The organism is Streptomyces sp. bgisy027 (genome assembly GCF_057710365.1).
Map to the genome: position 1 here is coordinate 1 of NZ_JBYIVZ010000049.1, position 57,671 is coordinate 57,671.

General features: G+C 71.8%; 37 protein-coding genes and 1 pseudogene (1 of these 38 running past the window's edge). 16 read left to right on the top strand and 22 right to left on the bottom strand.

Annotated features, from left to right (window positions below):
- Positions 1-51: 51 nt before the first annotated feature.
- Genes AC3ETA_RS36780 through AC3ETA_RS36800 form a run of 5 tightly spaced genes read right to left on the bottom strand, consistent with a single transcriptional unit; the run spans position 52 to position 5,728 of the window.
- The gene (locus AC3ETA_RS36780) at positions 52-1,362 is read right to left on the bottom strand and encodes a DUF58 domain-containing protein (RefSeq protein WP_432197234.1); all 1,311 of its coding nucleotides are present in this window, start codon (positions 1,360-1,362) and stop codon (positions 52-54) included.
- Complete coding sequence (locus AC3ETA_RS36785) at positions 1,362-2,351, bottom strand: AAA family ATPase (protein WP_176576881.1); 990 nt, start codon at positions 2,349-2,351, stop codon at positions 1,362-1,364. Before AC3ETA_RS36785 ends, AC3ETA_RS36780 begins: the two co-directional genes overlap by 1 nt.
- Complete coding sequence (locus tag AC3ETA_RS36790) at positions 2,351-3,553, bottom strand: DUF4350 domain-containing protein (RefSeq protein WP_432197235.1); 1,203 nt, start codon at positions 3,551-3,553, stop codon at positions 2,351-2,353. Before AC3ETA_RS36790 ends, AC3ETA_RS36785 begins: the two co-directional genes overlap by 1 nt.
- Positions 3,550-4,392, bottom strand: coding sequence for a DUF4129 domain-containing protein (locus tag AC3ETA_RS36795; RefSeq protein ID WP_432197236.1), 843 nt, complete (start codon positions 4,390-4,392; stop codon positions 3,550-3,552). The genes AC3ETA_RS36790 and AC3ETA_RS36795 overlap by 4 nt, the downstream gene beginning before the upstream one ends.
- 4 nt (positions 4,393-4,396) lie before the next feature.
- Entirely contained in the window at positions 4,397-5,728 is a 1,332-nt protein-coding gene (locus AC3ETA_RS36800) for a DUF7847 domain-containing protein (protein WP_432197237.1), read from the bottom strand.
- A 140-nt stretch (positions 5,729-5,868) separates the two neighbouring features.
- Here AC3ETA_RS36800 and mtnA point away from each other — a divergent pair, with 140 nt between their 5' ends.
- The 7 genes from mtnA (at position 5,869) to AC3ETA_RS36835 (ending at position 15,270) form a co-directional block, all read left to right on the top strand.
- Complete coding sequence (gene mtnA / locus AC3ETA_RS36805) at positions 5,869-7,020, top strand: S-methyl-5-thioribose-1-phosphate isomerase (RefSeq protein ID WP_432197238.1); 1,152 nt, start codon at positions 5,869-5,871, stop codon at positions 7,018-7,020.
- A gap of 161 nt (positions 7,021-7,181) precedes the next feature.
- Positions 7,182-7,871, top strand: coding sequence for a two-component system response regulator MtrA (gene mtrA / locus AC3ETA_RS36810; protein WP_269659766.1), 690 nt, complete (start codon positions 7,182-7,184; stop codon positions 7,869-7,871).
- A 1-nt stretch (position 7,872) separates the two neighbouring features.
- On the top strand, positions 7,873-9,951 hold the full coding sequence (gene mtrB / locus AC3ETA_RS36815) for an MtrAB system histidine kinase MtrB (protein ID WP_432197239.1): 2,079 nt from the start codon (positions 7,873-7,875) through the stop codon (positions 9,949-9,951).
- A complete protein-coding gene (locus tag AC3ETA_RS36820) occupies positions 9,941-11,782 on the top strand; it encodes an LpqB family beta-propeller domain-containing protein (RefSeq protein ID WP_432197240.1) in 1,842 nt (613 codons plus the stop codon). The genes mtrB and AC3ETA_RS36820 overlap by 11 nt, the downstream gene beginning before the upstream one ends.
- Before the next feature lie 426 nt (positions 11,783-12,208).
- Complete coding sequence (locus tag AC3ETA_RS36825) at positions 12,209-13,315, top strand: ComF family protein (protein ID WP_432197241.1); 1,107 nt, start codon at positions 12,209-12,211, stop codon at positions 13,313-13,315.
- A 315-nt stretch (positions 13,316-13,630) separates the two neighbouring features.
- A complete protein-coding gene (gene hpf / locus AC3ETA_RS36830) occupies positions 13,631-14,323 on the top strand; it encodes a ribosome hibernation-promoting factor, HPF/YfiA family (protein WP_371127647.1) in 693 nt (230 codons plus the stop codon).
- A gap of 200 nt (positions 14,324-14,523) precedes the next feature.
- Complete coding sequence (locus AC3ETA_RS36835) at positions 14,524-15,270, top strand: response regulator (protein WP_128428884.1); 747 nt, start codon at positions 14,524-14,526, stop codon at positions 15,268-15,270.
- 16 nt (positions 15,271-15,286) lie between these two features.
- Here the strand turns inward: AC3ETA_RS36835 and AC3ETA_RS36840 are convergent, their stop codons facing one another.
- Both AC3ETA_RS36840 and AC3ETA_RS36845 read right to left on the bottom strand, forming a co-directional pair.
- Positions 15,287-16,459 carry a winged helix-turn-helix domain-containing protein gene (locus tag AC3ETA_RS36840; protein WP_432197242.1) on the bottom strand — a complete coding sequence of 391 codons (1,173 nt, stop codon included), beginning with the start codon at positions 16,457-16,459 and terminating at the stop codon, positions 15,287-15,289.
- Between the two features lie 87 nt (positions 16,460-16,546).
- The gene (locus AC3ETA_RS36845) at positions 16,547-17,128 is read right to left on the bottom strand and encodes a GNAT family N-acetyltransferase (protein ID WP_432197243.1); all 582 of its coding nucleotides are present in this window, start codon (positions 17,126-17,128) and stop codon (positions 16,547-16,549) included.
- 271 nt (positions 17,129-17,399) lie between these two features.
- Here AC3ETA_RS36845 and secA point away from each other — a divergent pair, with 271 nt between their 5' ends.
- Complete coding sequence (gene secA, locus AC3ETA_RS36850; RefSeq protein WP_432197244.1) at positions 17,400-20,249, top strand: preprotein translocase subunit SecA; 2,850 nt, start codon at positions 17,400-17,402, stop codon at positions 20,247-20,249.
- A 411-nt stretch (positions 20,250-20,660) separates the two neighbouring features.
- Here secA and AC3ETA_RS36855 read toward each other — a convergent pair whose 3' ends face one another.
- Positions 20,661-21,425 (bottom strand): Rv3235 family protein, encoded by a 765-nt coding sequence (locus tag AC3ETA_RS36855; protein WP_432197245.1) that lies wholly within the window; start codon positions 21,423-21,425, stop codon positions 20,661-20,663.
- A gap of 327 nt (positions 21,426-21,752) precedes the next feature.
- On the opposite strand from AC3ETA_RS36855, the gene AC3ETA_RS36860 reads away from it, so the two are divergent.
- Positions 21,753-22,268 (top strand): DUF6912 family protein, encoded by a 516-nt coding sequence (locus AC3ETA_RS36860; protein ID WP_432197246.1) that lies wholly within the window; start codon positions 21,753-21,755, stop codon positions 22,266-22,268.
- 347 nt (positions 22,269-22,615) lie between these two features.
- Positions 22,616-23,281 carry an HAD family hydrolase gene (locus AC3ETA_RS36865; RefSeq protein ID WP_432197247.1) on the top strand — a complete coding sequence of 222 codons (666 nt, stop codon included), beginning with the start codon at positions 22,616-22,618 and terminating at the stop codon, positions 23,279-23,281.
- A gap of 154 nt (positions 23,282-23,435) precedes the next feature.
- Here AC3ETA_RS36865 and AC3ETA_RS36870 read toward each other — a convergent pair whose 3' ends face one another.
- Positions 23,436-24,002: a DJ-1/PfpI family protein gene (locus AC3ETA_RS36870; protein WP_126903376.1), complete on the bottom strand. Its 567-nt coding sequence runs from the start codon at positions 24,000-24,002 to the stop codon at positions 23,436-23,438.
- An 837-nt stretch (positions 24,003-24,839) separates the two neighbouring features.
- Here AC3ETA_RS36870 and AC3ETA_RS36875 point away from each other — a divergent pair.
- A complete protein-coding gene (locus AC3ETA_RS36875) occupies positions 24,840-29,771 on the top strand; it encodes an NAD-glutamate dehydrogenase (RefSeq protein ID WP_432197248.1) in 4,932 nt (1,643 codons plus the stop codon).
- 79 nt (positions 29,772-29,850) lie between these two features.
- On the opposite strand, the gene AC3ETA_RS36880 is transcribed toward AC3ETA_RS36875, so the two are convergent.
- Together AC3ETA_RS36880 and AC3ETA_RS36885 are read right to left on the bottom strand one after the other, a co-directional pair.
- Positions 29,851-30,684, bottom strand: coding sequence for an ABC transporter ATP-binding protein (locus tag AC3ETA_RS36880; protein ID WP_432197249.1), 834 nt, complete (start codon positions 30,682-30,684; stop codon positions 29,851-29,853).
- A complete protein-coding gene (locus AC3ETA_RS36885) occupies positions 30,677-31,597 on the bottom strand; it encodes an ABC transporter permease (protein ID WP_432197250.1) in 921 nt (306 codons plus the stop codon). The genes AC3ETA_RS36880 and AC3ETA_RS36885 overlap by 8 nt, the downstream gene beginning before the upstream one ends.
- A gap of 207 nt (positions 31,598-31,804) precedes the next feature.
- Here AC3ETA_RS36885 and AC3ETA_RS36890 point away from each other — a divergent pair, with 207 nt between their 5' ends.
- The gene (locus AC3ETA_RS36890) at positions 31,805-32,431 is read left to right on the top strand and encodes a TetR/AcrR family transcriptional regulator (RefSeq protein ID WP_432197251.1); all 627 of its coding nucleotides are present in this window, start codon (positions 31,805-31,807) and stop codon (positions 32,429-32,431) included.
- Positions 32,432-32,598: 167 nt separating this feature from the next.
- Here AC3ETA_RS36890 and galE read toward each other — a convergent pair whose 3' ends face one another.
- From galE to AC3ETA_RS36905, 3 genes are all read right to left on the bottom strand, one after another.
- The gene (gene galE, locus AC3ETA_RS36895; RefSeq protein ID WP_432197252.1) at positions 32,599-33,579 is read right to left on the bottom strand and encodes a UDP-glucose 4-epimerase GalE; all 981 of its coding nucleotides are present in this window, start codon (positions 33,577-33,579) and stop codon (positions 32,599-32,601) included.
- Positions 33,580-33,596: 17 nt separating this feature from the next.
- Positions 33,597-35,411 carry a glycosyltransferase family 2 protein gene (locus tag AC3ETA_RS36900; RefSeq protein ID WP_432197253.1) on the bottom strand — a complete coding sequence of 605 codons (1,815 nt, stop codon included), beginning with the start codon at positions 35,409-35,411 and terminating at the stop codon, positions 33,597-33,599.
- Positions 35,412-35,801: 390 nt separating this feature from the next.
- Positions 35,802-36,278 (bottom strand): MarR family winged helix-turn-helix transcriptional regulator, encoded by a 477-nt coding sequence (locus AC3ETA_RS36905; protein WP_432197254.1) that lies wholly within the window; start codon positions 36,276-36,278, stop codon positions 35,802-35,804.
- 121 nt (positions 36,279-36,399) lie between these two features.
- On the opposite strand from AC3ETA_RS36905, the gene AC3ETA_RS36910 reads away from it, so the two are divergent.
- The gene (locus AC3ETA_RS36910; RefSeq protein WP_432197255.1) at positions 36,400-36,813 is read left to right on the top strand and encodes an organic hydroperoxide resistance protein; all 414 of its coding nucleotides are present in this window, start codon (positions 36,400-36,402) and stop codon (positions 36,811-36,813) included.
- Between the two features lie 22 nt (positions 36,814-36,835).
- Here the strand turns inward: AC3ETA_RS36910 and AC3ETA_RS36915 are convergent, their stop codons facing one another.
- The 8 genes and pseudogenes from AC3ETA_RS36915 to AC3ETA_RS36950 all read right to left on the bottom strand — a co-directional run bounded on the left by AC3ETA_RS36915 (position 36,836) and on the right by AC3ETA_RS36950 (position 52,070).
- On the bottom strand, positions 36,836-38,425 hold the full coding sequence (locus AC3ETA_RS36915) for a hypothetical protein (RefSeq protein WP_432197256.1): 1,590 nt from the start codon (positions 38,423-38,425) through the stop codon (positions 36,836-36,838).
- 62 nt (positions 38,426-38,487) lie between these two features.
- Entirely contained in the window at positions 38,488-40,719 is a 2,232-nt protein-coding gene (locus AC3ETA_RS36920) for a bifunctional glycosyltransferase/CDP-glycerol:glycerophosphate glycerophosphotransferase (RefSeq protein ID WP_432197257.1), read from the bottom strand.
- 1 nt (position 40,720) lies between these two features.
- A complete protein-coding gene (locus AC3ETA_RS36925; RefSeq protein WP_432197258.1) occupies positions 40,721-42,922 on the bottom strand; it encodes a bifunctional glycosyltransferase/CDP-glycerol:glycerophosphate glycerophosphotransferase in 2,202 nt (733 codons plus the stop codon).
- Positions 42,923-43,101: 179 nt separating this feature from the next.
- Positions 43,102-43,986: pseudogene (locus tag AC3ETA_RS36930) on the bottom strand (CDP-glycerol glycerophosphotransferase family protein); the annotation flags it as partial.
- A 491-nt stretch (positions 43,987-44,477) separates the two neighbouring features.
- A complete protein-coding gene (locus tag AC3ETA_RS36935; RefSeq protein WP_432197259.1) occupies positions 44,478-45,335 on the bottom strand; it encodes a carbohydrate ABC transporter permease in 858 nt (285 codons plus the stop codon).
- A complete protein-coding gene (locus AC3ETA_RS36940) occupies positions 45,332-46,615 on the bottom strand; it encodes a carbohydrate ABC transporter permease (RefSeq protein ID WP_432197273.1) in 1,284 nt (427 codons plus the stop codon). Before AC3ETA_RS36940 ends, AC3ETA_RS36935 begins: the two co-directional genes overlap by 4 nt.
- Positions 46,616-46,682: 67 nt before the next feature.
- Positions 46,683-48,062, bottom strand: a complete 1,380-nt coding sequence (locus AC3ETA_RS36945) for an ABC transporter substrate-binding protein (RefSeq protein WP_432197260.1) — start codon at positions 48,060-48,062, stop codon at positions 46,683-46,685.
- A gap of 276 nt (positions 48,063-48,338) precedes the next feature.
- Positions 48,339-52,070 (bottom strand): FHA domain-containing protein, encoded by a 3,732-nt coding sequence (locus AC3ETA_RS36950; protein WP_432197261.1) that lies wholly within the window; start codon positions 52,068-52,070, stop codon positions 48,339-48,341.
- A 369-nt stretch (positions 52,071-52,439) separates the two neighbouring features.
- Between AC3ETA_RS36950 and AC3ETA_RS36955 the strand changes: the two genes are divergently transcribed.
- The 3 genes from AC3ETA_RS36955 to AC3ETA_RS36965 all read left to right on the top strand — a co-directional run.
- Positions 52,440-54,137, top strand: coding sequence for a serine/threonine-protein kinase (locus AC3ETA_RS36955; RefSeq protein WP_432197262.1), 1,698 nt, complete (start codon positions 52,440-52,442; stop codon positions 54,135-54,137).
- A 118-nt stretch (positions 54,138-54,255) separates the two neighbouring features.
- Positions 54,256-55,503 carry a serine/threonine-protein kinase gene (locus tag AC3ETA_RS36960; RefSeq protein ID WP_432197263.1) on the top strand — a complete coding sequence of 416 codons (1,248 nt, stop codon included), beginning with the start codon at positions 54,256-54,258 and terminating at the stop codon, positions 55,501-55,503.
- Between the two features lie 435 nt (positions 55,504-55,938).
- Positions 55,939-57,671 carry the start of a laminin G domain-containing protein gene (locus AC3ETA_RS36965; RefSeq protein WP_432197264.1) on the top strand. It continues 1,825 nt past the right edge of the window, so only the first 1,733 of its 3,558 coding nucleotides appear in the window; its start codon is at positions 55,939-55,941; its stop codon lies beyond the right edge, outside the window.

Genomic DNA, 57,671 nt, shown 5'->3' on the forward strand with positions numbered 1-57,671 from the left:
TAGGCACTGTGCATGAGCCCTCCCGTAGAAGGGCTTGCAATTCATTCCAAACTACAGGCGGCCTGCTGCCTTGAGGGCCAGGTACGCGTCTGCCAGAGCCGGCGCCAAGTCTTCCGGTGTTCCGTCGACGACTGTGACGCCGTGTCGGCGGAGTTGGTCTGCTGTGCGGTGGCGTTCGTTCTGGGCCTGGGCGGCGGCTGCGGCCTCGTAGACGGCGTCCGTGTTTCCGCGGGCCGTTGCCATGCCGGCGATATGGGGATCCGACACTGATGCGAGCAGGACTGTGTGGCGTTGGGTGAGCTGGGAGAGGACGGGGAGCAGGCCTTCCTCGATCGGGGTCGCGTCCAGGGTGGTGAGCAGCACGATCAGGGAGTGGCGGGGGGCCGTACGGAGAGCTGTGGCTGTGAGGCCTCGGGCGTCCGTCTCGATCAGTTCCGGTTCGAGTGTGGCCATCGCGTTGACCAGGGACGGCAGGACGTCGCCGGCTGTGCGGCCTTGGACCAGGGCGCGTACGCGGCGGTCGTAGGCGAGGAGGTCGACACGGTCGCCGGCTCGGGAAGCGAGGGCGGCCAGGAGCAGAGCTGCGTCCATGGAGGCGTCGAGGCGCGGGGCATCGCCGACTCGTCCTGCTGACGTTCGGCCCGTGTCCAGGACGAGGAGGATGTGGCGGTCGCGTTCGGGGCGCCAGGTGCGTACCGCGACCGTGGACTGTCGGGCTGTAGCACGCCAGTCGATGGAGCGGGTGTCGTCGCCGGGGACGTACTCGCGCAGGCTGTCGAATTCTGTGCCTTCGCCGCGGGTGAGGACGCTGGTGCGGCCGTCGAGTTCGCGCAGGCGGGCCAGTTTGGAGGGCAGGTGCTTGCGGCTCGTGAACGGGGGGAGGACGCGTACCGTCCAGGGGACATTGTGGGTGCCCTGGCGGGAGAAGAGGCCAAGGGGGCCGTAGGAGCGGATCGTCACGCGGTCAGCCTGGCGGTCGCCTCTGCGGGTGGGGCGTAGACGAGTGGTGATGCGGCGGCGTTCGCCGGGCGGGATCGTCACGCGGTGGCGGGAGGCCGCCATTTCCGTGCCGGGCTCCCAGCTGCTGGGGGGCCAGGCGTCGCGGAGGTGGGCGCGGAGTGGGCGGCTGGACGGGTTGGTGATCATGAGGGTCACGTCGGCCGTTTCGACCAGGCGTGCGGAGGTGTCGCCGGAGCGGGTCAGGCGCAGTCGGCGTACCGGTGCGGCGAGTGCGAAGTCGCAGGCGCAGGCTGCCAGCAAGGGGGCGTTGACCGCGAGGATGCCTGTCCAGCTGGGGTCCCAGATGCCTACGGGGAGGGAGCCCAGGGCCGCCAGGAGGGCGGCGCGTCCGGTGAGTGCCATCAGCGGGGGACGGGGACGTGGGCGAGGATCGCGTTGATCACGGAGTCTGCGGTGACGCCTTCCATCTCGGCTTCCGGGCGGAGCTGTACGCGGTGGCGGAGGGTGGGCAGGGCCAGGGCCTTCACGTCGTCGGGGATGACGTAGTCGCGGCCGGTCAGCCAGGCCCAGGCGCGGGCGGTGGCGAGGAGCGCCGTGGCGCCGCGTGGGGAGACGCCCAGGGTCAGAGACGGAGACTCGCGGGTGGCTCGGCAGATGTCGACGACGTAGGCCGTGATCTCGGGGGAGATCGTCGTCTTGGCCACTGCCGCGCGAGCGGCTTCCAGGTCGGCGGGGCCTGCTACGGGGCGGACGCCGGCGGAGCGGAGGTCGCGCGGGTTGAAGCCCTCGGCGTGGCGGGTGAGGACGTCGATCTCGTCCTGGCGGGAGGGGAGCGGGATCGTGAGCTTGAGGAGGAAACGGTCCAGCTGGGCCTCGGGGAGGGGATAGGTGCCCTCGTACTCGACCGGGTTCTGGGTCGCCGCGACGAGGAAGGGGTCCGGGAGCGGGCGGGGCGTGCCGTCGACCGTGACCTGTCGTTCCTCCATGGCTTCCAGCAGGGACGACTGAGTCTTCGGCGGGGTGCGGTTGATCTCGTCCGCGAGGAGGAGGTTGGTGAAGACCGGGCCGGGCTGGAAGGAGAACTCGGCGGAGCGGGTGTCGTAGACGAGGGAGCCCGTCACGTCGCTCGGCATGAGGTCGGGGGTGAACTGGACGCGCTTGGTGTCGAGTTCGAGTGCGGATGCGAGGGCGCGCACGAGCAACGTTTTGGCGACCCCGGGGACTCCTTCTAGTAGGACGTGTCCGCGGCAGAGGAGGGCGACGACGAGGCCGGTCACGGCGGGGTCCTGGCCGACCACGGCTTTGGCGATCTCGGCGCGCAGGGCTTCCAGGGATGCGCGGGCGGTGCCCGGGTCCCCGGTGGTCCCGGCGTTGTCAGTGGTCGGGTCCATCATGGACGGCGTACCTCTCTTTCGAGGGCGTCGAGTTGGTCGGCGAGGGAGATGAGTGCCGCGTCGTCGCCGGGCGGCGGGCCGAAGAGGAGAGTCTGCAGGGCCTGTCCGTCTCCGTGGTTGTGGAGGTGAGCGGACAGGGCGGGGAGCAGGGCCTCGGGCGCGTGCGCCTGGGAGACGGGGACACCGACAAGGGGGGCGAGGCGCGTGCGGGTTGTGGAGCGAAGAGCGCCGGCCGCGCGGTCGCGGGCGTTCGCCTTGCGGTAGAGGCGGGCGCGGCCTTCGACGGTTTCGGAGGCGCGGATCGCCACGGGGAGTTTTTCGGGCACGAGGGGGCCCAGTCGGCGTGCCCGCCAGAGGGCGGCCAGCGCTGCGGCGATGAAGAGCTGGAGTGTGCCCCAGAGCCAGCCAGAGGGGAGCAGGTCGAAGAAGCTGCGTTCGTCGTCCTCGTCGGCGGCGGACATGTCGGAGAGCGAAGGGAGGTACCAGACCAAATGGGGGCGGGAGCCGAGGAGTTGGAGGGCGAGGGAGGCGTTGCCCTGCTCGTCGAGGCGTTCGTTGTAGAAGATGTCGGGCGAGCCGAGGACGACGGTGTCGCCGTTTTCGGTGGTCTCCGGGACGCGCAGGAGGGTGGCCAGGCGCTCGCTGGGGTAGCACTCGTCGGCGTTGAGGTGGGTCGTGGTGTAGCGGACGCCGCCGAGGTCGGCGGTGCCGGCGCGCTGGGCGGCGGGCAGGGCGCAGTCGGGGGCGAGCTCGGAGTCGAGGCTGGTGGCGGGGTCGGCGGTGACCCCGGGGACGAGGCGTTCGACGGACCAGCTGCCGGGGGCGACGAGGACGGTTCGACCGCCGGTGCCTGCGGTGGCCGAGCGCAGCTCGGACTGTTGACGGTGCGTCAACAGGTCGGGGTCGGCGACCAGGAGAGTGGTGTCCTCGGCGGACGCGGCGCGTGCCTCGTCCAGGGTGGCGACGACGCGCGTGTCCACGCCGCGGTCGGCGAGCAGCTCGGCGACGGCCCGGCTGCCCTTGGGGTCGGCGGAGCGTGGGTCGAGGGCGCCGTGCCGGGCGTCGGAGCGGATCGTGGCGATCACGACGGCCGCCGTCAGCAGGAGCACGACGGCGAGCGCGACACCTCGCGCGCGGGTCCACAGCTGGCGGGCGGTGGGCGAGGCCGAGGTGGAGGGGAGCGTGGCCTCGGTGGTCATTCGGCGGCTCCCTGGCGGGCGTTGTGCGCTGTGTTGGGGGCGCTGCTCGCGAGTTGGGGCTTGGTGTTCTCCAGGTCGCGGTCGAGTTCCGCGATGTGCTGGTACGCCTGCCGGGTCGCGGTCCGGCCACCGTATGTCACGTCGTCGAAGTCACCGGCGGCGGCGCGCAGTCGGTCCGTGTGGGTGGGGAGGGAGCGGCCCGCTTCGGCGGCGGCCTCGTCCGCGGTGCGGCCGGGGCGGACGTCGAGGAGTGCGCGTTCCTCCAGGGAGCGGACGATGGCGCGCATGCGCTCCTGGACTGCCTGGTTCCAGTGGGCCTGGGCGGCGTGTGCCTCGGCGGCGGCGCGGTGTTCGGCGGCGCTGCGGGGGCGGTCGTCGAACAGGGCGGCGGAGGAGGTGGGTTGGCGGCGTGGGGTGCCCAGGCGCCACCACAGGGCGCCGATCACCGCCACGACGACCAGGATGACGACGACCAGGCCGAGCGGTCCTCCGGGGGTCACGGTCGAGGCGCTGTTGAACAGGGCCTCGACCCAGTCCCAGAAGGCGTCCAGGGCGCGCTGGAACCAGCTGGGGTCGTTCTCGTGGTACATGCCCTTGGACAGCTCGCGCCGGGCCGCTTCCCGCGCGGGGTCGCGCGGGATCGTCAGGGGCGGCTCGTCGTCGGAGCGGGCGAGCAGCGACAGCACGGATGTGTCGGCAGAGCGCGACAGCGCTCGCACGGATGCGTCGCGGACGCCGAGCACGGGCTGTACCGATGCGTCGCCCGCGCCGAGCAGGGCGCGTGCGGCTGTGTCCGGCAGTGCTGACGCCGTTGTGAGAACTCCCCCCGTGAAGCCCACCCGTTCAGCTCCCCGGAGTGTGGGTGCCGTGGTCCTGGATGCCGGCCGCACGGGCCAGTTCGAGGTCGAGGGCCTCGTGGCGGATGCGCTGGTCGATGTAGAGCAGGACGGTGACGCCGGCCGTGATCGGGAAGGTGATCATGGAGCCGATCACCGAGCCGACGCCGCTGACGATGAGGAACGTCCAGCCGAGGTCGGTGGTGCCGTCCAGGATGTTGGCGCCCGCGTCGCCGCTGAGGGCGGCGGCGAGGAAGGTGAACGGGATGACGACGATCGCCGCGACGATGTTCGCGATGATCGTGGCCAGCAACTGGATGCCGAAGACCCGCCACCAGGAGCCGCGGACCAGCTTGGCGGAACGGCTCAGGGATTTGACGATGCCCTGCTTCTCCAGCATGAGCGCGGGGGAGGCGAGGGAGAAGCGGAACCACAGCCACAGCGCGACGACGAAGCCGCCGATGATGCCGAGGATGGTGAGTGCCACGCCCGCGCCGCTGGAGCCGGCGGCGGTCACGAGGATGCCGGGCAGGGCGCCCGCGAAGACCACGCCGAAGGTCATGAGCAGCAGCAGGAAGAGCAGGCCGAAGAGGCGCGGTACCTGAGGGCGGGCGTCGCTCCAGGCCTCGCGGGTGGTCACAGACTTGCCCAGCACCGCGCGGCTGGTGACCGTCGTCAGCAGGGCGGTTGCCACGATCGCGCCGATCATCGAGATCAGGAAGATCACGCTGGAGCTGAGCATGGCGTCGCCCATGGCGCGGGTCAGCTCGTCGAGGCTGGCGTTCGGGTCGTTGAGGGCGTCGGTGCTGGTGCGGTCGTTCAGGACGAAGCCCTGAAGGAGGATGACGAGGATCTCCGTCACGATGGCGACGGTCAGGGAGATGCCGAGGACCGTGCGCCAGTAGGTGCGCATGGTGGAGACCGCGCCGTCGAGGATCTCGCCGACGCCGAGCGGGCGCAGGGGGATCACGCCGGGCTTGGCCGCGGGCGGAGGTCCGCCCCAGCCGCCTCCCCAGCCGCCCTGTCCGCCGGGACCGTAGCCCGGGTGGCCGCCGCCGTATCCGCCAGGGCCGCCGGGGCCGGCGGGCGGGGCGCCCCAGCCCGGGCCGGGCGGTGGGGGTGGTGGGGCCTGGCCGGGCGCGGATGCGCCGGTCGGGGCGGACCACTGGCCGGGTGGCGGCTGCTCCTTGGACCACTTCGGGCCGGGGCCCTGTGGGTCCGCTCCCGGCTGCTGCGCGGGGTCGGGGCGGTCTGCGGGCTCGGCAGGACCGGTCGCGCCGGGTTCCTGGCCGTCGGACGGGGCGGATCCGGGCGAGGCCCAGCCCGGAGTGTCTTTCATCGTCGCTCCTTCACGGTGCCCGTCCGCGGTCGCGGCGGCAGGTTGGCAGCCATCGTGCCATGGGGTGGTCGGATGGGTACCGGCCGCGGTATGGGCTGCGCACCTTCAATTGTCCGCCGTCCAAGGGGCAGACTGACGGTATGGCTGATCAGCACGCGCAATCCGGCGAGGACAGCAGGCCGATCGAGATTCCGGCGATCCGATGGGACGAACCGCCAGAAGGCCCCGTACTGGTTCTTCTCGACCAGACGAGGCTGCCGGCCGAGGAGGTCGAGCTGGTCTGTACGGACGCGCCCGCGCTCGTGGAGGCGATCCGTTCGCTCGCCGTGCGCGGGGCGCCGCTGCTCGGGATCGCCGGGGCGTACGGCGTCGCGCTCGCCGCCGCGCGAGGGTTCGACGTGGACGCCGCCGCGGAGTCGCTGGCGGGTGCCCGGCCGACGGCGGTGAACCTCGCTGTCGGTGTGCGGCGGGCCCAGGACGCGTACCGGGCCGAGCTTGCCGGCAGTGGGGACATGGAGCAGGCGGCGGGCGCGGCGTTGGGTGCGGCGCGGGCGCTGCACAAGGAGGACGCCGAGGCAAGCGCTCGGATGGCCGAGCGCGGGCTGGCGGTGCTGGACGAGCTGCTCCCCGGTGGGGGGCATCGCATCCTCACGCACTGCAACTCCGGAGCGCTGGTGTCGGGCGGTGAGGGCACGGCGTTCGCGGTGGCGCTCGCGGCGCAGCGGGTCGGGCGGCTCAGGCGGCTGTGGGTGGACGAGACGCGGCCGCTGTTGCAAGGGGCGCGGCTGACGGCGTACGAGGCGGCGCGCAACGGGATGGCGTACACCCTGCTCACCGACAACGCGGCGGGTTCGCTGTTCGCTGCCGGTGAGGTGGACGCGGTGCTGATCGGGGCGGATCGGATCGCGGCCGACGGGTCGGTGGCGAACAAGGTGGGGAGTTATCCGCTCGCGGTGCTCGCGCGGTATCACCATGTGCCGTTCATCGTGGTGGCGCCGCTGACGACGGTGGATGTGGAGACGCCGGATGGGGCGTCCATCGAGGTCGAGCAGCGGCCCGGGTTCGAGGTGACCGAGTTCGCTGCGCCTCAGGCGCCGGTGGCCGGCGGGGAGCCGGGCGGTGGGATTCCGGTGGCGCCGCTGGGGACGCAGGCGTACAACCCGGCGTTCGATGTGACGCCGCCGGAGCTGGTGACGGCGATCGTCACGGAGGAGGGCGTCGTGTCCCCGGTGACGGCCGAGGCGCTGGCCGAGCTGTGCGCCCGGTCGCGGCAGGTGACGCAGTCGTTGTGAGATAGCGACTGGAACCAGTCGGGCGGGCAGAGTGGGACAGACTCCCACAAAGGTCACGCCCTGTAGTGAAAGCCAGGGCAGACAGTGGCGACCGCCTACGACTAAGGTCACTGGCCGGTGACCTATCTCACCACTGCCTTCGCCACTGTTATGAGAATGGGATGATGTCGTTTATGAAGGGACGAGTCCTTGTCGTCGACGACGACACCGCACTGGCCGAGATGCTCGGCATCGTGCTGCGTGGTGAAGGTTTTGAGCCGTCTTTCGTAGCCGACGGCGACAAGGCGCTGGCTGCATTCCGGGAGACCAAGCCTGATCTGGTGCTGCTGGATCTGATGCTGCCCGGGCGGGACGGCATCGAGGTGTGCCGCCTGATCAGGGCGGAGTCCGGAGTGCCGATCGTGATGCTCACGGCGAAGAGCGACACCGTCGATGTCGTCGTGGGTCTGGAGTCCGGCGCCGACGACTACATCGTGAAGCCGTTCAAGCCGAAGGAGCTCGTGGCCCGGATCCGGGCGCGGCTCAGGAGGTCCGAGGAGCCCGCGCCGGAGCAGCTCGCCATCGGTGACCTGGTCATCGACGTGGCCGGGCACTCCGTGAAGCGAGACGGGCAGTCCATCGCGCTGACGCCGCTGGAGTTCGACCTGCTGGTCGCGCTGGCGCGCAAGCCGTGGCAGGTGTTCACGCGTGAGGTGCTCCTCGAGCAGGTGTGGGGCTACCGGCACGCGGCCGACACCCGGCTGGTCAACGTGCATGTACAGCGGCTGCGCTCCAAGGTCGAGAGGGACCCGGAGCGGCCGGAGATCGTCGTGACCGTCCGTGGTGTCGGCTACAAGGCAGGGCCGAGCTGACATGTCCCGGGACAGTGCCGCTGCGGCCCCCGGTTCGACCGGGTCCCGACCGGAGCGGCCTGTCGGTCGGAAGCCGGCGGGCTCCCGCTGGGGACGGCTTCTCGAGGGCGGGCTGCTTCAGGGCGGAGTCCAGGGCAGCCCGGTCCTTCGGCTCGTGCTGCGCTGGATGCGCCGTCCGCTGCTGCCCGTGATGCGGCTGTGGCGGCGCAACATCCAGCTCAAGGTCGTCGTCACGACGCTGCTGATGTCGCTCGGCGTCGTGCTGCTGCTGGGCTTCGTGGTCATCGGGCAGGTGCGCAACGGCCTCCTGGACGCCAAGGTGAAGGCTTCACAGAGCCAGGCCGCGGGCGGGTTCGCGGCGGCCAAGAAGAGCTCCGACGAGGCCGCGGCCGGGACCGCCGAGGACGGTGCGGCGACGGGCGAGCGCTCCGAGCAGAACGTCATCCAGTGGATGAGCGACCTCGTCTCCTCGCTCTCCAGCGGCGGCCAGAGCGCCTTCGACGTGGTGACCCTGCCGGCCTCCGCGGGCGGCGACACCGGTGGACGCGGACCGCGGGCTTCTGGTGACGTCAACCCGACGGGCAGCGTGCCCGAGGATCTGCGTGAGCGGATCGACAGCAGTACGGGGGCGTTCCAGAGCTACACCCGCATCAACTACAACTCCACCGCCGACAAGGAGTCCCAGCCGGCGCTGGTCATCGGCAAGCAGGTCAACGACCCCAACGGCGACCCGTTCCAGCTGTACTACCTCTTCCCGCTCACGCAGGAGGAGAAGTCGCTGAGCCTGGTCAAGGGGACGCTGGCCACCGCAGGGCTCTTCGTCGTCGTACTGCTCGGGGCCATCGCCTGGCTCGTGGTGCGTCAGGTCGTCACGCCGGTTCGGATGGCGGCCGGGATCGCCGAGCGGCTGTCGGCCGGGCGGCTCCAGGAGCGGATGAAGGTCACCGGCGAGGACGACATCGCGCGGCTCGGCGAGGCCTTCAACAAGATGGCGCAGAACCTTCAGCTGAAGATCCAGCAGCTGGAGGACCTGTCGCGGATGCAGCGACGGTTCGTGTCCGACGTGTCGCACGAGCTGCGGACACCGCTGACGACCGTACGCATGGCCGCCGACGTCATTCACGAGGCGCGCGAGGACTTCGACCCGGTGACCGCGCGGTCGGCGGAGCTGCTGGCCGACCAGCTGGACCGGTTCGAGTCGCTGCTCGCCGATCTGCTGGAGATCAGCCGCTTCGACGCGGGCGCCGCGGCGCTGGAGGCGGAGCCGATCGACCTCAGGGAGGTCGTGCGGCGGGTTGTCAGCGGGGCTGAGCCGCTCGCCGAGCGCAAGGGCACCCACATACGCATCGTCGGTGACCAGCAGCCCATCGTCGCCGAGGCCGACGCCAGGCGCGTCGAGCGTGTGCTGCGCAACCTCGTCGTCAACGCCGTCGAGCACGGTGAGGGCAAGGACGTGGTGGTCAAGCTCGCGTCGGCGGGCGGGGCGGTCGCGGTCGCGGTGCGCGACTACGGCGTCGGCCTCAAGCCCGGCGAGGCGACGCGAGTCTTCAGCCGCTTCTGGCGGGCCGACCCGGCACGCGCGCGTACCACCGGCGGTACCGGTCTGGGGCTGTCCATCGCGCTGGAGGACGCACGGCTGCACGGCGGCTGGCTCCAGGCGTGGGGCGAGCCGGGAGGCGGTTCGCAGTTCCGGCTGACACTGCCGCGGACCGCGGACGAGCCGCTGCGGGGCTCGCCGATACCCCTGGAGCCCAAGGACTCGCGCCGCAATCGCGGACTTAATGACGCCGGCCTGCCGCGCGGCGGCGGGGAGAAGGCCGCCACGGTGCCGGCCCAGCACAACGGCGACCAGACGGCGGCGATGCCGTCGAGGGACCCGATAGCCCATCGCCTGGGAGCCTCCGCGGTCCCCAAGGCCGATCCGACGGCACTGCCCGGCAACGGCGCACGTGTGGTCCCCCGGCCGTCGTCGGGCGCACGGCGCCAGGACGACGAGCCCGAGACGCAAGAGCCGTCGAGCGAGGAAGCCGGGCATGCCGGCGAGTCGAGCAAGCATGGGGAGGCATCTCGTGGGCGCTGATCGCGAGGGGGGTGCCCGGCGCAGGCCGGGGCGCGCGGCGGCGTACGTCGCCTGTGGCGCCGTACTGCTGGCGGGGTGCGCCTCGATGCCCGACAGCGGTGATCTGCGGGGCGTGGAGTCCACGCCGCGGCAGGAGACGCAGGTGCGGGTCTTCGCGATGCAGCCGCACGAGGACGCCTCGTCGTCGGAGATCGTGTCGGGCTTCCTGGAGGCCCTGACCAGCGACGATCCGGACTACGAGATCGCGCGCAAGTACCTGACGAAGGAGGCGTCGGACAACTGGCGGCCCCTGCGGTCCACGACGGTGCTCGCCGACGCACCGGCCGCCGACGTGGATCGTGTGGGAGGCCGGGAGGAGACCGACAACCTCTCGTACCGGCTGACCGGCGCCAAGGTCGCCACGGTCGACTCGCAGCAGTCGTACGCGCCCGCCGGCGGCGGCTACAGCGAGACGATGCACCTCACACGGGACAAGAAGACCAAGCAGTGGCGCATCGACGTGCCACCGCGCGGTGTCGTCATGGGCAAGTCGGACTTCCAGCGCAACTACATGTCCGTCGACAAGTACTACTTCGCCACGAACACCACGCTGGGGACCTCGCCGCACACAGCGGCCGTCGCCGACCCGGTCTATGTGCGCCGCAATGTCGACCCCATGACGCAGACCGTGCGCTCCCTGCTGAAGGGGCCGACCAGCTGGCTCAATCCGGTGGTCAGGTCGAGCTTCCCGACCGGTACGGCGTTGAAGACGGCCGCCACCACGCTGACGAGCGACGACCGGAACCGGCTGACCGTGCCGCTGAACGACAAGGCGGCACGCGTCGGGCCGACCAAGTGCAACGAGATGGCGGCCCAGTTGCTGTTCACCCTCCAGAACATCACGCCCACCGTGGACGAGGTCGCGCTGCGGGCGGGCGGCCGCCAGCTGTGCGTGCTGTCCGAGGAGGATGCGGAGGGCGTCGCCACGCGCGGGTCGGTGGAGCGAGCCGACTACCTGTACTTCCTCGACGACAAGCACCGGCTGGTACGGCTGGCCGCGGCGGGCAACGACACGGACTCCGGCCTCGTGCCGGGTGCGCTGGGCGAGGGCGACGCGCAGCTGAGGTCGGTGGGTGTGTCGCGCGACGAGGACATGGCGGCCGGCGTCGGACTCGACGGCAAGAACCTCTACGTCGGGGCACTGGTGTCCGGCGGTCCGCTCGGCGACCCCGAGCTGACCAGTGCGGGCAAGACGGTGGACGAGCGGCTCTCGGCGCCCAGCTGGGACGCCCAGGGCGATCTGTGGATCGCCGACCGCGATCCCGACAACTCCCGGCTGCTCCTGCTGAAGGAGGGCGTCGGCGACCCGGTGGCCGTCAACATGCCGACGGGCCTCGAGGGACGTATCGAGTCCGTACGGGTGGCCGCCGACGGCGTCCGGATCGCGCTCGTGGTGAAGCAGGGCGAGAAGTCGTCGCTGCTGATCGGGCGGATCGAGCGGAGCGAGGACGGCAAGGCGGACGACGGCACCGCCGTCTCGGTGCGCGAACTGCGTTCCGCCACTCCCGCGTTGGAGGAGGTCTCGGCCATGTCGTGGGCCGGTGACAGTCGGCTCGTCGTGGTCGGGCGGGAGAAGGGCGGTGTGCAGACCATTGGGTACGTGCAGGTTGACGGTTCCACTCCGGAGGGGCCGGCGCCCGCGGCGCTCAGCGGGGTGAAGGAGATCACCGCGTCCGAGGACGCGGGGCTGCCGCTGGTCGGTTACTCGGAGGACGGGATCGTACGGCTGCCGTCCGGGGCGCAGTGGAAGCAGGTCGTGACGGACGGGACGGCGCCGGTCTATCCGGGGTGAGGTCCGGGGGCGGGCCGTCCGGCATGAGGTCTGGAGCCGGTCTCGCTGGGGAGGGTCTCGCCGGGGCCGGTCTTTCCGGGTGAGGTTTCGTCCGGGCCGGCTGTCGGGTGAGACGGCGGCGAGCGTGCCGACGGCGTGTGTGGCGGCGACGAGCGTGCCGACGGCGTGTGCGGCGGCGACGAGCGTACCGACGGCGTGTGTGGCGGCCGCTTTCGGCCGGAGGGGACTCCGGCCGAAAGCGGCTGTTTTTCTTGTCCGGCGTATTCGGTGGCATTCGGTGCCAGCCCGTGGCATTCGGCGGTGCGGAAATCCTGGGTGGCTCCGGTCCGGGGCGGGAATGGGCGCTCACGCAAGGGCCGGGAGTTTTCCACAGGGAGTTATCCACAGGGGTGGCCGGTCGGCGCGGGCGTTGGCACAGTGGTGGGCATGCGGGGGTGGTGGCAGGACCTCACCGATCTGGTGCTGCCGGCCGAGTGCGGAGGCTGTGGGAGGCCTCGCACGGTGCTCTGCCCGGAGTGCCGTGCCGTCCTGAGCGGGACCGCACCGAGCCGGGTGCGACCGGTGCCGGAGCCGTCCGGGCTGCCGGTCGTGCACGCGGCGGCGAGGTACGAGGACGAGGCGAGGGCCGTGCTGCTGGCCCACAAGGAACGCGGCGCGCTGGCACTGGCCGCGCCGCTCGGGACGGCGCTGGCCGGGGCTGTGCGGGCGGGGCTGCTGGAGGCCTGCGCGGATGGCGCTGGCAGGAGCGGGCGGGCCGTGCGGTCCCCGGGCGGACGGGCGGGTGTCTTTGAGGCGGGGGGTTCGACCGTGAGTGTTGGTGCGCCGGTGCTGCTCGTGCCTGTGCCGTCGGCACGGAGTGCCGTGCGGGCACGAGGGCATGATCCGGCCCGGCGGATCGCGCTCGCGGCGGCGAGTGAGCTGCGGCGGGCCGGGACGCCGGCCCGTGTGCTCGCCGTGCTGCGGCAAAGGCGTGCGGTGGCCGACCAGTCGGGGCTCAACTCCCGGCAGCGGCTGGACAATCTCGCGGGCGCGCTGACGCTGGCTCCCGGGGGAGGGCGGCTGCTCGCGGGCTGTGGTCCGGTCGTGCTCGTCGACGACCTGATGACGACGGGTGCGTCCCTGACGGAAGCGGCGCGGGCCCTGCGGGCGGCCATGGCCACGGGGGCCGTGGCGGCGGGTTCTCGCGCACTGGAACGGTTGGAGCGGGCCGGTGCGGAGGGGGAGCCGGTCGGTGCGGGGGCGGCGGGCGGGCCCGGCCTGGAAGGACGGAGCGTGTACGGCGGAACGGTGAGCGAGGTGGACGCGTATAGATGGGGGACCGTGGAGCCCGCGGGGTGTGGAGACGGGGCAACCCCTGTGTATCGAGCGAGAAGTCGGGAAAGCACAGGGGAACGGAAGGCCGGATCGACGGAGGGCGCTGTGCGGCGGACGCGTGAGGTGCCGGGAATCATGGGTACCGGACGGCCTGATGACCTGATCCGCGCGGCCGTGGTAGCTGCGCCTCCGGATTCTTTCGAAATAAACCGGAACTGAGTGAGAACTTGCATCGTTGCAGGTAACGAGAGGGTCAATTCACCTGAACGGAGGTACGCCGCAGTAGAGGGTGACGACATCCGTCCGGGCGAGATATGTTCGGTTGTGAGGGAAAGGCGCAGGCCATCCCCGCCATATCCGAATGCCGTGCCGCGGGTTTTGCGCAATCAGCCGCGGCCATGGGGTGGAGATCTTGCCCATGGGGGAGGAGGAGGTGGAAGTCACCGAGTCCGAGGCTTCGGGGTTCCCCGGGGCCTGGTGCAAAAGGGAGATGCTCCGCCGATGGAGCGGGGCGATCCGGGAACGGAGTTCTGCGTGGACATCGTCGTCAAAGGCCGCAAGACCGAGGTGCCCGAGCGGTTCCGCAAGCACGTGGCCGAGAAGTTGAAGCTGGAGAAGATCCAGAGGCTCGATGCCAAGGTGATCAGCCTCGACGTCGAGGTGTCCAAGGAGCCCAACCCGCGACAGGCCGACCGCAGCGATCGAGTGGAGATCACGCTCCGCTCCCGCGGTCCGGTGATCCGGGCGGAGGCAGCGGCCAGCGACCCGTACGCGGCACTCGATCTGGCTGCGGAGAAGTTGGATGCGCGGCTGCGCAAGCAGCACGACAAGCGTTTCTCGCGCCGAGGGTCACGCCGGCTCACGGCGGCTGAGGTTCCCGACCACGTTCCGGGCGCGGCGACGCTCAACGGCAACGGCCACACCTTCCAGGAAGAAGAGCCGGACGGAGTTCCCACCAAGAAGATCGGCTCGCTCGAGGTGAAGGGCGAAGGGCCCCTCGTCGTACGCGAGAAGACGCACGTCGCCTCCCCGATGACCCTCGACCAGGCTCTCTACGAGATGGAGCTGGTCGGGCACGACTTCTACCTCTTCGTCGACTCCGAGACGAAGGAACCGAGTGTCGTCTACCGGCGGCACGCCTATGACTACGGGGTCATCCACCTCAACACGGATCCGATGGTCACCCAGGCGCAATCTCCCGCGGCTGGTGGCACGCTGGGCGGCTGACCACCCGGCTGACAGCTGAGCCGGTGCCCCTGGAGCGCGCGTGCGCCCCCAGGGGCACCGGTGTGCGACCACTTCGCGCCCCGCTCGTCACCGGAGTGTCGGTCGGGCATGAAATCATGGCCGCACCGGCCCAACCGGTGGGCCGCTGCCTTGGGTTGGCGATGGCATATGACCAGTCGCAGCCTTCAGGGGGAGGAACGATGGCGGACAGCTTCGGACCGATGCGGGACGAGGATGCCGACGGTGATGTCGTCGGCGTGGGCCCTGACGCGGGCTCTCCACGCAAGGAGCCGATCAGAGTCCTCGTCGTGGACGACCATGCCCTGTTCCGCCGTGGACTGGAGATCGTGCTCGCGGCCGAGGAGGACATCCAGGTGGTGGGGGAGGCGGGAGACGGCGCGGAGGCGGTCGACAAGGCCGCCGACCTGCTGCCGGACATCGTCCTGATGGACGTGCGGATGCCCAAGCGGGGCGGGATCGAGGCCTGCACCTCCATCAAGGAGGTGGCCCCCAGCGCGAAGATCATCATGCTGACGATCAGCGACGAGGAAGCCGACCTCTACGACGCGATCAAGGCGGGCGCGACCGGCTATCTCCTCAAGGAGATCTCCACGGACGAGGTCGCCACGGCCATCCGCGCGGTGGCGGACGGGCAGTCGCAGATCAGTCCGTCGATGGCGTCGAAACTGCTCACCGAGTTCAAGTCGATGATCCAGCGGACGGACGAGCGCCGGCTCGTGCCGGCGCCGCGGCTGACCGACCGCGAGCTGGAGGTCCTCAAGCTCGTCGCGACGGGGATGAACAACCGTGACATCGCCAAGGAGTTGTTCATCTCCGAGAACACCGTGAAGAACCACGTGCGCAACATCCTGGAGAAGCTCCAGCTGCACTCCAGGATGGAGGCCGTGGTCTACGCGATGCGGGAGAAGATCCTCGAGATCCGCTGAGCCCGGACCCTGGGGATCACCCCGTCAGGCGGGCGAGTTCTCTGGCGAGCGGCTCGCGCAGCTCCGGGGCGTCGACCCGTTCCACTCTTACGTCCGTGCAGTCCACCCAGCTCGCCGCCTCGACCAGTGCCTGCGCCACCGCCGGTACCGCCTTCGGGCCGTCCAGAGTGGCCTGCCGGGCGACCAGGGTGCGGCCCTCGCGGGCCGGGTCCACGCGGCCGACGAGCCGGCCGCCGGCGAGAACCGGCATCGCGAAGTAGCCGTAGATGCGCTTCTGCTTCGGCACGTATGCCTCCAGGCGGTGCGTGAAGCCGAAGATGCGCTCCGTGCGCGCCCGTTCCCAGATCAGGGAGTCGAACGGGGACAGCAGCGTCGTACGGTGGCGGCCGCGCGGAGGTGTCTCCAGGGCCGCCGGGTCGGCCCAGGCCGGCTTGCCCCAGCCCTCGACCGCGACCGGGACCAGACCCGAGTCGGCGATCACCGCGTCGACCTGCTCGCCCTTGAGGCGGTGATAGTCGGCGATGTCCGCGCGTGTGCCGACGCCGAGAGACTGGCCTGCCAGGCGGACGAGACGGCGCAGGCACTCGGTGTCGTCCAGATCGTCGTGCAGCAGTGCCTGCGGGACGGCGCGCTCGGCGAGGTCGTAGACACGCTTCCAGCCGCGGCGCTCGACGCAGACCACCTCGCCGTACATCAGGGCGCGCTCGACGGCGACCTTCGCACCCGACCAGTCCCACCACTCGCTCGTGCGCTTCGCGCCGCCCAGCTCGGTCGCCGTGAGGGGGCCCTCGGCGCGGAGCTGCTTGATCACCTGGTCGTAGGCGCCGTCGGGGAGGTCGTGGCTCCAGTGCGGCCGGTTGCGGTAGGCGCGGCGGCGGAACGCGAAGTGGGGCCATTCCTCGACGGGGAGGATGCAGGCCGCGTGGGACCAGTACTCGAAGGCGTGCGTCTCCGTCCAATACGCCTTCTCGACCGTCTTGCGGCCCACCGCGCCCAGCCGGGCGTACGGGATGAGCTCGTGGGAGCGGGCCAGGACCGAGATGGTGTCGAGTTGCACCGCGCCGAGGTGACGGAGGATGCCGCGGACGCCCGACCTGCGGTCGAGAGCACCGAGGAAGCCCTGTGCGCGCAGTGCGATGCGGCGGGCCTCGTCGGCCGTGAGGTCGGTCGTGGGGTGCAGGGTGGTCATGGTCCGCACCCTAGAGCTTGGCACTGACAATGCGGCGTGAGCTGGGGATTCGCCCTCGGGGGCCGGTGCGGCGGCAGGCGGGAGCGGTCAGGCGGGCTGGTCCCTCGGCGGCAGATACGGCGCCGTCGACGGCAGCGCCAGGTCCGAGGGGAGCAGGGAGCCGACCCAGCAGTCCCGACGTACGCCCTGCTGGACGATGGCGGAGCGGAGGGTGCCCTCCAGGGTGAACCCGGCGCGTTCGGCCACCGCGCGGGAGGGCTTGTTGCCGACCTCCGCGCGCCACTCCACACGGTCGATCGACAGCTGGACGAAGGCCCAGCGGGCCGCGGCGAGGACGGCCTCGGTGACGTAGCCGTTCCCGCGGTGCTCCTTCGTGCCCCAGAAGCCGACCTCCGCCTCGCTCATGGAACGCATCGTCAGACCGAGCATGCCGACCAGTTCCTCCCCTTCGGGGAGGAAGAGGCCCCAGGTGAACATCGAACCGTTCTGCCAGCCCTCGGGGACCAGTTCCTCAGTGAAGCTGTGGGCGTGCTCGCGCAGGTACGGGGAAGGGATCGTGGTCCAGCGCTGGATATCCGGATCCTGGGCGGCCTCGTACACGGTGTCGGTGTCCTTCTGGCCCACCGTGCGCATCAGGAGGCGGTCGGTGGTGAGCGTGACGGGTTCCATCGGCCGATTCTCCTCGCGGGTTCCTCGCAAGCGCCAACGTTTATGCGCTGAGTGAGCACGCGATCGCATTTCGCACAATTCATGGGTGGAACGCGGCACCATCCGCGACCCCCGTCCGTTGTCCCCTTTGACGGAGATTTGAAGCAGTGGACGCTCGTCGCCCCCGGCAGGCTCCCGGCGCGGCAGGGTCCTCGCATACGATGGCCGTTGCTCAGCCAAGTCAAATGGAAACCGACCGTCCCAGGCCCGACCGGCAAGGAGACCAACCCCCGTGTCCGTCCTCTCGAAGATCATGCGTGCAGGCGAAGGCAAGATCCTGCGCAAGCTGCACCGCATCGCGGACCAGGTCAACTCCATCGAAGAGGACTTCGTCGACCTCTCCGACGCCGAGCTGCGGGCCCTCACCGATGAGTACAAGCAGCGCTACACCGACGGTGAGAGCCTGGACGACCTGCTTCCCGAGGCCTTCGCCACCGTCCGTGAGGCCGCCAAGCGGGTCCTCGGCCAGCGGCACTACGACGTCCAGATCATGGGCGGCGCGGCCCTGCACCTCGGCTACGTGGCCGAGATGAAGACCGGTGAGGGCAAGACGCTCGTCGGCACGCTGCCCGCTTATCTGAACGCGCTGTCCGGCGAGGGCGTCCACCTGATCACGGTGAACGACTACCTGGCCGAGCGTGACTCCGAGATGATGGGCCGTGTCCACAAGTTCCTCGGCCTGGAAGTCGGCTGCATCCTCGCGAACATGACGCCGGCCCAGCGCCGCGAGCAGTACGCGTGCGACATCACCTACGGCACCAACAACGAGTTCGGCTTCGACTACCTGCGCGACAACATGGCGTGGTCCAAGGACGAACTCGTCCAGCGCGGACACAACTTCGCCATCGTCGACGAGGTCGACTCCATCCTCGTCGACGAGGCCCGTACGCCGCTGATCATCTCCGGCCCCGCCGACCAGGCCACCAAGTGGTACGGCGACTTCGCCAAGCTGGTCACGCGCCTGAAGAAAGGCGAGGCGGGCAACCCGCTCAAGGGCCTTGAGGAGACCGGCGACTACGACGTCGACGAGAAGAAGCGCACGGTCGCCATCCACGAGGCCGGTGTCGCCAAGGTCGAGGACTGGCTGGGCATCGACAACCTCTACGAGTCGGTGAACACCCCTCTGGTGGGCTACCTGAACAACGCCATCAAGGCGAAGGAGCTCTTCAAGAACGACAAGGACTACGTCGTCATCGACGGCGAGGTCATGATCGTCGACGAGCACACCGGCCGTATCCTCGCCGGCCGCCGCTACAACGAGGGCATGCACCAGGCGATCGAGGCGAAGGAAGGGGTGGACATCAAGGACGAGAACCAGACCCTCGCCACGATCACCCTCCAGAACTTCTTCCGCCTCTACAAGCGCCACGACCACAACGACAAGGAACAGCCCGGTCTGTGCGGCATGACCGGTACGGCGATGACCGAGGCCGCCGAGTTCCACCAGATCTACAAGCTCGGCGTGGTCCCGATCCCGACGAACAAGCCGATGATCCGCAAGGACCAGTCGGACCTGATCTACCGCACCGAGGTCGCGAAGTTCGAGGCGGTCGTCGACGACATCGTCGAGAAGCACGAGAAGGGCCAGCCGATCCTCGTCGGTACGACGTCGGTCGAGAAGTCCGAGTACCTCTCGCAGCAGCTGTCCAAGCGCGGTGTCCAGCACGAGGTGCTGAACGCCAAGCAGCACGACCGTGAGGCGATCATCGTCGCCCAGGCCGGCCGCAAGGGCGCCGTCACCGTGGCCACCAACATGGCCGGCCGTGGTACCGACATCAAGCTCGGCGGCAACCCCGAGGACCTCGCCGAGGCCGAGCTGCGTCAGCAGGGCCTCGACCCCGAGGAGCACATCGAGGAGTGGGCCCAGTACCTGCCCGCCGCCCTGGAGCGGGCCGAGCGGGCGGTCAAGGCCGAGAAGGACGAGGTCGAGGACCTCGGCGGCCTGTACGTGCTCGGTACCGAGCGGCACGAGTCGCGCCGTATCGACAACCAGCTGCGCGGTCGTTCCGGCCGTCAGGGCGACCCGGGCGAATCCCGCTTCTACCTCTCCCTCGGTGACGACCTGATGCGGCTGTTCAAGGCCCAGATGGTCGAGCGCGTGATGTCGATGGCGAACGTCCCGGACGACGTGCCGATCGAGAACAAGATGGTCACGCGCGCGATCGCGTCCGCCCAGTCGCAGGTCGAGCAGCAGAACTTCGAGACGCGTAAGAACGTCCTGAAGTACGACGAGGTCCTCAACCGTCAGCGCGAGGTCATCTACGGCGAGCGGCGCCGCGTCCTGGAGGGCGAGGACCTGCACGAGCAGGTGCAGCACTTCATGAACGACACGATCGACGCGTACATCGACGCGGAGACCGCCGAGGGCTTCGCCGAGGAGTGGGACCTGGACCGGCTGTGGGGGGCCTTCAAGCAGCTCTACCCGGTGAAGGTCACCATCGAGGAGCTGGAGGAGGCCGCGGGCGACCGGGCCGGTCTCACCGCCGAGTTCATCGCGGAGTCCATCAAGGACGACATCTACGAGCAGTACCAGGGCCGTGAGACGCAGCTGGGCTCCGAGATCATGCGTGAGCTGGAGCGCCGGGTTGTGCTGTCGGTCCTGGACCGCAAGTGGCGTGAGCACCTCTACGAGATGGACTACCTCCAGGAGGGCATCGGCCTGCGCGCGATGGCGCAGAAGGACCCGCTGGTCGAGTACCAGCGCGAGGGCTTCGACATGTTCACCGCGATGATGGAGGGCATCAAGGAGGAGTCCGTCGGCTACCTGTTCAACCTGGAGGTCCAGGTCGAGCAGCAGGTCGAGGAGGTCCCCGTCGAGGACACCAAGCCGGTGGCCGATCTGGAGAAGAAGGACGCGGTGCCGGCGCAGGCGGGCGCGCGTCCCGAGATCCGGGCCAAGGGGCTGGAGGCTCCGCGCCGTCCGGACCGGCTGCACTACACCGCGCCCAAGGTGGACGGCGAGGGTGACATCGTCGAGGGCGACTTCACCAACGGCGACGAGCCGGTGCGCTCCGAGGCTGACGGCCTCACGCGCGCGGAGCGCCGCAAGCAGGCGCGTGGTGGTCGTCGCCGCAAGAAGTGACGCAGGGCGCGATGCACAGAGCTCGATGCGCAGTGTGCGATGCGCAGTGTGCGATGCGCGGGGCGCCGCCGTTGAGTCGACGGTGACGGTGCCTGCGCGTCGGTACGGCGGCTGAAAGGGCCGGGTCTCCTTCGGGGGCCCGGCCCTTCGCTTTGGGGTGGCTTGGGATGGTTGGCTGCCGCCGTGCCGCCGTGCCGCCGTGCCGCCGTGCCGCCGTCGCCTCCGCCGGTTGTCGCGCGTGGTGCGGTCTGTGGGGCGTTCAGCGCGTTCCGCACGCAGGATGCCCTGATGCCCCGATGGCCGATGGCCGATGGCCGATGGCCGATGGCCTGTGGCCTCCGGCAGCCGTGGGTGGCCTGTGAGCCGTTCCGCGGTCAGTGGTCCCCGCCGCGCCTGCCGCGTCTGCCGCTGTCAGTCGTCGTTGGACCGGGGCCTGCGAGGGCCGCCCAGTTCCACCGCTGTGCAGCGCCAGCGGAGGTCGCCGCCCTGTTCCAGGCGGAAAGCCATCGCGCGCAGCTGGTCGCCGGCGGCGATGCGGGCGAAGGCCTCGATGGCGCCTGCGCGGGGCTCGCAGTAGCCGATGTCCCGGACGACGGGACGGGTGCCGCGGGTGCGCAGGGGGCCGCGTTCCGCCAGCCAGGCGAGCTCGTCGTAGGCGCGGCCCGCGGTGTGGCGGAGCATCGAGTGGACGGGGCGTTGGCCGCTCAGGACCAGGAGCAGGCGGTCGGCGAAGACGTCGGTGGGGCGGGGCTGGGGGACGGCGAGCCTCGGTGGGGAGGTGTGAGCCGCCGGGACGCCGTCGGTTGACAGGAGGCCGTCGGGGACGCCGTCGGTTGACGGGAGGCCGTCGGTTGCCCGGGTCCTGGCAGCGTGCGGCTTCGGGAGGTGCGGAGCGGGTGGCGTCGGGACGCGGGTGGCGGGTCGTGCCGGGAGCCTGGGAGCGCGCGGTGTCGGGACGCGGGAAGTGGAGGCCGGGGCGGTCTGGGGGCGGGTGTCCGTGGGGGCGGTTCGGGTGCGGGAGTTCCGGGCGCCGGGTGGGCGGTCTCCGGGGGATGCCGTGCGGGGCGTGCCGCCGCTCGGGCTGCGGGGTGGGGAGCCGGCCGGGCGGCGGGTGTCGTGGCGGGTCGGTGGGCGGGTGCCGGGGCGGTGCTGCGTCCTGGTCATGACCTTGTGCATGGGGTCCCCGTTCGGCGGGCCCGGAAGATACCGGGCAGTAACTTCATGGATGGTGATCTTGTACGGGGCCGTGGGGGCCGGGGGCAAGGAAGCGGGGGCCCGGGCGGGGCGGCCGGAATCTTCACTTATCCGGGTGATCGGGCGGCCCGGAAGGCAGTGGCCGCAAGGGAACCCAGGGTGAGTTCGTGGACCGGAGTGGACGCCTCGGAGGGTGAAGGTGGGGACTCGAAAGGGGACACCCGCACGTATCCTGAAGGCCCTCCGGGAGGTGCGGGACAGCCCTCTCCGGGTACCCGCGAAGCCCCACGAACACGAAAGCGGTCAGCCATGCGCGTCTACGTCCCTCTGACCCTCCCCGGCCTCGCCGAGGCGTACAAGACGGGAGAGCTGGGGGCCGGACCGCTCGTCGCGTTCGCCGTCACGCCCGCCTTGCGTGAGTGGTATCTCTCCGACGACATCGAGGAGTTGGAGTACGCGGCGCTGAACCGGGCCGCCCTCGCCTCGCTGCGGTTGCTCGCGGCGGACGCGGAGGCCGTGCGGCGCCGGGTCGTGGTCGCCGTCGACGTGGCCGACGGTGCGGCCGTCGCCGACCCCGACCGGGGGCTGGACCCCTCGGCGCTGGGCGAGGTGCGGATCGCCCGGGGTGTGGCGCTGGCCAGGGCGGCGGCCGTGCACATCGACGCGGACGACGCCGAGACGGACGTGGCGGCCGCCGCGGGGGCGCTGGCTGCGGCGGACGGCGGGGACGACGACGCGCAGTTCGTCGTGGACGGGGCCGAGGACCACGAGCTGCTGTGGTTCGCGACGCAGGAGATCCCGAACCTGGTGGGGCTGGGGGACTGAGTCGGCCCTCGGCCCGGCCCCCCTCCGGCCCCCCTCCGGCCTGCCTCCGGCCCGGCCCGCCTCCGGCCCGGCCCCCCTCCGGCCCCCCTCCGGCCCCCCTCCGGCCCCCCTCCGGCCCCCCTCCGGCCTGCCTCCGGCCCGGCCTGCCTCCGGCCCGGCCCGCCTCCGGCCCGGCCCGCCTCCGGCCCGGCCTGCCTCCGGCCTGCCTCCGGCCCGGCCTGCCTCCGGCCTGCCTCCGGCCCGGCCTGCCTCCGGCCTGCCTCCGGTCCGGCCCCCCTCCGGCCCCTCGCTACCCCGCTGACCTGCTGTTCTCATGATTGTCAGTGATGGCGGGTACGGTTTTCGGCATGGGGATGCGAGTAGGGGCGCACATCGTCTGGGACTGGAACGGGACGCTGTTCCACGACAATGACGCGATCATCGGGGCGACGAACGCGGCGTTCGGCGAGCTCGGGCTCGAGCCGATCACGATGGAGCAGTACCGGACGCTGTACTGCGTTCCGGTGCCGAAGTTCTACGAGCGGTTGCTCGGGCGGCTGCCCACCGACGCCGAGTGGGAGGTCATGGACGAGACCTTCCACCGGTACTACACCGAGCACCGGGTCAGGTGCGGGCTCACCGAGGGCGTGGGGGACCTGCTGACGCGGTGGCGATCCGGGGGGCGCAGCCAGTCCATCCTCAGCATGTACGGGCACGACGAGCTCGTCCCGCTGGTGCGCGGCTTCGGGATCGAGGAGCACTTCATACGGGTCGACGGGCGGACCGGGCCGTCCGGCGGCAGCAAGGCCGAGCACATGGTGCGGCACCTCAGGGCGCTCGCGAGAGTGGACCCCGCTCGCACGGTGGTGATCGGGGACGCCGCCGACGACGGGGTGGCGGCGCTGCACGTCGGGGCGCGTGCCGTGCTCTACACCGGCGGGTCGCACAGTCGGGCCAGCCTGGAGAAGGTCGGCGTGCCGGTGGTGGACACGCTGGGCGAGGCCGTCGCGGAGGCGGAACGCCTGGCTGCGTAAGCCGAACCCGACCCCCTAAGCGGCGGTCGAGCGCGGTGCCCCGGCCAACCGGCGCGAATCCCCGGTCGGCAGATGGCGCGAATCCCCGGTCGGCAGATGGCGCGGTGCCCCGGTCGGCCCGGGGCCAGGCACCGCGCCCCCACCGCCCAGCCCCTCAGGTGACCGGTGCCTTGGCCCGCAGCACCGTCAGGAACTCCCGCATCCAGCCGGAGTGGTCCGGCCAGGCGCGGGACGACACCAGGGTGCCGTCGACGACCGCCTCGGCGTCCTGGAACGTGGCGCCGGCGGCCTGCATGTCCAGTTCCAGTGCCGGGTACGCCGTGACGCGGCGGCCGCGGAGGCTGTCGATCGCCGCGGTGAGCAAGGGCCCGTGGCAGATCTGGGCCACCGGCTTGTCCGAGTCGAAGAAGGACTTGAGGATCTTGCGGAGCTCGGGGTCGTTGCGTAGGTATTCCGGAGCCCGGCCGCCGGGGATGACGACGGCCACGTACTCGCCGGGGTCGACCTCGGAGAAGGCCAGGTCGGCGGGCCAGGTGTAGCCGGGTTTCTCGGTGTAGGTGTCGAAGCCCGGCTCGAAGTCGTGGACCACGAACTGGAGCTTCTTGCGGGTGGGGGCCGCGATATGGACGTCGTAGCCCTCCTCGCGGAGGCGCTGGTAGGGGTACAGGACCTCCAGGGACTCCGCGGCGTCGCCGGTGACGATGAGGATCTTCGCTGTCATGTCGGGTGCGCTCCTCTGCTCGGCCGTCCTGCTGCAACGTGCCTCGGGTTCGGGGGCTTGCCAAGGGTTCGCGCGGCGTCCGTTGCCGACCCGTCCGGCCCGTTCCGCCTGCCCGCCCGACCCGTCCGGCCCGTTCCGCCTGCCCGCACGCACCGCCTGCCCGCACGTACCGCCGCGCACCCCGAGGGGCTCCGCCCGACGATCTCCGTGACGTCTCCCGACCATCTCCCGACCGTCTCCGTGACGTCTCCCGACCGTCTCCGGGTGACGTCTGTTTTCAGACACCGCTCGGGTCCGGATGGCGTGATTCCCGCCCGGTTCCGGGGTGCGGTCGTCGTCCCGGCCCTACATCTCAGCCTCCCCCGTGCTGTCCGACCCCGCCAGTTACGCCCACCCCGCACTGTTTGCCCCTGTGCAGAACGTCAAAGTTCTCCCCCTGGTTTTGTACACATACGGCTCATGACGGAGGCCCTGTAAGGAGCGATAGCCTTAGTGGCGTGATCAGCGCGATAGCTCGCGGGGGCACCGTTGCCCCTGCCCTGCGCCCGGCGACCACGGACGACATCCGTGACCGGGCGGCAGTCGCTGGTCCTCGCGGGCGGGAGGGAGCCGAGAGGGCTCCCGGTAAGCCATGTACACCCCGGGTCAGGGCGTCGCGGAGAGCAGCGTCACACCCCGGGGGCAGCTCAAGATTGGCTCATATACCCCCGCTCATCTCACCTCGCGGCATAGCGTCGAAGCAGACCGGACACCCCGCGTCGCGGCGTTACACCGGAGGGGAAGAGACCGTACTTCCTTCAACGTCACGCAACGGCGCGCGACAGGAGCCAGAGGACAATGCAGACCAAGCTGGACGAAGCCAAGGCCGAGCTGCTCGAGAGGGCCGCCCGGGTAGCTGAGAACAGCCCGGTCGGGGGGTACCTACCGACTGGGACCACGGACGAGAGCAGCCCCGGCACCCCGGACCACGACACCGTGCTCTCGTTCCTCCAGCGCTACTACCTGCACACCGCCCCCGAGGACCTCAGCGACCGCGACCCGGTCGACGTCTTCGGAGCCGCTTTCTCGCACTACCGGCTGGCCGAGAACCGCCCTCAGGGCACGGCCAACGTGCGGGTGCACACGCCCACCGTCGAAGAGAACGGCTGGATGTGCAGCCATTCCGTCGTCGAGGTCGTCACCGACGACATGCCCTTCCTCGTCGACTCCGTCACCAACGAGCTGACGCGGCAGGGGCGGGGGATCCATGTGGTCATCCACCCCCAGGTCTTCGTCCGCCGCGACGTCACCGGCAAGCTCATCGAGGTGCTGCCCACGCCGCCCGCCGGCGAGCCGCCGCACGACACCCACACCGAGTCCTGGATCCACGTAGAGATCGACCGCGAGACCGACCGCGGCGACCTGAAGCAGATCACCTCGGACCTGCTGCGCGTCCTGTCCGACGTCCGTGAGGCCGTCGAGGACTGGAGCAAGATGCGGGACCTGGCCCTGCGGATGGCCGACGAACTGCCGCGGGAGCCCCACTCCGACCTCCGTGAGCAGGAGTTCGAGGAGGCCCGCGAGCTGCTGCGCTGGCTGGCCGACGACCACTTCACCTTCCTCGGCTTCCGCGAGTACGAGCTGCGCGAGGACGACTCGCTGGCCGCCGTGCCGGGCACCGGCCTCGGCATCCTGCGCTCCGACCCGCACCACTCCGAGACCGACAGCCACCCGGTCAGCCCGTCCTTCGAGCGGCTGCCCGCCGACGCCCGCGCCAAGGCCCGCGAGCACAAGCTCCTCATCCTCACCAAGGCCAACAGCCGGGCGACCGTGCACCGGCCGTCGTACCTCGACTACGTCGGGGTGAAGAAGTTCAACGAGAACGGCGAGGTCGTCGGCGAGCGCCGCTTCCTGGGTCTGTTCTCCTCGGCCGCCTACACCGAGTCCGTCCGCCGCGTCCCCGTGATCCGCCGCAAGGTGGACGAGGTGCTCCAGGTCTCCGGCTTCTCGCCCAACAGCCACGACGGCCGCGACCTGCTCCAGATCCTGGAGACGTACCCGCGCGACGAGCTCTTCCAGACCCCCGTCGCCGAGCTCCAGCAGATCGCGACCTCCGTCCTCTACCTCCAGGAGCGCCGCCGGCTGCGGCTGTACCTGCGCCAGGACGAGTACGGCCGCTACTACTCGGCCCTCGTCTACCTGCCCCGCGACCGCTACACCACCGGCGTGCGCCTGCGGATCATCGACATCCTCAAGGAGGAGCTCGACGGCACCAGCGTCGACTTCACCGCCTGGAACACCGAGTCGATCCTCTCCCGGCTGCACTTCGTCGTCCGCGTCCCGCAGGGCACCGAGCTGCCGCAGCTGTCCGACGCCGACAAGGAGCGCATCGAGGCCCGCCTGGTCGAGGCCGCGCGGTCCTGGGCCGACGGTTTCGCCGACGCGCTGAACGGCGAACTCGGCGAGGAGCGCGCCGCCGAGCTGCTGCGCCGCTACTCCAACGCCTTCCCCGAGGGTTACAAGGCCGACCACTCCCCGCGCGCGGCGGTCTCCGACCTCGTCCACATCGAGCAGCTCACCGAGGAGAACACCTTCTCGCTGAGCCTGTACGAGCCGGTCGGCGCCGCCCCCGAGGAGCGCCGTTTCAAGATCTACCGCAAGGGCGCGGCCGTCTCCCTGTCCGCCGTCCTGCCGGTCCTCACCCGGCTCGGCGTCGAGGTCGTCGACGAGCGTCCCTACGAACTGCGCTGCTCCGACCGCAGCGTCGCCTGGATCTACGACTTCGGGCTGCGCATGGCCCCGCAGGCCGGCGGCGAGTACCTCGGCGACGACGCGCGCGAGCGGTTCTCGGAGGCGTTCGCCGCCACCTGGACCGGCAAGGCGGAGAACGACGGCTTCAACGCCCTCGTGCTGGGCGCCGGGCTCACCTGGCGGCAGGCGATGGTGCTGCGGGCGTACGCGAAGTACCTGCGTCAGGCCGGCTCCACCTTCAGCCAGGACTACATGGAGGACACCCTCCGAAACAATGTCCACACCACCCGGCTGCTCGTCTCCCTGTTCGAGGCGCGGATGTCGCCGGACCGCCAGCGCGCGGGCCACGAGATCGTCGACGCGCTGCTCGAAGAGGTCGACGCGGCGCTCGACCAGGTGGCGAGCCTCGACGAGGACCGGATCCTGCGGTCCTTCCTCACCGTGATCAAGGCGACGCTGCGGACGAACTTCTTCCAGGAGGCCGCGGGGGGTCACCCGCACGACTACGTCTCCATGAAGTTCGACCCGCAGGCCATCCCCGACCTGCCCGCGCCGCGCCCGGCGTTCGAGATCTGGGTCTACTCGCCGCGCGTCGAGGGCGTGCACCTGCGCTTCGGCAAGGTCGCGCGCGGCGGTCTGCGCTGGTCCGACCGGCGTGAGGACTTCCGCACCGAGATCCTCGGCCTGGTCAAGGCGCAGATGGTGAAGAACACCGTCATCGTGCCGGTCGGCGCCAAGGGCGGCTTCGTCGCCAAGCAGCTCCCGGACCCGTCCGTGGACCGGGACGCGTGGCTGGCCGAGGGCGTGGCGAGCTACAAGACGTTCATCTCGGCGCTGCTCGACATCACCGACAACATGGTGGCCGGCGACGTCGTGCCGCCCGCCGACGTCGTACGGCACGACGAGGACGACACCTACCTCGTCGTCGCCGCCGACAAGGGCACCGCGACCTTCTCCGACATCGCCAACGGGGTCGCCGAGCAGTACAACTTCTGGCTCGGGGACGCGTTCGCCTCGGGCGGCTCGGCCGGCTACGACCACAAGGGCATGGGCATCACCGCCCGCGGCGCCTGGGAGTCCGTCAAGCGGCACTTCCGGGAGCTGGGCGTGGACACGCAGACCGAGGACTTCACGGTCGTCGGCATCGGCGACATGTCCGGTGACGTGTTCGGCAACGGCATGCTGCTCAGCGAGCACATCCGGCTGGTCGCCGCCTTCGACCACCGGCACATCTTCATCGACCCGAACCCGGACGCGGCCACCTCCCACGCCGAGCGCCGCCGCGTCTTCGAGCTGCCCCGCTCCAGCTGGGAGGACTACGACACCGAGCTGATCTCGGCCGGTGGCGGTGTCTTCCCGCGCAGCGCCAAGGCCATCCCGGTCAACGCGCACATCCGCGAGGCCCTGGGCATCGAGGGCAAGGTCGCCAAGATGACCCCGGCCGAGCTGATGAAGGCCATCCTCCAGTCGCCGGTGGACCTGCTGTGGAACGGCGGCATCGGTACGTACGTCAAGGCGAGCACCGAGACCCACGCCGACGTCGGCGACAAGGCCAACGACGCCATCCGCGTCGACGGCGCCGACCTCAGGGTCAAGGTCGTCGGCGAGGGCGGCAACCTCGGTCTGACCCAGCTGGGCCGGATCGAGTTCGCGCGGCACGGCGGCAAGATCAACACCGACGCCATCGACAACAGCGCGGGCGTGGACACCTCCGACCACGAGGTGAACATCAAGATCCTGCTCAACGGCCTGGTCGCCGAGGGCGACATGACCGTCAAGCAGCGCAACAAGCTGCTCGCCGGGATGACCGACGAGGTCGGCCGACTCGTCCTGCGCAACAACTACGCGCAGAACACGGCGATCGCCAACGCCCTCGCCCAGTCCGGCGCCATGCTCCACGCCCAGCAGCGCTTCATGAAGCACCTGGTCAGGGAGGGGCACCTGGACCGGGCGCTGGAGTTCCTGCCCACCGACCGCCAGATCCGCGAACGCCTGACCGCCGACCACGGCCTGACCGGCCCGGAGACGGCCGTCCTGATGGCGTACACGAAGATCACGGTCGCCGAGGAGCTGCTGCACACCACGCTGCCGGACGACCCGTACCTGAGCACGCTGCTGCACGCGTACTTCCCGACCGAGCTGCGCGAGCAGTTCCCGGAGCACCTCGTCAGCCACCCGCTGCGCCGTGAGATCACCATGACCGTGCTGGTCAACGACACGGTCAACACGGGCGGTACGACGTATCTGCACCGGCTGCGCGAGGAGACGGGTGCCTCGCTGGAGGAGATCGTCCGGGCGCAGACCGTGGCCCGCGCGATCTTCCGCTCGGCGGAGGTGTGGGACGCGGTCGAGGCGCTCGACAACAAGGTCGAGGCCGCCGTCCAGACCCGGATCAGGCTGCACTCGCGCCGGCTCGTCGAGCGCGGTACGCGCTGGCTGCTCAACAACCGGCCGCAGCCGCTCCAGCTCGCCGACACGGTCGACTTCTTCGGCGAGCGGGTGGAGCAGGTGTGGTCGCAGCTGCCGAAGCTGCTGCGCGGCGAGGATTCGGAGTGGTACCAGCGGATCCACGACGAGCTGACCGAGTCCGGAGTCCCCGTCGAACTCGCCACGCGGGTCGCCGGGTTCTCCTCCGCCTTCCCGACGCTCGACATCGTCTCGGTGGCCGACCGCATGGGCAAGGACCCGATGGACGTCGCGGAGGTCTACTACGACCTCGCCGACCGGCTGAACATCACGCAGCTCATGGACCGCATCATCGAGCTGCCGCGTACGGACCGCTGGCAGTCCATGGCCCGCGCCTCCATCCGCGAGGACCTCTACGCCGCCCACGCGGCTCTGACCTCGGACGTCCTGGCCGCCGGCAACGGCGCCGCGACGCCCGAGCAGCGCTTCACCTCGTGGGAGAAGAAGAACGGCGCGATCCTCGGCCGGGCGCGCACGACCCTGGAGGAGATCCGCGGGTCGGACGAGTTCGACCTGGCCAACCTGTCGGTGGCGATGCGCACGATGAGGACGCTGCTGCGGACGCACACGTGAGCGGTGTGACGCCGTAAGGCGTACGCGTGAGGGCGCCCCGGGCTGTCACAGCCCGGGCGCCCTCACGTACGGGGATGTCCTACGAGGAGACCGGCGCCGGCTTGGGCTTGGGCTTGGGCTTGGCCGCCTTGTCGCCCGTGAACGCCTCGTACTCCTTCAGTACCTCGTCCGTCGGCCCGTCCATGCGCAGTTCGCCGCGCTCCAGCCACAGGACGCGGTCGCAGGTGTCGCGGATCGACTTGTTGTTGTGGCTGACCAGGAACACCGTGCCGGCATGCTTGCGCAGTTCGCGGATCCTGGCCTCGGAGCGCTTCTGGAAGGAGCGGTCGCCGGTCGCCAGCGCCTCGTCGATCAGCAGGACGTCGTGGTCCTTGGCGGCGGCGATGGAGAAGCGCAGCCGGGCCGCCATGCCGGAGGAGTACGTGCGCATGGGAAGGGTGATGAAGTCGCCCTTCTCGTTGATGCCGGAGAAGTCGACGATCTCCTGGTACCGGTCCTTGACCTGCTCGCGGGACATGCCCATCGCGAGGCCGCCGAGGTGGACGTTGCGCTCGCCCGTGAGGTCGTTCATCAGGGCCGCGTTCACACCCAGCAGGGAGGGCTGGCCGTCGGTGTAGATGTGGCCGTTCTCCACCGGGAGCAGACCCGCGACCGCCTTGAGCAGCGTCGACTTGCCGGAGCCGTTGGTGCCGATGAGGCCGATGGCCTCGCCCCGGTACGCCACGAAGGAGACCTTCTTGACCGCGTGCACCTTGCGCACGCCCGCCGCCTTCTCGGCCTGCCCCCGGCGCAGGATGCGGTTGAGGGCGGCGGTGGCGGAGCCGCGGCCGGCGCCGGTGCCGTTGACGCGGTAGACGATGTCGACGCCGTCGGCGATGACGGTGGGGATGTTGTCGCTCGGGTTCTCAGCCACGGCCGTACCTCTCCTCAGCCTTCCAGAAGTAGATGAAGCCGCCGACGCCGGCCAGCAGGGCCCAGCCCGTCGCGACGGCCCACACGTGCGGCGGGAGCTGGCTCGCGTGGAAGCTGTCGATGAGCGCGAAGCGCATCAGGTCGATGTAGACGGCGGCCGGGTTGACCTGGAGGAGCTCGGGCACCCACGACGGCAGGCCCTTGTGACCGCTCGTGACGTGGCTGATGCTGAACATCACGCCGGAGGCGTACATCCAGGTGCGCAGCACGAACGGCATCAGCTGCGCGATGTCCGGGGTCTTGGCGCCCATGCGTGCCATGACCATCGCGACGCCCGCGTTGAAGGTGAACTGGAGGAACAGCGCCGGGAGCACCAGCAGCCAGGACGCGGCGACCGGAATGCCGAAGCAGAGCAGGATGACGAACAGGGCGGCCATCGAGAACAGCAGTTGCTGGAGCTGCTGCAGCGCGAAGGAGATCGGCAGCGCGGCCCGCGGGAAGTGCAGGGCGCGGACCAGGCCCAGGTTCCCGGAGATCGCGCGGGTGCCCGTCATGATCGAGCTCTGGGTGAACGTCCAGACGAACACCCCGGTCACCAGGAACGGGATGTAGTCGGCCACGCCGCGGCTGGTGTTCAGCAGCTCGCCGAAGATGAAGTAGTACACCGCCGCGTTCAGCAACGGCGTCATCACCTGCCAGACCTGGCCGAGTTTCGCCTGGCTGTACTGGGCGGTGAGCTTGGCGGTGGCGAAGGCGCCGATGAAGTGGCGGCGGGCCCACAGCTGCCGGACGTACTCGGGCAGGGAGGGGCGGGCACCGCTGACCGTGAGACCGTGCCGGGCGGCGAGCGCCGCGAGGTCGGGCGGGGCCGGGGCGGGTGTCGTCGGGGGCGGCGTGTCGAGGACCTGGCTCACATCCGCTGCTTTCGCTCGTGGGGAGGGGGGCGGTGACGTTCTCTTACGTGACTCTTCACGTTTTCTTACGTCGGGACGGGACCGTATCGTCGCAACGTGAGCGTAGGGCGAGTGGGCGTCGGAACGCAACCGTTTCGTCGTCGCGTGAGCGAGGTTACGGCAACGTGGGGACGGGACCGTATCGTCGTAACGCCCTATGCTGTTCGCATGACGACCAACGCCGACCAGCCCAAGACGCCTGCGCGCCGCCGGGCCCCCGCCGGGGCGGCCGTCCTCCGGGAGGACGTGACCGAGGCCATCCGGGCGGCGGTCTTCGAGGAACTGGCGGCCGTCGGCTACGCGCGCATGTCGATCGAGGGCATCGCGCGCCGGGCGGGCGTCGGCAAGACCGCGGTGTACCGGCGCTGGCGTTCCAAGCTGCACCTGGTGCTCGACGTGGTGTCCGCGGTGGCCGTGATGGGACTGCCGGTCCCGGACACCGGCTCCCTTCAGGGCGATCTGCGGCTGCTGTACGAGGTGACCGCGCGCGCCCTGCGGCACCCCCTGGCCTCGCAGATCCTCCCGGACCTCCAGGCCGAGGCGGCCCGCAGTCCCGAGATCGCGCAGGCCGTGCAGAAGGCACTGCGGGACGGGCAGGCGAGCGTGGCCAGCGGCATCGTGATGGCCGCGGAGAAGCGCGGCGAGGTGCGCCCCGGCATCGACGAGGAGCTGGCCCTGGATCTGATCTCCGGCCCGCTGTACTGGCGTTCCGTCGTGATCCGCAGCCCCAAGGTGCCCAAGGGCTATCTGGACGCCCTGTCCCGCGCCACCGCGCACGCCCTCAAGGCGCTGTGAACCGGCCGCGCGCAGCGCCCCGCCCGCCCGCCGGGCGAGGCGGCGTCACCGCGGGCGGTGACCGCGACGGCGGACCGCCGTGGGGCGGGTCGGCCGCGGGTGGACCCCCGCTGTGGGGGCGGCGCGGCCGACGTTGCCGCTGATGGAGAGGTGCCGGTGAGGTCGGGTCAGTCGCGGGCCGCGTCCGGGTGCCGGCGTACCCAGCCCGCCCATGCCGACGCGATCATGTCCTGGACGTCGTGCTTGGCCTTCCAGTCCAGCTCGGTGGCGATGCGGTCGGCCGAGGCGACGACGCGCGCCGGGTCGCCGGGGCGGCGCGGGGTGACGGTGGGCGGGCGGTCGTAGCCGGTGACGGCGTTGATGCGGTCGATCATCTCGCGCACCGAAACGCCCTCGCCGCGGCCGATGTTGAGGGTGAGGTCGTGGCCCGGCGAGTCCTGGAGGGCGCGGGCGGCGGCGACATGGGCCTCCGCCAGGTCGACCACGTGGATGTAGTCGCGGATGCAGGTGCCGTCGGGGGTCGGGTAGTCGTCGCCGAAGATGCGCGGGGGCGCGTTCTCCGTCAGCTTCTCGAAGACCATCGGGACGAGGTTGAAGACGCCGGTGTCGGCGAGCTCGGGGGTGGCCGCGCCAGCCACGTTGAAGTAGCGGAGCGACGCCGTGGCCAGGCCCGTTGCCTTGCCGGTCGCCCGCACCAGCCACTCACCCGCCAGCTTGGTCTCTCCGTACGGCGACATCGGCGCGCACGGCGTCTCCTCCGTCACCAGGTCGACGTCAGGCATGCCGTACACCGCCGCCGAGGAGGAGAAGACGAAGGACCGCACGTCGGCCGCCGTCACGGCCTCCAGGAGCACCCGCAGGCCCTCGACGTTCTCCCGGTAGTAGAGCAGTGGCAGATCGACCGACTCGCCGACCTGCTTCTTCGCCGCGAGGTGGACGACACCGGTGATGCGGTGGGCCGCGATCGCGCGGGCGACGCGCTCACGGTCCAGGGTCGAGCCGACGACCAGCGGGACGCTGTCGGGCACACGGTCGGCGATGCCGGTGGACAGGTCGTCGTAGACCACGGCGCGCTCGCCCGCCTCGGTCATCGCCCGTACGACGTGCGCTCCGATGTAACCGGCGCCGCCGGTGATCAGCCAGGACATGTGCGGCCGTCCCCTCGTCAGTGGGCCTGTGGTCGTGAGTGACAGTGAAGCAGGCGGCGGAGTCCGTCACGGACAACTGACATGACTCCCCGTGAGCCGGAGGCCACGCGTAGCGCGAGCGCCCCGGAGCGTGTGCTGTACGGCTCCATGAGTACGACGGCGTACCGGGCGCCCACCACGGCGCACCGGCGCGGCAGCTCGGCGCCCGCGCGCACCTGCGCCGTGACATCCCGGTACGCCCCGCCCCGGAAGCGCACCCGCAGCCGCAGATCCCATGCGCGCACCCCGCCGGCGGGCATCCGGCGGAAGGCGAACGCGGCCCACCGGAGTGTCACCTCCGCCGTCCAGAAGACGCCCGCGCTCCTGCGCCCGCCGGCCTGCGCCGTGAGCCCCACCGTCGTACGCGGCCCCACCGCCCGCCCCGTCGCCCGGCACCGCCACTCCACCTCCACTGCTTCCGGCCCCGCCTGTGCCACCCGGCCGTACAGCTCGTGCAGGCGCAGTCGCAGGAGGGCGGTACGCGCGCGTGGCCGCAGTTCGGCGTCGACGGTGAGGGGGAGGAAGCGGACGGGGCGGGTCAGCAGGGGGTCGAGGGTGATCCGGGGGAGGTCGGCCGACCAGGCGGGGGTGCCGTCGGGGGTGTGCGCGTAGGGCGGGAGCAGCCTGGCTGGGCGGGAGGCCAGGGCCCGGATGCGGGGCAGGTCGCGGGGCTCGGGGGAGGCCAGGACGACCCGGCCGACGAGGCAGCCGGGCGCGGTGGGGCGGTGCTCCCAGTCGGAGGCGTCGTACTCCGCGAGATACGCCCGCGTGAGCGTCCACCACGCGCGCCGGTGGTGCACGTCGTGCGACTCCAGCTCGCACGCGTACATCCGCAGCTCGTGGTCGAGGAACTTCGCCCGCGCCTCGCGCGCGAGCTCTTTGCGCCCGGCGGCCAGCAGGATCTCGTACGCCGCCCGGCTCGCCTCCGTGCGCGCCCGCCAGTCGGCGATGCCGGCCCGGTCCGGGGAGTCCGGCAGCCGGTCGGCGCAGCCGCGTACGTGGCGGACGTACACCCGGTTCGGGACGAGGGCGATGCGCGGACCGGCGGCCAGTACGCGCGCGCCGAAGACGAAGTCCCCGTAGCGGAAGCGGCCCTCGGGGAAGCGGATGCCGTGGTCGCGCAGGAAGTCGGTGCGGTAGAGCTTGTTGACGCAGAGGGTGTCGTGGACGAGACGCGGGCGCTGCGCCGGGCTCTCGTACACCGCGCGCGTGGCATAGAGGGCGGCCTCCCAGGGCACCTCACGCCCCCTCGCCCTGCGCCCCGCCTCCGGCCCGTCGCACCCCTCGGGTGCCGACCGCTCCTTCGCCGGTTCCTCGAACTCCTCGGGCGCCGACCGCTCCTTGGCCGGTTCCTTGAACTCCTCGGGTGCCGACCGCCCCTCCTCCGGCACCTCCCGCAGCACGCACAACCCACCCGCCACCTCTGCCCCTGCGTCCGTCGCCGCCCTGAGCAGCGCGTCGGCAGCGCCCGGCGGCAGTACGTCGCCGCTGTCCAGGAACATCACATACGGCGAGGTCACCCTGTCCAGCCCGGTGTTGCGCGGGCTGCCGCAGCCGCCGCTGTTGACCCGGCGCCGTACCACCCGCACCCGCGGTTCGCTCGCGGCGAGGCGCGTGAGCAGTTCCGCGCTGTCGTCCGTCGAGCAGTCGTCCACGGCGACGACCTCACCGACGACGGGCCCCTGGGCCAGCGCCGAGCGCACGGCGGCCGTCACGTGCGCGGCGTCGTCGTGGCCGATGACCACGACGCCGACCCGCGCCACGGCCGCGGTGTGCGGGGCGTGAGGGTCCATGGGCCACGTTCCGGAGTCGTAGGAAGGGTGGGTTGCCGCCCCCCGGCAGGGGCTCGTGGCCCGAGCCGGAAGACGGCGGCATCCGGGCTCCGGTTCACTCGCGGGCGTCGGCAGTTCGGGGCACGAAGGGTGCCTCATCGGGATCGTAGGCCGGGTGAACGCCAGATCTGCGGCGATACGCCGTCAAAAACCAATAAACATCAGCTAATAGCAAAAAACGGATTCTGAACTCGCCCTGGCACCCCGCAATCCGACGGAGCGTCTCAGGCTCGACGTCGTGGGGGAGCGGTTCCGGCCACCGCCGCTGCGGCGGGCAGCCCGAGGGTCCGCTACGGCTCTGCGACCGGTGCCGCCCGGACGTCCCGGCGGTACCGGTCACGGCCGGGGCGGTCAGGCGTCCTGCCCCTGTGCCTCCTCCAGGGCGGCCGCGTCCAGCGCCACGGTGAGCTGGTCCAGCCGCTCCCGCAGCTCGCCGATCGCGTCCTTGTCGAAGCCCGTGGCCGCGGCGATCCGGCGCGGCACCTGCACCGCCCGCTCGCGCAGCGCGCCGCCCTCATCGGTGAGCCGCACCTCCACCGAGCGCTCGTCGCGGGCACTGCGCTCCCGGCGCACCAAGCCGGCCGTCTCCAGCCGCTTGAGCAGCGGCGACAGCGTGCCGGAGTCCAGGCGCAGATGCTCGCCGAGCTTCTTCACGGGCAGGTCACCGTGCTCCCAGAGCACCAGCATCACCAGGTACTGCGGGTACGTGAGCCCCAGATCCTTCAGGACCACGCGGTAGACGCCGCCGAAGGCGCGCGAGGCGGCGTTCAGGGAGAAGCAGATCTGCTGGTCGAGGCGGAGCCAGTCCGCCGTGGGCGTGGTCGTCATGCCTCCAGGGTAGCCCCTGCCCGTCATTTAGTTGTGGGCAATTGAATTGTGTGCTCTACTTGTGGTCGTCCGGCGGCCGCCAACAGAGCCGCCGGACCACGAATCGAGAGGGATGGTTCCCATGGACGCGCTCTACACCGCTGTCGCCACCGCCACCCACGGCCGTGACGGTCGCGCCGTCTCCAACGACGGCAGGATCGACCTCAAGCTGGCCCCGCCGGTGGAGCTGGGCGGCAACGGGGAGGGCACCAACCCGGAGCAGCTGTTCGCCGCCGGTTACGCCGCCTGCTTCGGCAGCGCGCTCGGTCTCGTCGGCCGCCAGGCCAAGGTCGACGTCACCGACGCCGCCGTCACCGCCGAGGTCGGCATCGGCAAGCAGGGCGAGGGCTTCGGCCTGAAGGTGACGCTGCGCGTGGAGCTTCCCGACACCCTGGAGGAGGAGACCGGCCGCAAGCTGGTCGAGCAGGCCCACCAGGTCTGCCCCTACTCCAACGCCACCCGAGGCAACATCGAGGTCGACCTCGTCATCGAGTAGGACCCCGCCAGGCCGGCGCAGCTCACCCGATCCGCGCCAGCACCTCTCCCGTCTCCCGGCTCCACGCCACCACCACCGCCTCCTCCGGCACCCGCCTCCACCGCGTCAGCAGCAGCCAGCGCGCGTGGTAGCGCCGGGCGACGGCCGTGCGCTCGGTGCGGGTCGACGTGGGGGAGAGGTAGGCGCGGACGTCGGTGAGCCGGCGCTCCCGGTCCCGCTCGTCCAGGGCGGGGTCGGGCCAGATCGGCGCCGCGAGGTCCGGCCCGAACCCGGGGATCGAGCGCGGGGCGTGGTGCCCGTCGGAGATCACCACCTCGCCCTTGCCGACATGCCGCGCCACCCAGGCGTACGACGGCCAGCGCGAGGGCTGTTCCAGCCCCACCGGGTCCAGCGCCCGCGGCACCACCGCCCCGCCCTGCACGGTCAGGAACCCGACACAGGCCCCGGCCGCCGCCGCCCCGCCCAGCGCCCGGCGCGCCCTGCCCCAGGGCCGGGGCGCCGCCAGCTCCACCGCGAGGGCGAACTGCAGCGGCACCGGCGTGAGCCCGAGGATCCCGCCGTACGTGTGGTGGCCGCCGATCCAGCCGTACGCCCCGAACAGGCAGTCCAGCGCGAACAGCAGCACCAGCGGATCGCGCCGGGACGCGCGCCGGCGCAGCCACAGTGCCGGCAGCCCGAGCAGCGCCAGCCAGAACTGACCGGGCAGCCCCTCGTACAGCCGCCGGTGCATCCGGTCCACGCCGTGGTCACCGGCCAGCGCGAACACGTCGAAGTACGGCCAGGACCAGGCGACCAGCACCGCCACGCCCGCCGTCACCGCCCACCGCACGAGCACTGCGGGCCCCCATCCCCGCTGCCACCCCGCGACGAACGCCACCGCGCCCAGCACCGCGGCCGCCGCGGTGATCGGATGGACCAGCAGGATCAGCCCGTACAGCGCGCCGAGCCCCGCGTACCCGGCGAACCCCGGCAGACCGCTCGGCCCGACGTAGCGCACCGGCCACTGCCCACGGGCCCGCGCCCCCGTCCACGCCCAGGCCCAGAAGGTGAGCCCGATGGCGAACGCCGACGGATAGCCGAGGTTGCCGGTCATCGCCATCAGGCTGAGGTGCCCGCTCCACCAGGCCCGCTCGGTCCCCCACAGCAGCGTCATCGCGCCCAGCGCGAGCACCGGCGCCCACGGCCGCGGCGTCAGCACCCGCACGAAACGGCCGAGGCCCGTCAGCAGCACCGTGAGGTTCAGCACCCCGGCCAGCCGCACCACCTCCCAGCCGCCGAGGCCGGTCAGCCGGGCGAAGGCACCCTGCACGAGGGCGTACGGCGAGTAGTACGGGCTGCCCGCGCCCGGCAGGTCCGCCATCGGATGCCGCGGATGCAGCAGATCCGCCTTCAGACGCTCCACGACCGCCGCGTGCCCGCCCGCGTCGCAGCACAGCGGCACGGCCCAGTACGCCAGCAGCATCACCAGGAAGAACAGAAAGCCGAAGACCTGGTACGGCGTCGGACGCGGGCCGCGGCCGCCGCGCAGCGCGGTGGCACCGCGCACCGTTCTGCGGACGAGAGTGCCGACGGCCGCCTTTCCGACGTGGGAGGTCGTATCGGTTCGGGGCATTTGCCGTATGTTCCCGGCGGGGTCAACGGCATTGCCTCACTTCACCTCATCGGGTGAGGCCGTCAGTGGGCGTCCAGGAGCGACCGCGCGCCGGCCGGACCGGGGACCCGGCCCGCCGCCGGCCCCGCCATCGCCTCGCCCAGCATCAGCGTCCGGACGACCCGCTCGGCGGCCAGCCCGTCGTCGAACTCGCAGAACCGCTCCCGGAATCCCCGCCTGAGCCGCGCCGACTCCGCGTCCTGCCAGGTCCCGGAGGCGAACAGCCACGCCAACTCCCGGTAGGAGCACGACACATGACCCGGCGCGTCGGCCGTGATGTCGAAGTAGGTGCCCCGGCTCGCCGTGTACGCGCCCCAGTCGTCGGCGTGGATCACGATCGGCCGGTCCAGGTTGGCGTAGTCAAACATCAGGGCGGAGTAGTCGGTGACCAGCACATCGGCCGCGAGCATCACGTCCTCGACGTGCGGCTCGTCCGTCGCGTCGATCAGCACGCCCCGCCGGTGCAGATCGGCCAGGCCCATCCCGCGCGCGATGCCCTTCGCCAGCGCCGGGTGCAGCCGTACCACGAGCGTGTGGCCGGAGCCGAGGTCCCGGGCGAACCGGGCCAGGTCGATCCGGTCGACATGGCCCCCGCGGCGGTAGTCGCGGCGGGTCGGCGCGTACAGCACGACGGTGTGGCCGGCGGGGACGCCCAGCCGCGCACGGGCCGCCTCAGCGGCCTCGGCGCCCGCGTTCACCAGCACGTCGTTGCGCGGGCTGCCCGTCCGCGCCGACGCGAAGTGACACGGGCAGGCCCGCTCCCACACCAGCTCCGAGTGCCGGTTGGCCACCAGGCTGTGGTCCCAGCGGTCGGCGCGCCACAGCATCTCCGGCACGTCGAAGCCGTGCCGGGCACCGGGCTTGGTCAGCAGGTCGGCCGCCATGTGCTTGAGCGGGGTGCCCTGATGGGTGTGGATGTGGACGCTGCCGGGCCGCTTGGCGAGGGTCCCGGGCCAGTTGACGTTGTTCACCCAGTACGTCGCCCGCGCCATGACCTCGTGACAGCGCCGCGAGCCCGGCGTCACGAAGTCGATGCCGGGCGCCATAGTGTCCGCCGCGTCCTCCCGCACCACCCACACGCCCCTCAGGTGCGGGGCGATCTCGCCGGCCTTCGCGTGGATCGCCGCCGGATCGCCCAGCACACCCCGGTGCGAGAACGCCGAGTACACCGCGAGATGCGGATCCAGGGGCCGCCTCGACCGGGCCGCGTACAGCACCCGCCCGGCCCGCTGCCCGGCCACCCGCGTCACCCGCCGCTTGCCGTCCGCGACGGCCTCGCGCAGCTCACGCAGCACACGGGCCGCGGCGAACGACTCGTACGGCGCCGTGGCCAGCAGCCGCATCTCCCGGCCGCGCGTGCCGCCGGGCGGGACGAAGCCCTCGGGGACGTGCCGGGCGTAGAAGGAGCGGATCGCCCGGTAGAAGTCCGGCCGGTGCCCGAGCCGCACCCGGTCCTCGCGGGCCAGCACGAACAGCATGTGGTCCAGGGCCCGTTCGAACAGCGGCGGGCACGCCCACGCCAGGTCCGGGCGCTGCCGCAGGAACGCGAACAGGGACTCGTACTGCGGGAAGATGTCGAAGTGCCGCCGCCCCGGCGTCCTGGTGATCGCGCCCAGCCGGCGCTGCCGGTGCTCCACCCCGATCCGCTCCAGACAGGCGACCCGGTCGGCCAGCACCATCGAGCGGTAGGTGACGGGCGCGTCCTCGTACAGACCCGGCGCGTACGCCAGCCCGTGCCCGAGGAAGAAGTCGCGCCGGTACGCCTTGTTCCACGCCACCAGGAACAGACCCAGGTACTCCGGGTTCTCCCGCACGCCGACCGTGCCGGCGCCGGCCGCCGCCAGCAGGTCCGCCGACGCACTGCGGCCACCGCGGCCCCACCAGTGCGTGCGCACATGGTCGAAGACCAGGAGGTCCGGGTCGCCGGTCGCGTCCAGCCGCGCGGCGACCGCCTCCAGCAGGCCCGGTGTGTAGTGGTCGTCGCTGTCGAGGAACAGGACGTAGTCGCCGCCCGCCTGCGCCAGCCCGGCGTTGCGGGCCCGGCCGGGGCCGACGTTCTCCGCCAGGTGCAGCACCCGCACGCGTGCGTCGCGCTCGGCGTAGCCGTCCAGGATGGCCGGGCAGCCGTCGGGGGAGCGGTCGTCGACCGCGATCACCTCGAAGTCGGTGTACGACTGCCCGAGCACCGAGTCCAGGCACTCCCGCAGGAAGCCCTGCACCTTGAAGACGGGCACGATGATGCTGAAGCGGGGCACGTCAGCTCCTCACAAGGGTCGTCGCGGCGGGGGCGGGGACGCGCTCGGCGAGCGGGACCACCGGCGGCAGTGCCTCGGGCGGCTCACCGAGCAGCACCCGGCGTACGACACGCTCGGCGGCGTGCCCGTCGTCGAACTGGCAGAAGCGTTCGCGGAACGCGGCACGCAGGGCGCCCGCCTCCTCGTCCGCGTACGAGCCGTCCCGCAGCACGGCCGCGAGCTCGCCCGGCGTCCGCGCCACCCGGCCCGGCGGCGCCTCCATCAGGTCGAAGCAGACGCCCCGCAGCTCCCGGTAGACGTCCCAGTCGTCGGCGTACACGACGATCGGACGGTCCAGGTTGGCGTAGTCGAACATGATCGACGAGTAGTCGGTGATCAGCGCGTCGGCCGCCAGGCACACGTCCTCTGCGGAAGGGTGCCCGGTGACGTCGATGATCCGGCCGGTGCCGCGCGCGGCACCCTGGTCGTAGAAGTGGTGGGCGCGCAGCAGCACCACGTACTCGTCGCCGATCTCCTCGCACAGCGCCCGAAGATCCAGGGCCGGTTCGAAGCCGGTGGCGTGGTCGCGGTGCGTGGGCGCGTACAGCAGCGCCTTCTTGTCCTCGGGGACGCCCAGTGCGCGGCGCACCCGCGCGACGTCGTCGGCGGTCGCCGTGCAGTAGACGTCGTTGCGCGGACAGCCGTACTCCAGGGTCTCGTGCGCGGCGGGGAAGGCCCGCTCCCACATCTCCGTGGAGTGCCGGTTGGAGCTCAGGGTGAAGTCCCAGCGGTCCACGCGGGCCGGCAGCCCGGCGAAGCTGCCGGTCGCCGCGGCCACCACCGGGTACGTCGCCCGGTCGACGCCCGTCTTCTTCAGCGGGGTGCCGTGCTGGGTCGACAGATGGACACTGCCCCTGCGCTTGACCACGGCGTCCGCGAAGTCGGCGTTGTTGATCAGGTACTTGGCGCGGGCCAGCACGTCCCAGTACTCACGGCTGCCGATCACCGCGTACTCCACGTCCTCGGGCACGGTGTGCGCCCGGTCGGCCTCGACCAGGAACACCGAGCGGATGTGGGGGGCGAGTTCGCGCGCCTTGGCGTGGATCGCCGCCGGGTTGCAGACATAGCCGCGGCCCCAGTACGCGCAGTACACCGCGAGGTTCGTATCCAGCCGGGTCCGCAGCCGGTGCCGGTACCGCAGCCGGGTGCGCAGCCCGCGCGGCCGCGGCACCGCCGAAACCGCCCGCGCCAGCGCCCGGTTCGCGCCGCGCAGCGCCCGGAACGCCAGATACGCCCGGCTCGCCAGCAGCCGGTGCTGCACCCCGAGACTGCCGCCCGGCGTCCGGTACCCGGCGGGCCGGTAGCGCCGGTACAGCCCGCTCGCCCGCTGGAAGAACGCCCTGCGCCGACACGGCAGCCTGCGCGGATGGGCGGCCGTCTGCAGCACGGCCGCGAAGAGCTGCTCGAACAGCGGCCCGAACCGCTCCGCGGACAGCTCCAGTTCGGCGGCCCGGGCGAGCACCAGCTCGGCCTGCGCGAGCAGCTCGAAGTGATGCCCGCCCGGCAGACCCAGCCGGTTGCCCTGCCGGCGCAGCAGATGCCGTACGACGACCTGCCGCAGCACCGCCACGCGCTCGGCGGTCAGCGCGACCAGGCCGCCGAAGCCGATGTCGGTGAAGCGGCCCTCGGGGAAGGTCAGCTGCCGTTCGGTGAGGAAGGCACGCCGGTAGGCCGCACTCCACGCGGGCAGCTCCACGCCGGTGAGGTGCGGGGCCCGCTCGGGCGGGAACACGCCGTCCGGCGTGCGCGCCAGCACGAGCGCGGCCGGGTTGGTCGGCTCGCCCGTCCACCACGGGGTGCGCTCGTGCTCGAAGTACAGGACGTCCACGTCACCGGTCTCGCTCAGCCGGGCGTCCAGCGCCCCCAGCGCGCCCGGCACCAGCGTGTCGTCGCCGTCCAGGAACAGCAGCCAGTCACCCGTCGCGGCCCGCAGCCCGGCATCGCGCGCCCCGGCCAGCCCGACCGCGGGCGGCGAGTGCACGGGCGCCACCCGGCAGTCCCGCTCGGCGTACCCGGCGGCGACGCCCTGTGCCGGCGCGTCGGGGCCGTCCGTGACCGGGATCAGCTCGAAGTCGCCGAAGGACTGGCCCAGGACCGAGTCCAGCGCCTGGGGCAGCCGGCCCGCGACCCCGTGGGACGGAACGATGATGCTGAAGCGGGGCATACTGCTCTTCCTGTCGGTGTGCGATGTGCCGGCGGCCTGCCGCGCGGGGAGGCCGGAGGCCGGCCTCAGCCGGCGCCGAGACGGCCGGGCCGCCCCGCGGGACGCCAGGTGGGCGGCCTGCTCGGTGTGGGCCGTGACGGGCTGGAGGGCATGCGAACTCCCTTCTGTGAGAACGCCGTTCAGCGGCTCTCGGTGACGGTCACGGGTTCCGCGGGTTGCGGCACGGCCGCCGGCGGGGTGTGCGTGAGGGACGCGGCCGGCGACGGCACGGGGTGGCGCCTGCCGAGCGGTACGACCGCCGGCCCGTCCGGCTCGCCCAGCACCGCATGGCGGACGGCCCGCTCGGCGGCACGTCCGTCGTCGTGGGGGCGGAAGCGCTCGCGGAACACCGACCTCGGCTCGGCGGAGCGTGAGCCGCGCCAGTGGCCGGTGGCGAAGATGTCGATCAGCTCGTCCTCGCCGCACGAGATCGCACCCGGAGGGAAGGACCGCAGGCCGAAGTAGGTGCCGCGGGCCGCCTCGTACGCCTTCCGGTCGTCGGCGTGGATCACGATCGGCCGGTTCAGGCCCGTCCCCCGGCGGACCCGCTCCCGGACCAGGGCGGAGTGGCGGTTGCCCGAGAGGCCGTGGTCCCGGTCGTCGACGTCGTCGAGGAGCTCGTCGAGGTTCGTCCCGTCGGCCGCCGCGGGGCGTTCGCGCAGGTCCGGTCCCATGTGCTTGAGCGGGGTGCCGCGCTGGGTCAGCACCAGGACCTGGCCGCGGCGCTTGACCGGGCCGCGGTCGAAGCCGGCGTTGGGCACGAGGTACTTGGAGCGGGCGAGGGCCGTCCGGCGGGCGGCCGTGCCGGGGCGGACCGCGCGGGTGCCGGACGGGATGGGGCCCCGCTGTCCGGCGTCGGCGACCCAGGCCGTGCGGATGCGCGGGGCGTGGTCGCGGAACGCCTGTTCCAGACCGCCCGGGTGGCAGCCGTTCTCCCCGACGCCGTGCGCGGCGAAGACGGCACGGTCGGCGCGCACCGGCAGCAGACGCCGGACACGGTGGTGCAGACGCAGGGCGCCGGTGCGCAGGCGCTTGCGCAGCCGGCCGGTGAGCTTGGCGGTACGGCGCAGCAGGGCCGCCGACAGCTGCAGGGCGTGACAAGTGCGGTGCGCCCCCAGGCGGACGAGCGTGCGGTGGACGCGGGCGCGTGCCGGGAGGGCCGCGCCGGGGACGTGGTAGCGGTGGTAGCAGGTGCGGGCCCGGCGCAGGAACGCGGCCGGGCTGCGGCGCGGCGGGCGGTCACGGCGGGCGAACACCACGACCGGGTGGTCCACGATCCGCCGCAGCAACAGGCACGCGTGCAGGTACGCCTGCACCTTGTACACGGGGACAATGACACTGAACCTGGGCAAGGGGCATCCATCGATCGGCGCGGGCGTTCGGCCCGGGAACGGCCGGTGGAGTGACTTGGTTACGGGTCCTGCGGCATCCGGGGGACCGAGGGTGAACGACAGGGGCGGGCCTTTCCGGCCCGCCCCTTCACGCAGGTCACGACGTGAACGTCCGGCCCCCGTGGCTACTTGACCGCGCCCGCCATCACGCCGGACACGAACTGCCGCTGGAACGCGAAGAACACGACCAGCGGGATCACCATGGAGATGAACGCGCCGGGTGCCAGGACATCGATGTTGTTGCCGAACTGGCGTACCTGGGTCTGCAACGCGACCGTGATCGGCTGGCTGTCGGCGTCCGTGAAGATCAGCGCGACCAGCATGTCGTTCCACACCCACAGGAACTGGAAGATGCCGAGCGCGGCGATCGCCGGGCCGCCCAGCGGCATCACGACACGGAAGAACAGGCGCAGTTCACCGGCGCCGTCCAGCCGCGCCGCCTCCAGCAGCTCCCTGGGGATCTCCGCGAAGAAGTTCCGCAGCAGGAACACCGCGAACGGCAGCCCGAAGCCGACGTGGAAGAGGATCACGCCGATCAGGGAGCCGAAGATGCCGATGTTGCCGAAGAGTTCGGCGATCGGGATCAGCGCCACCTGCACCGGCACCACCAACAGGCCCACCACGCCCAGGAACCACCAGTCGCGGCCCGGGAACTGCATCCACGCGAACGCGTATCCCGCGAGCGCGCCGATCATGACGACGAGGACCGTCGCCGGGACCGTGATCAGCACGGTGTTGAGGATCGAGTCGGTGATGTCGCTGTTGCCCAGCAGCTTGTCGTAGCTCTCGAAGGTGAGTTGGGAGGGCTTGCTGAACACCTCCCACCAGCCGCTCGCGGTCATCTCCTCCGGCGGGCGCAGCGACGACAGCAGCAGCCCGATCGTAGGGACCAGCCAGAACAGGCCCACGACGATCAGGAACACCCGCACAAGACCGCCGCTGACGAAGGAGGCCAGCCGGGCGCCGAGGGACTCCTTGCTCATCGCCGCACCTCCCGTCGCAACCTGCGGATGTTGAACCACATCACCGGGATCACGAGCAGCAGCAGGAACACCGAGATCGCGCTCGCGATGCCCGGCTGGTCCTCGGAGAAGCCCTTGCGGTACAGCTCCAGCGCGAGCACGTTCGCGTCGTCCTGGGAGGAGCCCGGGGCGATGATGAAGACCAGGTCGAAGATCTTCAGGACGTTGATCATCAGCGTGACGGCGACCACCGCGAGGACCGGCGCCAGCAGCGGCACCGTGATCTTGCGGAACACCTGCCACTCACCGGCCCCGTCGACCCGGGCCGCCTCCAGCAGATCGCGCGGGATGCCCGCGAGCCCGGCCGCGATCAGCACCATCGCGAAACCGGCCCACATCCAGATGTACGACCCGATGATGGACGGGGTGACCAGCGACGGGCCGAGCCAGTCCAAACCGTTGTACGGCTCCTTGAAGTTGTCCGCCGGGAGCCTCAGCAGCGCCCCGTCGGCCGCGGCCGGCAGCGTGAACGTGCCGTCGTCGGCCGCCTTCGTGGAGGCCACGACCTTGCCGTCCTTGACGGCCTCGATCTTCATCCCGGCATAGCCCAGCTCGGCCGCGTCGACCCCGCCGAGGGTGCCGACGCCCTTGCCGCGGGTGAAGTCCTGCCAGGTGGTGCCGGTGACCTTCCCCGGCTCCGCCTCGGCCTCCACGGCCTTGGCCGCGCCGTCCGGCATCACGTCGGGGGCGACGCCGACCAGGGGGAGGGTGACCGGCGTGCCGGCACTGACGGTGGCCTTGGTGACGAAACCACCGCCCGGCGCCGCTTCGAGGGGCGACTCACGGCCCGGGTGGGCCTTCGGGAACGCCGACGCCTGCGCGAAGGTGTCGTGGACGCCCACCCACACCGCGTTCGCGACGCCCTTGTCCGGGTCCTGGTCGTAGACCAGCCGGAAGATGATGCCGGCGGCCAGCATCGAGATCGCCATCGGCATGAAGACGACCAGCTTGAACGCCGTGCCCCAGCGCACCCGTTCGGTGAGCACCGCGAAGATCAGACCCAGCGCGGTCGCGACGGTCGGGGCGAACACCACCCAGACGATGTTGTTCTTCAGGGCGGTGCGGATGCCGTCGTCCGTGAACAGGGCCCGGTAGTTGTCGAATCCGGCGAAGCCGTCGCCGGACTGGTCGTAGAAGCTGCGGATCACCGAGTACCCGATCGGGTACATCACGAGCGCGCCGAGCAGCACCAGGGCGGGCAGCAGGAAGAGCACCGCCACGGTCCTGCGGGTGCCGGTCACGCTCTTGCGTGACTTGGGTGCGGCGGGGGGCGCGGTGCCCCCTGCCGCTTCCGCGGAAGCCACGGCGTCAGTTTCCGTACGCCGCGGCCGCGTCGGCCTCCAGCTTCCGCTGGGTGCCCGCGATGTCGGACGGGTTCTTCAGGAAGTCCTGGAGGGCCTTCCACTCACCCTTGCCCGGGGTGCCGCCGAAGGCCTGCGGGGCCTGGTCGGACATGTCGAAACGGAAGTCGTCGCCCGAATCGATCAGGGCCTTGGCGATCGTCCGCTGCACCTCGTTCGGGTACGCGGAGTTCTCCACGTTCTTGTTCGGCGAGAGGTAGCCGCCGAGCTTCGCCTGGATCGTCGCCGCGTCCGGGGAGGCGAGGAAGGTCGCCAGCGCCTGCGCCGCCTCGGAGTCCTGGAGGATGACGGCCGCGTCGCCGCCGGAGACGACCGGCGCGGTGTCACCGACCGTCGGGAACGGGAACACCTTCGCGTCCGAGCCCACCGCGGCCTTGGCCTGGACGATGTTGACCTGCGCGAAGTCGCCCTCGTAGACCATGGCGGCCTTCGGCTGGTCGCCACCGGTGAAGACCTGCGTGACGGAGGCCGGGAAGTCCGTCTGGAGCGCGCCGTCGGCGCCGCCCGCCACATAGTCCTTCTTGCCCCACACCTGGGCGAGCGTGGTGAGCGCGTCCTTCACGGACGCGTCGGTCCACTTGATCTCGTGCTTGGCCAGCTGGTCGTACTTCTCGGGACCGGCCTGGGAGAGATAGACGTTCTCGAACCAGTCCGTGAGGGTCCAGCCGTCCGCGCCGCCCACCGAGAAAGGCGTGACACCGGAGTCGTAGACGGTCTGCGCGGTGGTGAGCAACTCGTCCCATGTCTTGGGCTCGGCGGCCCCCGCGTTCTCGAGGACCTTGGCGTTGTACCAGACCAGGGACTTGTTGGCGGCCTTGTAGTAGACGCCGTACTGCTTGTTGTCGACCTTGCCGATCTCCTGCCAGCCCGGCGAGTAGTTCTGCTGCAACTCCTTGACCGCGTCGGCGCCCAGCGGCTTGGCCCACTTCTTGTCCACGGCCTGCTTGATGGCGCCGGGCTGCGGCAGCATCGCGACGTCCGGCGGCTGACCGCCCGCGACCTTCGAGCCGAGGAAGTTGATGATCGGGTCCTGCGCGGGCACGAAGGTGACCTTGGCGCCGGTGCGCTTCTCGAACTCCGCGAGGACCTTCTTGAAGTTCGCCTGCTCGGCACCGGTCCACACGGCGGCGACCTCAAGGGTTTCGCCGTCCAGCTGGGGAAGGGTGACGGTGCTCGCGGACTCCCCGCCGGAGCCGCCCTGTTCGTTGCCGCTGTCCTTGTCGTCCCCACCGCACGCGGTGAGGGAGAGTGCGAGGGCGCCCGCGAAGACGGCTGCCGCGGTCCTGGCGGCCCTGCGTGTCCGGATTTTGCTGCTCGTGCTGCGCATCACTGCCCCGTTCTTCGTGCCTCGTCGAACGTTCGAGCGCTGTCCCGTGCGATCCGGTCTACGCCCTGCCGTGGGGGGCGGCAAGACCGCGTCCGCTGTCAAGTGGGCGATCGTGACCGCCTCGTGACCAGGCCGTGTGTCTCCGACGGCTGAGCGGAGGACGGGCGGCGACAGGGCGGCCCGCGTCCCCCGGGGGCTGCACCTCCTGACCCCGGGACCATCGGCCTGAACGGCCGCGTCCTCGATCGCCGGACCGGCTGAAAGTGCCCACCGGCGTCACAGGAGTGAGGGCACCTCGGTCGCCGAGACCTCCCGCGCCGCCCGCTCCACCGCACTGGCCAGCAACGCCAGATCCGTAGGGCCGTTCCCCAGCTCCCGCACCTGACGCCGGGCCGGCGGATCGCCCATCCGGTGCCACTCCAACGGCACGACCGTCGGCCGCAGCGTCGCCGTGCGCGGAATGCGTCCGGTGACCCGGCCGCCCTGGAACGGCAACACCCGTCCGTCCGCCCAGGCCAACCGGCCGCGCCCCGGCGCCGGTTCGTCCGGCCCCGCGGCCACCGCGTCCAGCGTCACCCGCAGGGTCGCCCGACGGGCCGTCTCCGACTCGGCCGTACGGCCGCCGGCCGCCGTGGCGGCCACCAGGTGCACACCGAGCCGCTCGCCCTCGCGGGCCACGGCCTCCAGCGCGCGTATCACCGAGCCGGCCGCCGGCCTGCCCGGTGAGCCCAACGCGGGTGAGACCAGGGCGTCCAGGTCGTCCACGACCACCACGAGCCGGGGCAGCGGCGGCACCGCCGCGGCCTGTCGGCGCCCCGCTCCCGGCCGCAGCCGCATCGTGGAGCTGGGCGGGCTGTCCAGGTCCCCGGTGAGGTCGCCGGTGCCGGACCCGGCACCGGCCGCCGCCGCGCGCTGCGTGACCATACGGCCCGACAGGGCTCGTCCCGTGTGCCACTCGGCGAAGTCCGACCGCCCGAGCAGCTCGGCCCGCCGCTTCAGCTCGGCGCTCAGCGACTGCGCGAACTCCCGCATCCGGACCGGGTCGTTGGCGGTCAGGTGGGTGGTGACATGCGGTATGTCGGTGCACGCCCGCAGCCCGTCGCCGTGACTGCCGCCCGAGCCGACGCCGTCCCGGCCGTCGATCAGTACGACGCCCAGCCGGTCCGGGCGCTCGGCCGCCGCGAGCGACGCGACGACGGCCCGCAGCAGTTCCGTACGCCCGCTGCCGGGCGGTCCCTCGATCAGCAGATGCGGCCCGTCCGCACCGAGGTCCGCGCCGACCGGGCCGCGCGGTCCGGCCCCGAGTACGGCGCACGCGCGCCCGCCGAGGGCCTGGGGGTCGTCGGCCGCGTCGGCCCACCGCGCCATCAGCGACGCGGGTGTGGCCCGCGCCAGTCCCAGCTCGTCGAGCAGTCGCGCCGCCTGGGGCAACGGCACGGACACGCGCGCGTGCCGCTCCCCGAGGCCGCCCTCCGTGCGCAACGGCGCCAGTGCCCGCGCGAAGCGTTCCGCCCAGGCGAGCGAGACGGCGTCCACCGCGGCGACGGTGCCGTGCCCGACCGGGCCGCGGGCGGCACCGGGGGAAGCGGGCTGCCGGCCGGCTCCGGACGAGGTGTGCCGCTGAGCCCTTCCGGAAGGGCTGTGCTGCTGGGCGGCGCTGTCCTCCACCTGCTCGCGGCCCGCGGCGCTCTGCTCACCGGCCCCGCCGTGCGCCACCCGCATCAGCCGCAGCGCCGTCGCCACATCACCGCTGAGCAGCGCGACCGCACCGCACTCCCGGAACGTCGGCGACACCGTGCACGCGGCCTCGTAGGTCTCCGTCACCGGCGAGGCGGGCGAGGCCGAGGCCGTCTCCGCGAGGCACAGGACGTGTATCCCGGCGCGCGGCCCCTCCTGCGCCAGCCGCGCCACCGCCTCGCGCACGTCGGAGCCCCCGGGATCGCCGTCCACGACGACCACGGTGTACGGCCCCGTGAACCCGCCCGTCACGTCGGCCGGTTCGTCGTCCCGCGCCCACGAGGGCCGCCGGTCCCCACGCTGACCAGGGATCCGGCCGTCCGGCACGGCCGCCCCTGCGGCGCCCCCGCCCCGCGTCGCCGTCTCCGCCGTCATGTCCTCCAGCCGCCGCAGCAGCTCCTCCGCACGGGCCGTCGCCTGTTCGCGGTCGTAGGCCAGCAGCAGGCGGCAGTCCTGGCCGTGCGCGGGGCGGACGTGCGGCAGCCAGCCGAGCCACGCCCACTCGGCGGTGCGCTCCTGCAGGGGGCGGGCGCGGTCCACGCTGAGCAGGACGACTTCCAGGGCGTCGGGGGAGTGCAGTGCGGCGAGCTGGGCGAGCACCGCGCGGGCCAGCCCGGCGAGCCGCTCGCGCGGACCGGCCAGGCCCAGCGCCCCGACCTCCCGCAGATCGGCGGTCACCGGCACGGCGGGCAGCAGCCCCGAGCCGTCGGGCGCCGTCCGGTCGGCCGTGCCGAGCCGCACCGTGAGCGCCTCGGCGTGACCGGGCGAGCGCTCCCACAGCCGGGGGCCCGGGCCCAGGGCCGTCAGCAGCAGCGACGCCGGGTCCGGCCAGGTCTCCGGCTGCCGGGGGCCGTCGGCAGCCGCGGGCCGCCCGGCCTCCGCCACCGGCTCGTCATCGTCGTACGTCCCGTCCGGCTCCGCCCCCTGCTCGGCGCGTCCGCCGGCCAGCCGCCGCGCCCACGCCGAGAGCCCGCCCCGCCTGCGCACGCCCGGCGGCACGTCGGTGCCGCGCAGCGGGGTGCCCTTGCGGGTGCCGCCCGCCGTGTTCTGGGGGAGCGCCGCCCCGGCGGCGGTGGACGTCGCGGGGGAGCCGCCCGCAGTGTTCTCGGGGAGCGCCCCCCCGGCGGCTGTGGAAGCCGCGGGGGAGGAAGGGCCGGGGCCGCCGCCGAACGCGCCCGGACCGAAGCCCGCGCCGTGGGTGTCGCCGCCGCGCGGCCCGGGGAGCGTCCCGCCGGCTCCGCCGTGCCGTTCGATCCGCGGGGCGCCGCCCTGGACCGGGACGATCGGCGGTTCGACGGGATCGTGCTCCTGAGCGGCCGACCGGTCGGCCGAGGGGGCGGCATGGTCGTCGCCGTCCGCCACGCGTGTGTGGCGCACCGCGCCGTCCGCCGCGCGTGTGTGGCGCACAGCCGGGTGCGCGGGCACCGGCGGGCGGGCGCCGGAATCACCGTCGCCCCCGCCGGGGACACGCACATGCCCCTCGCCGTCCGGTTCCGTCCGCACCCGCGCGCCCGGACCGCCGGCCGGGGTCAGCCGCAGGGCCGACTCGCCGATCCGCAGCAGGGCACCCGGCGCGAACCGCACCGGGCGGGTGGTCAGACGGGCGCCGTCCAGCGTGGTGCCGTTCGTCGAGCCGAGGTCGGCGACCGAGACCCGGCCGTCGGTGGCGACCGTGACCGCGCAGTGCAGCCGGGAGACGTCCGGGTCGTCCAGCGGGACGTCGGCGTCGGCGGAGCGGCCGATGCGGATCTCGCCGCCGTGCAGCAGATGGACGCCGCCCGCGTCCGGGCCCGCCACCACATGGAGCCGGGTCGGGGCGTCGTCCAGCTCGGGGTGGGGTTCGGGGGCCGCCGGGGCGCCCAGGGACAGCACCGCGCCGTCCGTCAGCGGGGGCTCGCCGAGCGTGCTGCGCCGGTCGTCGAGCCGCTCCGCGCCCGCGTACAGCACGACCGGGCCGCCGCCGCGCTCGGTCTCCTTCGCGCCCTCGAACCCGCTCGACCGGGAGGCGCCCGCACCTCGGGAAGTGCCCGCACCTCGGGAAGTGCCCGCACCTCGGGAAGTGCCCGCACCTCGGGAAGTGCCCGCACCTCGGGAAGTGCCCGCACCTCGGGAGGTGCCCGCGTCGCCGGCCACCGACGAGGCGAGCGCCGACGCCACCGCGGCCAGGGCCGTGCCGGCCGGTGCCGTGACCAGTACGTCGCAGCTCGCGGCCCGACCACGCGCCGGGGAAGGCGGTGCCAGTGGGTCTACGACGGTCAGCCGGATCTGCATCGGCGTCAGCGGTCCCTTCTGCGCGGGCGCGGACCAGGGCCCGTCTGATGGATCTCCCCACCCCACACGAGCACATCGGCCAGTACTCCAGGCATCCTCGCACCTGCCACTGACAACGCGCCCCCCGACCGAAGGCAAGTGATCTTGATTGGTCGGCTCTGCCCGCAAAAGTGCCTGACAGTTGACCTGCGGGCGATCGCTTGAGATCGGTCACGTCCGCTTGCGGCAACCACGGGACAGAGCCGAGCGTCTTTCCTTCGAACATGTACGGGAAGGCGTACGTAAGACGCACAGAAAGAGGACAGGCCGGTGCCCCCGGGTACGGCACTACAGTGGGTCGGAACGTAGACAAGCAGCAGGGAGCGCGACGTGCGGCCGGTAGGCAGCAAGTACTTCCTCGAGGAGCCGCTCGGTCGTGGCGCCACGGGGACCGTCTGGCGAGCCCGCCAGCGGGAGACCGCGGGTGCCGAGGCGGCCGTGCCGGGGCAGCCCGGCGAGACGGTCGCGATCAAGGTGCTCAAGGAGGAGCTCGCCAGTGACGCGGACATCGTCATGCGGTTCCTGCGCGAGCGGTCCGTCCTGCTCAGGCTGACGCATCCCAACATCGTCCGAGTGCGCGACCTGGTCGTCGAGGGCGAGCTGCTGGCGCTGGTCATGGACCTCGTCGAGGGTCCCGACCTGCACCGCTACCTGCGCGAGAACGGCCCCTTCACCCCGGTCGCCGCGTCCCTGCTCACGGCCCAGATCGCCGACGCGCTGGCCGCGAGCCACGCCGACGGCGTCGTCCACCGCGACCTGAAGCCCGCCAACGTCCTGCTCCGGCAGGACGGCGGCCAGATGCACCCGTTGCTGACCGACTTCGGCATCGCCCGCCTCGCCGACTCCCCGGGCCTGACCCGCACCCACGAGTTCGTCGGCACGCCCGCGTACGTCGCGCCCGAGTCCGCCGAGGGCCGCCCGCAGACCTCCGCCGTCGACATCTACGGCGCCGGCATCCTCATGTACGAGCTGGTCACCGGACGTCCGCCGTTCGGCGGCGGCTCCGCCCTGGAGGTGCTGCACCAGCACCTGAGCGCCGAGCCGCGCCGCCCGTCCACGGTCCCCGACCCGCTGTGGACCGTCATAGAACGCTGCCTGCGCAAGAACCCCGACGAACGGCCCAGTGCCGAGAACCTCGCCCGCGGCCTGCGCGTCGTAGCCCAGGGCATCGGCGTGCACGCGAACTCCGCGCAGATCGCCGCCGCCGAGGGCGTCGCCGCGCTGCTCGCCCCGGACCCGGCCCCGGCCCCCGTGCCCGGCTCGGCCGACCCCACGCAGGTGCTGCCGCACGGCGCCGGCTCGTTCGACCCGAACGCCGCGACCAACGTCATGCCGCACACCGGCGCCCCCGGCCCGGCCGGCGCCGCCGACCCCACCGCCGTGCTCCCGCACACCGGCGGCCCCGGTGCCGCGGACCCGACGGCCGTCATGCCGCCGATGCCGCAGGGCTCGCCCGGCGCACCCGGCGCACCCGGCCCCGAGGACCCGCACCCCTGGCAGAACCAGCTGCGCGCCGCCCGGGACCGCAACGAACAGACGCAGGTCCAGTACCTCGATCCCAACCAGGACCCGCTGCGCCGCCGCCCGCAGCGCCAGGTGGCCCGCCCGCAGCAGCCCCAGCAGCCCCAGCAGCGCCCGCCGCAGCGCGGACAGCAGGGCGGTTACGGCCATCCGCAGCAGCACCAGCCGCAGCAGTACGCCCCACAGCGCCCGCCACAGCGCCAGCCGCAGCAGCAGCCCCAGCGGTACGCACCGCCGCCCGCGCCGGAGCCGCAGCGTCCGCAGCGCGAGCCGCGTCAGCCGCGCCAGCGCACCGCCAACCCGATGCGGATCCCCGGCCTCGGCTGCCTCAAGGGCTGTCTGTTCACGATCGTCATCCTGTTCGTCGCGGGCTGGCTGGTCTGGGAGCTGAGCCCGTTGCAGGAGTGGATCGGCACCGGCAAGAGCTACTGGGACCAGCTCTCCGACTGGTTCAGCACCGTGACCGGCTGGATCGGCGACCTGGGCAGCGGTTCGGGCACCAACTGACCGGCGTCGGCCGGTTTGGATATTTGTCGACATCTGGCGGGTGATTTCCGCCTCTGCAGTGAAGGTTGGCTCTTCGGGCGCGTAGTTTTAGCGACAACACGCGGCAGTAGGAGCAGTCTTGGCACGGAAGATCGGCAGCCGGTACACCGCCAACCAGATCCTGGGGCGGGGCAGCGCCGGCACGGTGTGGCTGGGCGAGGGGCCCGAGGGGCCCGTCGCCATCAAGCTGCTGCGCGAGGATCTCGCGTCCGACCAGGAACTCGTCGGACGCTTCGTCCAGGAGCGCACGGCACTGCTCGGCCTCGAGCACCCGAACGTGGTCTCCGTGCGCGACCTCGTCGTCGACGGCAACGACCTCGCGCTCGTCATGGACCTGGTCCGCGGCACCGACCTGCGCACCAGGCTCGACCGGGACCGCCGGCTGGCGCCCGAGGCCGCGGCGGCGATCGTCGCGGACATCGCGGACGGACTGGCGGCGGCGCACGCGGCCGGGGTCGTGCACCGCGACGTCAAGCCGGAGAACGTCCTGCTGGACATGCAGGGCCCGCTCGGTCCGGGCGGCTCCCACCCCGCCCTCCTGACCGACTTCGGTGTGGCGAAACTCATCGACTCGCCCCGCCGCACCCGAGCGACGAAGATCATCGGCACCCCGGACTACCTGGCGCCGGAGATCGTCGAGGGCCTCCCGCCCCGCGCCGCCGTCGACATCTACGCCCTCGCCACCGTCCTGTACGAGCTGCTGGCGGGCTTCACGCCGTTCGGCGGCGGCCATCCCGGGGCGGTGCTGCGGCGCCACGTCACGGAGACGGTGGCGCCGCTCCCCGGCATCCCCGACGAGCTGTGGCAGCTGATCGTGCAGTGCCTGGCGAAGGCCCCGGCCTCACGCCTGCGGGCCTCGGAGCTCGGCACCCGGCTGCGGGAGCTGCTGCCACTGGTCGCCGGGATGCCGCCGCTGGACGTGGACGAGCCCGACGCGGAACAACCGGCCGAGGCCGAGGCCCCGGCCGCCGAGGAGGCCGCCCCGCAGGGCGAGCGGGTCCGGCGGCGCGGCGCGGTGCCGCTCGTGCCGGGCGCGAAGCCCGCCGGCTCCAACCGGGACACGCATACGTCGATGAGGGTCCCGGCACCCGACGAGCTGGCCGGCGGCGCGCGCGGCACGGCCCGGGTGCCCAGGCCCGCGGGCGCCCCGCGTCCGGGCTCGGCCCGCCACCGGGCGGCGGCCCGGCGACGCCGGGTGGCCCTGGGAGCGGCGGCGGTGGTGCTGGCGGCCGCTGCGGGCGTGGGGGCCTGGCTGGCGACGTCGGAGGACGACGCCGGGGCCACCCCGCAGGACACGAACAACACGGCTCCGGCGCATCAGCCCTGAGGGGCGCGAGCGTCCGCGAGTGTGATCACTGACTGATCCTCTCGCCCAAGCCGGCAGACACCGCCCCGTGCCGCTGTCCGCGCTTCCTGGCTGGGCATGGCCCGCATGCTCGGTAGCCGTCCCACGGGTCGTCCGAGCCGTGCTCAGCCCCGAGCGCGAAGTCCGCAGGGCTGGGCTGGATGAGGGCGGGTCCTTTTGAGACCTCAAGAGTCACATTTGCATCACACGATGTTCACCGTCGTATGCAATGGGCAAAGGTTGCACCAGGCAAATGTCATGTCTTGATTCAGTACCTGGGGTGGGGCTGTGGGTGAGGGACGGGGGCGCCGCGCCGGCGGTGTGGACAGAAGACGGGTGCGGAGATTACCCGGGACGACCAGGCCGCTGCTGCTGGCTGTTGTGTTCACGCTGGGGTTGACGCCCGCATCGCCGGCGGTGGCTGACCAGGCACGGCCTGCGCTGTCGGAGGGGCAGAGGGCACTGGCCGAAGCCCGGGAGATGGGCAAGCGGGTCGAGGTCACCGGTGAGCGGACGGAGCGTACGACGGTGTACGCCAATCCGGACGGGTTCACCTTCACGCTGGAGGAGTCCGCGGTCCCGGTGCGGGTTCCCACCTCCGGCGGAGGCTGGCGTACACCGGATGCCGCCCTGGAGGTCCGCGGTGACGGGAGGGTGGCACCGAAGGCGGCGGCGATGGAGATGGAGTTCTCCGGGGGCGGGGACGCCGGGCCGCTCGTGAAGATCTCCGAGCGTGGACGGTCTGTGCAACTGGACTGGCCGGGCAAGCTCCCCCAGCCCGAGCTGGACGGGACCAGCGCGTTGTACCCGGAGGTCTTGTCGGGCGTCGATCTGAAGGTCACCGCGTCGGTGGAGGGCTTCCGCCATGTGCTGGTGGTCAAGACACCCGAGGCCGCGGCTTCGGAGGAACTCAAGCAGATCGACTACTCCCTGAAGACCGTCGGCCTGGACATCCTCAAGGGCAAGGCGGGCAATCTGACCGCGGTCGACGACGACGGCAACCGTGTCTTCCGGGCTCCGCCCGCGCAGATGTGGGACTCCGCCGGCGCGGCCTCCGGTGCCCGGTCCATGTCCCTGGCAACCGCCCCGCTCGGTGCCGGGAGCGCCGACAGCTCGGAGATGGCCGCCTCCGCCGCGGAGGACGCAGAGCCCGGCGTGGGTGACACCGTCACCACGATGGACGTGAAGGTCGCGGACGAGGCACTGACGGTGGTCCCGGATGCGGAGATGCTCACCGAGACGGAGGCGTCGGCGTTTCCCCTGTACATCGACCCGTCATGGGGCTGGGACGAGTCGGAGCGGACCCTGCTGCGCAGTGACGGCTATGAGTCGTACGGCTGGGGCAACGGATCGGATGGCGATGGCAAGGGCGCTGGCAAGTGCGGTACGTGGAACGGCTATTACTGCGGTCCGGGCTATGTGCAGCGCTTGTACTTCGAGTTCTCCCCGGCCAGCCTGAAGGGCAAGAGGATCCTGGCCGCGACCTTCCGGGTGACGGAGCCATGGGCGTTCCAGTGCGATCCGCGCTGGGTCGATCTGGTGCGGACCAACAACATCTCCTCGTCCACCACTTGGTCGTCGCGGCCCAAGCACTTGGATCTGATGGGGGACCGTTCTGTGTCGGCGGGACGGGGGTCGGAGTGTGACCCGGATTCCCCGGACGCGCCGATCGAGTTCAAGGACAACCCCGAGGAGTCGAACGAGAACCTCACCCCGACGGTGCGAGACTTCGCGGCAGGCAAGTTCTCGCGCCTCACGCTGATGATCAAGGCGCACAACGAGTCGGACACCAGCGCCTGGAAGCGGTTCAAGAATGACGCGGTGCTGGCGGTGGACTTCGTCGGGCTGCCGGACAAGCCGTCCGGGATCGGGCTGGTCACCGGGTCGGGCGCGGTGTGCGAGGACTCCGCGAGCGACCCGGCGATCGTGTCGGACCCGACCCCGGCGCTGACGGCCACAGCGCAGACCAAGCCGGGTGGTGAGAAGGATGCGCAGCTGCGGGTGTACTTCGACGTCGACAACAAGAAGAGCGACGGCACCTGGGCGGACACGACGGCCGGCAACGGCGACCTGCGGCCCTCCACCGGCTATGCGGGCGACAACGCCAAGCTGACCATGTCCTGGTCGACCCTGGCCGAGGGAACCCTGTA

Coding starts and splice junctions, on each gene's coding strand:
- AC3ETA_RS36780 (WP_432197234.1), bottom strand. CDS start 1,362: ATGGCACTCACCGGACGCGCCGCCCTCCTGGCGGCCCTGGGCTCCCTC.
- AC3ETA_RS36785 (WP_176576881.1), bottom strand. CDS start 2,351: ATGGACCCGACCACTGACAACGCCGGGACCACCGGGGACCCGGGCACC.
- AC3ETA_RS36790 (WP_432197235.1), bottom strand. CDS start 3,553: ATGACCACCGAGGCCACGCTCCCCTCCACCTCGGCCTCGCCCACCGCC.
- AC3ETA_RS36800 (WP_432197237.1), bottom strand. CDS start 5,728: ATGAAAGACACTCCGGGCTGGGCCTCGCCCGGATCCGCCCCGTCCGAC.
- mtnA (WP_432197238.1), top strand. CDS start 5,869: ATGGCTGATCAGCACGCGCAATCCGGCGAGGACAGCAGGCCGATCGAG.
- mtrA (WP_269659766.1), top strand. CDS start 7,182: ATGATGTCGTTTATGAAGGGACGAGTCCTTGTCGTCGACGACGACACC.
- mtrB (WP_432197239.1), top strand. CDS start 7,873: ATGTCCCGGGACAGTGCCGCTGCGGCCCCCGGTTCGACCGGGTCCCGA.
- AC3ETA_RS36825 (WP_432197241.1), top strand. CDS start 12,209: ATGCGGGGGTGGTGGCAGGACCTCACCGATCTGGTGCTGCCGGCCGAG.
- AC3ETA_RS36835 (WP_128428884.1), top strand. CDS start 14,524: ATGGCGGACAGCTTCGGACCGATGCGGGACGAGGATGCCGACGGTGAT.
- AC3ETA_RS36840 (WP_432197242.1), bottom strand. CDS start 16,459: ATGACCACCCTGCACCCCACGACCGACCTCACGGCCGACGAGGCCCGC.
- AC3ETA_RS36845 (WP_432197243.1), bottom strand. CDS start 17,128: ATGGAACCCGTCACGCTCACCACCGACCGCCTCCTGATGCGCACGGTG.
- AC3ETA_RS36855 (WP_432197245.1), bottom strand. CDS start 21,425: ATGCACAAGGTCATGACCAGGACGCAGCACCGCCCCGGCACCCGCCCA.
- AC3ETA_RS36860 (WP_432197246.1), top strand. CDS start 21,753: ATGCGCGTCTACGTCCCTCTGACCCTCCCCGGCCTCGCCGAGGCGTAC.
- AC3ETA_RS36865 (WP_432197247.1), top strand. CDS start 22,616: ATGGGGATGCGAGTAGGGGCGCACATCGTCTGGGACTGGAACGGGACG.
- AC3ETA_RS36870 (WP_126903376.1), bottom strand. CDS start 24,002: ATGACAGCGAAGATCCTCATCGTCACCGGCGACGCCGCGGAGTCCCTG.
- AC3ETA_RS36875 (WP_432197248.1), top strand. CDS start 24,840: ATGCAGACCAAGCTGGACGAAGCCAAGGCCGAGCTGCTCGAGAGGGCC.
- AC3ETA_RS36890 (WP_432197251.1), top strand. CDS start 31,805: ATGACGACCAACGCCGACCAGCCCAAGACGCCTGCGCGCCGCCGGGCC.
- galE (WP_432197252.1), bottom strand. CDS start 33,579: ATGTCCTGGCTGATCACCGGCGGCGCCGGTTACATCGGAGCGCACGTC.
- AC3ETA_RS36900 (WP_432197253.1), bottom strand. CDS start 35,411: ATGGACCCTCACGCCCCGCACACCGCGGCCGTGGCGCGGGTCGGCGTC.
- AC3ETA_RS36905 (WP_432197254.1), bottom strand. CDS start 36,278: ATGACGACCACGCCCACGGCGGACTGGCTCCGCCTCGACCAGCAGATC.
- AC3ETA_RS36910 (WP_432197255.1), top strand. CDS start 36,400: ATGGACGCGCTCTACACCGCTGTCGCCACCGCCACCCACGGCCGTGAC.
- AC3ETA_RS36915 (WP_432197256.1), bottom strand. CDS start 38,425: ATGCCCCGAACCGATACGACCTCCCACGTCGGAAAGGCGGCCGTCGGC.
- AC3ETA_RS36925 (WP_432197258.1), bottom strand. CDS start 42,922: ATGCCCCGCTTCAGCATCATCGTTCCGTCCCACGGGGTCGCGGGCCGG.
- AC3ETA_RS36935 (WP_432197259.1), bottom strand. CDS start 45,335: ATGAGCAAGGAGTCCCTCGGCGCCCGGCTGGCCTCCTTCGTCAGCGGC.
- AC3ETA_RS36945 (WP_432197260.1), bottom strand. CDS start 48,062: ATGCGCAGCACGAGCAGCAAAATCCGGACACGCAGGGCCGCCAGGACC.
- AC3ETA_RS36950 (WP_432197261.1), bottom strand. CDS start 52,070: ATGCAGATCCGGCTGACCGTCGTAGACCCACTGGCACCGCCTTCCCCG.